Origin of the sequence: Comamonas thiooxydans, from assembly GCF_000964545.1 — a bacterium.
GTDB lineage: Bacteria > Pseudomonadota > Gammaproteobacteria > Burkholderiales > Burkholderiaceae_C > Comamonas > Comamonas thiooxydans.
In genome coordinates, this window is sequence record NZ_BBVD01000007.1 from 399,031 (window position 1) to 454,982 (window position 55,952).

Sequence of the window (55,952 nt, forward strand, 5' to 3'; positions counted from 1 at the left end):
CTCTGGAGCGCATCGGTTTTCAGGCCGACCGCGCAGGCAAGGTCATCAAGAGCGTGCGCGATTTCGTGCGCCGGCGCGACAAGTCCAGAGAGGTGGTGCAGCCCGTGGAGCTGATCGATGCCGTCATGCCTCTGGTCTATCTGCAGGCGCACAAGCTCAATGCAACTGTGCAGCTGGAGCTGGAGCCCGATCTGCCAGGGGTGCTGTGCGATGTCACCATGGTCGAGCAGGTGCTGCTCAATCTGGCGCGCAACGGCATGCAGGCCATGGACCTGCCCGAGCTCAAGGAGAGGGTGTTGACCATGGCTGTCAGGCGCAGTTCTGACGGTAATAACGCGCGTTGGGTAGAATTTTCCATCATGGACTGCGGCGCCGGCATTTCTGCGGAAGTCGCCGAGCAGCTGTTCACCCCCTTCTTCACCACGCGCACCGAAGGCATGGGCCTGGGCCTGAGTCTGTGCCGCACGGTGGTGGAGCAACATGGTGGTCACCTTGATTACCGCCCGCACCTCCCGCAGGGCACGGAGTTTGTCTTCACGCTTCCGGCCCACTGGGAACCCAGAGAGAACTAGGCTTCATGGAACCTGTAACCGACGCTACCGTCTACGTGGTGGACGACGATGCCGATGTCCGAGAGGCATTGGCATGGCTGCTGCGTTCGCGCAGATTGCTGAGCGAGTGCTATCGCAACGCCGAAGAATTCGAGCAGGCCGTGCTGCAGACCAGCCCCGTGACGCGTCGCCCTTGCTGCCTGCTGCTCGATATGCGCATGACGGGCATGAGCGGGCTGTCGCTGTTCAACCGCATGCTGGAGCGCGGCCAGATCGAGGCCATGCCCGTGATCTTTCTGACCGGCCATGCCGATGTGCCGACGGCCGTGGATACGGTCAAGCGCGGTGCCTTCGATTTCTGCGAGAAGCCGTTTTCCGACAATGCGCTGGTGGACCGGGTGGAGCAGGCGCTGGCGCTGTCTGCCGAGCATCTGGCCGCCTTGCAGGCGCGCGAAGAGGTACGCAGCCGCTTGGACGAGCTGACCGATCGCGAGAAAGACGTGATGAAGCTGGTCGTCGAGGGCGTGCCGAACAAGCTGATTGCCGATCAGCTCGATATCAGCGTGCGCACCGTGGAAGTGCACCGGGCGCGTGTCTTCGACAAGATGCAGGTCAAGTCGGCCGTGGAGCTGGCCAATCTGCTGCGCAACGCCTGAGCGGAAGCCTCCGCGAGATGAAAAAAGCCCCGCCAAGCGGGGCTTTTTGCTGGTCTCGCGCTGGCTTACTGAGGCGCACGCTCGCCCACGAAGATTTCCACGCGGCGGTTGCGCGCACGGCCTTCGTTGGTGGCATTGGAGGCCACGGGCTGGTGCGAGCCCATGCCCTGCACCTGGATGCGGGCGCCGTTGACGCCACGCGATGTCAGATAGTTGCGGGTGCTCTCGGCGCGCTGCAGCGACAGAGGGTTGTTGATGGCATCGGAGCCTGTGCTGTCGGTGTGACCGATGATGCGCACTTCTGCGTTGGGGTTGTTGCGCAGACCTTCGGCAAAGCGATCGAGGATGGGGGCGAAGTTGCCCTTGATGTCGGCGCGGCCGGTGTCAAAGGAGATGTCGCTGGGGATGTCCAGCTTGAGCTGGTTGTCCGCGGTCTGTGTCACGCCCACGCCTGTGCCCTGGGTCGCGGCTTCCATTTCACGCTTTTGCTTCTCGAGGTTCTGCGACCAGATATAGGAGCCCAGGGCGCCGACACCGGCACCGATCAGTGCACCCTTGCCGGCATGGCCGCCAGCAATGGCGCCGATGGCAGCGCCGCCCAGTGCGCCCACACCTGCACCGGTGGCAGTACGACGCGTGGTGTCCGACATGCCGCCGGTATTGGCGCAGCCGGTGATCAACAATGCAGAGGCCAGAGCGGCCGTCACAGCCATTTGCTTGCGCATAGAAAACTCCTTAGTTTGATAAACGACCCGGAGGGTCTTGCAAACCAGCTTCGCGTAAAAGCTGCAAGGCCACGAGCGTACTGCCAAGAGAAGGCAAAAAAAGTAGGACGCGGGCCAGCGAGCGGTTTCTGATGCAAAAGATTGTCACATGCAGCCCGCGCTGCAGTGGCTGCAGCGCCATGGGCTAAGCTCGATTAGAGCGATCTTGTTCGGGGTCTGCAAGCACTTCTTTGTGCTGCGCAGGCTCGACCGGGGCCGGCAACTCACCCTTTTTTCGACCTGAGAACATGGTCCACCACACAATAGCGACCAAAATGGCCAATGCCAGCAGTGCTTCAAGCAAAATCAGACCCATGAATTTCCATCTCCTGCGCCGTGCTTCACTGGCGCTGATTGTAGGAACCCTGGTGGCATGCACCACCACCAAGCAGCAAAACGACCCGGCATCGGTGCCCGAGATGGCTCCGCATGGCGGGCCGGCTTCCGCAGCCAAGCCGCCGTTCACCGCCAATGTACCGACTAAAAGCCGCTGGGTGGCGGTGGACTGGGGCGAGCTGCCCGGCGTGCCCCAGGATTCCCTGAACGAGGCCTGGAATGCCTGGATCAAGAACTGCGAGCGTCCCAGCACCGTGTTTGCCAATCTGTGCGGCGAGGTGCGAAGGCTGAGCATTGCCTCGGAAGACGAGCAGCGCAGCTGGATGATGAACACGCTGCAGCCCTATCGCATCGAAGCGACCACGGGCAGCCCCGACGGCATGCTGACCGCCTATTACGAGCCCTTGTACGAGGCGCGCCGTGTGCAGGGCAACGGCTTCAACGTGCCCATCTATCAGGTCCCGCAGGGCTTTGGCAAGCGCAAGCCCTGGTTCACGCGCCAGCAGATCGACACCAACTCCGAGGCGCAGGCCGCCCTGGCCGGCCGTGCCATTGCCTGGCTGCGCGATCCGGTGGACATGCTGGTGCTGCATATCCAGGGCTCGGGCCGGCTGATGCTGACCGAGGCCGACGGCCGCCAGCGTATGATCCGCGTGGCCTATGCCGGCACCAACGATCAGCCCTACAAGAGCGTGGGCCGCTGGCTGCTCGACCAGAACCTGGTGCGCGATGCCACCTGGCCCGGCATCAGTGCCTGGATTGCCGCCAATCCCTCGCGTGTCAACGAGATGCTCTGGAGCAATCCGCGCTATGTGTTCTTCCGCGAGGAGGCGCTCAATGACTTCGATGCCCAGTTCGGTCCCAAGGGCGCCCAGGGCGTGGCGCTGACGCCGGGCCGCTCGATTGCCGTGGACCGCAACAGCATCCCCTATGGCACGCCGGTCTGGCTGTCCACGCCCGGCCCCACGGTATCGCTCAACCGCCTGGTGTTCGCGCAGGATACGGGCAGCGCCATTCTGGGCGCCGTGCGTGCCGACTATTTCATGGGCTGGGGGGCCGAGGCCGGTGATGTGGCGGGCCGCATCAAGCAGCCGCTCAAGCTCTGGGCCTTCTGGCCCAAGGCCTTGGCCGGATCGGCACCGCATCTGCGCTGATGCTAAAAACAGGAGCTGCCAGCGCTTGTCAGTCAATGAATTTCGATGAATAACTATCTGAAATCATTGAACTGAAAGCGCTGTAAGCTCTCTTTTAAAGAGCGTCGCTGAAGTAGCGCTGCACCACGGGCGGCTCCTTGCCCTTGTGAAAGCTCAGCTTGCGGTCGCGCAGCGCCACATCGGCGGTCGTCACGCGCTCGAAGCGGCGCAGATGCTCGGTCCAGGACTCGTCGGTGATCTGCTCCACGAAGCGCTCTGGCTGGCTCATGCTGTGCAGCAGGCTCCAGGACAGCGCGCCTTGGCGCAGGCGGCTGCGCCGGCTCAGCTGCATCAGGTCGCGAAAGGCGCCGGCCCTGGCCGGGTCGATCAGGTACTCGATGGTCACCACCACGCGGCCGGCTTCGGGCGGTAGCGCTGCCGTCGGCGGCGTGAAGGCGCGAGAAGGGCTGAGGTCTTCCTCGATGTCGCGGTCCGGGTTCAGGCGCTGCACGATCAGCAGGGCCGTCAGCCCGCTGACGGCGGCCACGGCCATGCTGATCTGCACCGAGCCCAGGCTGGCGATCTTGCCCCAGATGGCGGCGCCAATGGCCGTGCTGCCCATGATGGACATCTGGTAGATGGACATGCCGCGTGCCCGCACCCAGTTGGGCAGGGCCATCTGCGCGGCCACGCCCAGCGTGTTGGCTGTGGCCAGCAGGGCCATGCCCGAGAGCATCATGCCCGGCACGGCCACGGCGATATGGGGGGCGAAGGCCACGGTCAGCGTGGCCAGGCTTTGCGCGGCCACGCCGGCCAGCACCGTGCGCTCGCCCGACAGCATCTGGCGTATGCGCGGCAGCAGCATGGCGCCCAGGATGGCGCCCGCGCCCATGGAGGCCAGCAGCAGCGTGAAGGTGCCGGCACTGCCGCTGCTGGCCGTGCCGTGGTCCAGGCGCTGGGCCGTCAGCGGCAGCAGGGCCATGATGGCGGCGGCCTGCAGAAAGTAGCAGACGGTGCGCAGCAGCACGGCATGCATGCGCGGCGACTCCTGGATGAACTGCAGGCCCACGCGCATGGCCGATCCCAGGCGCTCGCGACCCAGCGGGTTGGCGGGCTGCTGGCGCTTCCAGCGCAGCAGCACAAAGCCCGAGACGATGGACAGCACGGCGTTGAGCACAAACACCCAGGCGCTGCCCAGGCTGGCAATGAGGGCACCCGCCACCAGCGGGCCGATGATGCGCGAGGCATTCATGGCCACGCCGTTGAGCGCCATCGCAAAAGGCAGGTGGTGCTTGGGCACCAGCTCCGGGATCAGCGCGGAGAACACCGGCCAGCGCATGGCCAGGCCGATGCCGTTGGCAAACACCAGGGCCAGCAGCAGATAGGGCGTCAGCTGGCCCGAGAGCACGGCCAGGCACAGCAACAGGGCCACGGCAGCCACCCAGAACTGGGTGACGATGAAGTAGCGGCGTCGGTCCAGGATATCGGCCAGCGCCCCGCTGGGAAGGGCCAGCAGCATGACCGGCAGGGTGGAGGCCGACTGCACCAGCGCCACCAGCACGGGCGAGGTGGTCAGCGATGTCATCAGCCAGGCGGCCGCCACATCGTTCATCCACATGCAGATATTGGCCGTCATCCAGATCATCCACAGCATGCGGAAGGTGGGCGTGGCCAGCGGCGTCCAGACGCCCGGGGCTGCGGCAGGCGGCGCGCCGCCGTCATTCATGGCCGAGGGATCTTCCAGCAGCTTGCCTGCAGGGACCTGGCCGGATTCTGAAATTGCTGGATTGTGGGAAGCGCGCTCTGCGGAATCATCGTGGGCCATGGGGCATGATTCTGTAGCAGGAAAGTTGATGTGACAAATACGTAGTTACTCAAACCTGCCTGGCTCGGAGCTCGATGCTGCTCATGTCCTGAGTGCTACTGATAAGTGAGCTTTAAGCGCTTTTTGAGCAAGGATTTCAATGTTGATTGAGTCCACATCGTAGATGAATAAAGCGGTACATGCTCCACTTTTGAAGGATGCCGGCCTGGTGCGAACGGCACTCAGGCGTGCGTCAGCGTGCTGGGCAGCGGCAGCGCGCTGCTGGACTTGACCTCGCCCAGCGAAAAAATCGTGTGCACGTCTTTGACGTTGGGCAGGCGCAGCAGCACATTGCGCACAAAACCGGAAAAGCTCTCCAGATCCCTGGCCACGACCTGCAGCTCGAAGGTGCCCGCGCCGCTGATGTAGTGGCAGGAGGTGACTTCGGGCAGCAGGCGAATGGCTTCCTCCATGCGCAGCGTGATGTCGGCCGTGTTCTGTGCGGCATCCACGCGCACAAAGGCCAGCACGCCCAGGCCCAGCTTGTGGCGGTCCAGTGTGGCGTGGTAGCCGGTGATATAGCCCGACTCCTCCAGCGCGCGCACGCGTCGCCAGCAGGGCGCGGCGGACAGGCCCACGCGCTGGGCCAACTCGGCATTGGTGAGGCGGCCATCCATTTGCAGCTCATTCAGGATGGCCCAGTCGAAGCGATCAAGTTGGTTCATGATTCGCAATTTACAGCAAGATTCTTTCAAAAACTAGGTTAATCCCGGCAATAAAAAGAAAGCTCTATTCGGGGCGTTTTCCTTAAACTTTGCTCAAACAACTCGCGTTCCATGCCTCTGGCGCAGGAATGCGCAAAGCAATATGCTGCTCTGGTAGCCAACAGCTGCCACGGGTGGTCACCCACATGGAGACAAGCCATGAATGCCCCTTTGCCCGATGAAGTCCGTCGCGCCCTGGAGTCTGTGACTCTGGACGACAAATATTCCCTGGCCCGCGGCCGCGCCTTTATGAGCGGCGTGCAGGCCCTGGTCCGCCTGCCCATGCTGCAGCGGCTGCGCGATGCGCAGGCCGGGCTCAACACCGCCGGCTTCATCAGCGGCTATCGCGGCTCGCCCCTGGGCACTTACGACCAATCCCTGTGGGCGGCCAAAAAGCATATGGAGGCGAATCACATCGTCTTTCAGCCCGGCGTGAACGAAGAGCTGGGCGCCACGGCCGTCTGGGGCACGCAGCAGCTCGATCTCTATCCTGAAACCAAGAAGTTCGACGGCGTCTTCGGCATCTGGTATGGCAAGGGGCCGGGCGTGGACCGCTGCTCCGACGTGTTCAAGCACGCCAATATGGCGGGCACGGCCAAGCATGGCGGCGTGATTGCGATCGCGGGCGACGACCACATCAGCAAGTCCTCCACGGCCGCGCACCAGAGCGACCATATCTTCAAGGCCTGCGGCACGCCGGTGTTCTTCCCCAGCAATGTGCAGGACATCCTCGACATGGGCCTGCATGCCTTTGCCATGAGCCGTTTCTCGGGCCTGTGGTCGGGCATGAAGACGATCCAGGAGGTGGTGGAGTCCTCCTCCTCGGTGCTGGTGGACCCGGATCGCGTCAACATCATCCTGCCCGAAGACTTTCAGATGCCGGACGGCGGCCTGCATATCCGCTGGCCCGATCCGCCGCTGGAGCAGGAAGCGCGGCTGATGAACTACAAGTGGTATGCAGCCCTGGCCTATGTGCGCGCCAACAAGCTCAACCACAATGTGATCGAAGGGCCCAACGACCGCTTCGGCATCATCGCCAGCGGCAAGGCCTATAACGATACGCGCCAGGCCATGGCCGATCTGGGGCTGGACGAGGACACCTGCCGCCAGCTGGGCATCAGGCTGCACAAGGTCAACGTGGTCTGGCCGCTGGAGGCCACCATCACGCGCGATTTCGCGCGCGGCCTGCAGGAGATTCTGGTGGTCGAGGAAAAGCGCCAGGTCATCGAATACCAGATCAAGGAAGAGCTCTACAACTGGCGCGACGACGTGCGCCCCAATGTGGTGGGCAAGTTCAGCGACGAGCATGGCGGCGAATGGTCGCTGCCCAATCCCAGCACCGACTGGCTGCTGCGCCCCACAGCCGATCTGACTCCCGCCATCATTGCGCGCGCCATTGCCCAGCGCCTGAAGAAGCTGGGCGTGCCCGAGCATGTGCAAACGCGCATGCAGCAGCGTCTGGCCGTGCTCGACGCCCGCGAAGCGGCGATCAAGGCGGCCAAGGAGGTTTCGACCGGCGACCGCACGCCCTGGTTCTGCAGCGGCTGCCCGCACAACACCTCGACACGCGTGCCCGAAGGCTCGCGCGCCGTGGCCGGCATCGGCTGCCACTACATGACCACCTGGATGCCCGACCGCCGCACCAGCACCTTCACGCAAATGGGCGGCGAGGGCGTGACCTGGGTGGGGCAGGCGCCTTTCACCAAGGAGGCCCATGTCTTCGCCAACTTGGGCGACGGCACCTACTTCCACAGCGGGCTGCTGGCGATCCGCCAGAGCATTGCGGCCGGCACCAACATCACCTACAAGGTGCTCTACAACGACGCCGTGGCCATGACGGGCGGCCAGCGCGTGGGCGAGCGGCCCGAAGGCCATTCGGTGCTGCAGATCATGAACAGCCTGCTCTCCGAAGGCGTGGGCAAGCTGGTCATCGTCACCGACGAGCCCGAGAAATACGATGGCGTGAAGCTGGGCGAGGGCGTGACCGTCCACCACCGCGACGAGCTGGATGCGATCCAGCGCCAGTTCCGCGAGCTCAAGGGCTGCACGGCCATCATCTACGACCAGACCTGCGCCACCGAAAAGCGCCGCCGCCGCAAACGCGGCGTGCTAAGCACGCCCGACAAGACCGTGGTCATCAACGAACTGGTCTGCGAGGGCTGTGGCGATTGCTCGGTGCAGTCCAACTGCCTCTCGGTCGAGCCCGTGGAGACCGAGTTCGGCCGCAAGCGCCGCATCAACCAGAACAGCTGCAACAAGGACTATTCCTGCGTCAAGGGCTTCTGCCCCAGCTTCGTCACCGTCGAGGGCGGTCAGCTCAAGAAGCCCAAGCAGGAGAAGAAGGGCAGCCTGGAGGCTCTTCCCATTATTCCCGAGCCCGTCCTGCCCGTGGCCGAGCAGGCCTGGGGCATCGTGGTGGCCGGTGTCGGCGGCACGGGCGTGATTACCATCGGTTCGCTGCTGGGCATGGCCGCACACCTGGAAGGCAAGGGCGTGGTCACGCAGGATGCGGCGGGTCTGGCGCAAAAAGGCGGCTCCACCTGGAGCCATATCCAGATCGCCAACCGCTCCGATGCCATCTACACCACCAAGGTGGACATGGCCAAGGCCGATCTGGTCATAGGCTGCGACCCCATCGTGGCGGCCACGCCCACCACCTTGTCCGTGATGCAGCCGGGGCGCACCTATGTGGCGCTCAACAGCCATGCCGCGCCCACGGCCACCTTCGTGGGCAACCCCGACTGGCAGTCGCCTGCCGCACGCTGCGCCACGGCGCTGGCCGAGGCCGTGGGTCATGGCGCCCTGGGCAGCTTCGACGCCGAGAAGGCCTCCACGGCCTTGCTGGGCGACAGCATCTACGCCAACCCCATGATGCTGGGCTACGCCTGGCAAAAAGGCCGGGTGCCGCTCAGCCATGCCTCGCTGATGCGCGCCATGGAGCTCAACGGCGTGCAGGTGGCGCGCAACCAGGAGGCCTTTGAATGGGGCCGCCGCTGCGCCCACGATCTGGAGGCCGTGCGCGCTCTGTATCAGGCATCGCAGGTGATCCAGTTCGTCAAGAAGCCGTCGCTGGAGGAAATGCTGGACAAGCGTGTGGAATTCCTCACGGCCTACCAGAACGCGGCCTATGCCCAGCAGTACCGCGACTTCGTGGCCAAGGTGCGCGCAGCGGAAGAGCCGCTGGCCCAGGGCACGCGCCTGTCCCAGGCCGTGGCGCGCTATCTGTTCAAGCTCATGGCGTACAAGGACGAGTACGAGGTGGCGCGTCTGCACACCGATGCGGCCTTCACCCAGAAGATCAGCGAGATGTTCGAGGGCGACTACAAGCTCGTCCATCACCTGGCGCCCCCCGGTTTTGCCAAGAAGGACGAGCAGGGCCATCTGCTCAAAAAATCCTATGGCCCCTGGATGCGCAAGGCCATGGGCTGGCTGGCCGGCATGAAGGGATTGCGCGGCACGGCGCTCGATCCCTTCGGTCGCACCGAGGAGCGCCGTACCGAGCGCGCCCTGATCGTCGAATACCGCCAGTGCATCGAAACCCTGCTGACGGGTTTGACGACCGACAAGCTGGCGCTGGCCGTGGAGATCGCCTCCATCCCCGAAGACATTCGAGGCTACGGCCACGTGAAGGAGCACCATCTGGCGGCTGCGCGCATCAAGTGGCAGTCCTTGATGACTCGCTGGAATGGCTCGGCTGCAGCTGCTGCGCCAGCAGTCAAGCTGATGGCAGTGAACTAATTGCGCCGAGGCGCATCACAACAAGGCCGGGGCAACCCGGCCTTTGTATTCATGGCCAGAGGCGATGCTGGCAGTGGGCTATCTGAATTTGATAGCTGCCAGCGCCTGTATTGAGTGATATTCAAATATAAAACAGTCACAAAGCAAGACAGGTAATGCGCTGATTGCTATGTTTTTTGCAGGAGTTGCTGATGTGGGAAGGGAGGTCCCCATCGCATCAGGGAATGCCTGTGCTGCGCGGCTGCCCATGCCAATCTTGGGTACAAGCCAGCCGAATACAATGTCCCGCTGACCTGGCGAGATCGCGCAAGTGCGCGCCTGCCGGGACCTATTCCTGACAAATTCACTCTTTCGGAGTCTTTTTCGTGTTCATTTCTTCTGCTTTCGCCCAGACCGCTCCTGCCGCCGCTGCTGAAGGCGGCTTCATGGGTTCGCTCACCGGCATGCTGCCTCTGGTGCTGATGTTCGTGGTGCTGTACTTCGTGATGATTCGTCCACAGATGAAGCGCCAGAAGGAACACCGCTCCATGATCGACGCGCTGGCCAAGGGTGATGAGGTGGCTACCGCCGGCGGCATCATCGGCACCGTGACCCGCATGGCCGAGCAATTCATCTACATCGAAGTGGCTTCCGGCGTGGAAGTCCAGATCCAGCGCTCCGCTGTGGTGCAGGTGCTGCCCAAGGGCACGGCCAAGTAAGCCTGTCCGCTGTGGATTTTGAGGGGTACGGCGCTCGACCAGAGTGCGCGTACCCGTTGTGCGTTGCTGTAAAAAAAAGAGCGCGATCATGAACCGATACCCGGTCTGGAAGTACGCGATCATCGTGATCGCGCTGCTGGTGGGGGTGCTCTACACCCTGCCCAATTTCTTTGGTGAAGCGCCTGCCGTGCAGGTGTCCTCGGCCAAGTCCACCGTCAAGGTGGACAACGCGGTGCTGCAAAAGGTGGAATCTGCCTTGAGCGCAGCCAGTGTCAAAGCCACATCGATGTCGCTGGAAGGCACTTCGGTGCGCGCCCGCTTCGATACGCCCGACGAGCAGCTCAAGGCCAAGGACGTCATCCAGAAGGCCCTGATCTCCGACCCCACCGACCCCTCCTACATCGTGGCGCTGAACCTGGTGTCGCGCTCGCCCGACTGGCTGACGGCCATCGGCGCCAAGCCCATGTATCTGGGTCTGGACCTGCGTGGCGGCGTGCACTTCATGCTGCAGGTGGACATGGCGGCGGCCCTGACCAAGAAGGCCGAGAGCTATGCGGGCGATCTGCGCTCTTCGATGCGCGACAAGAATATCCGCCACGGCGGTGTCAGCCGCGACGGCAACAACGTCACCATCCGCGTGCGCGACGAAGCCACGCTGACGGCGGCGCGCAATCTGATCGCGGACCAGTTCCCCGATCTGGCGGCCACTTCCACGCCTGACGGCACGGGCTTCAAGCTGGTGGCCTCGATCAAGCCCGAAGCCCTGCGCAAGGTGCAGGAGCAGGCGCTCAAGCAGAACATCGTCACGCTGCACAACCGTATCAACGAACTCGGCGTGGCCGAGCCCGTGATCCAGCAGCAGGGCCTGGACCGCATCGTGGTGCAACTGCCCGGCGTGCAGGACACCGCCAAGGCCAAGGACATTCTGGGCCGCACCGCCACGCTGGAAGTGCGCATGGTGGACGAGTCCGCCGAAGCGCGTGCTGCCGAGATGGGCTCCGGCCCCGTGCCTTTCGGCTCCGAGAAATACCTGGACCGCAACGGCCAGAGCATCATCGTGCAAAAGCAGGTGACGCTGACCGGCGAGAACCTGACGGATGCCCAGCCCGGTTTTGACAGCCAGACCCAGGAGCCCACCGTCAACCTGACGCTGGATGCCAAGGGCGCGCGCATCTTCAAGGACGTGACGCGCGAGAACGTGGGCAAGCGCATGGCCATCATCCTGTTCGAAAAGGGCAAGGGCGAAGTGGTGACGGCTCCCGTGATCCGTGGCGAAATCGGCGGCGGCCGCGTGCAGATCTCGGGACGCATGACTACGGCGGAAGCCAACGACACTTCGCTGCTGCTGCGCGCCGGCTCCCTGGCCGCGCCCATGGAAATCATCGAGGAATACACCATCGGCCCGAGCCTGGGCGCCGACAACATCAACCGCGGTATTCACTCCGTGGTCTGGGGCATGGTGGCGATTGCGGCCTTTATGTGCATGTACTACATGCTGTTCGGCGTGTTCTCCACGATTGCTCTGTCGGTGAACGTGTTGCTGCTGCTGGCCATTCTGTCCATGCTGCAGGCCACGCTGACCCTGCCCGGCATTGCCGCCATGGCGCTGGCGCTGGGCGTGGCCATCGACTCGAACGTGCTGATCAACGAGCGTATTCGTGAAGAGCTGCGTGCCGGTGCTTCGCCTCAGGCGGCCATCCATGCAGGCTACGAAAACGCCTGGCACACCATTCTGGACTCCAACGTGACCACGCTGATCGCCGGTCTGGCCCTGCTGGCCTTCGGTTCGGGCGTGGTGCGCGGCTTTGCCGTGGTGCACTGCATAGGCATTCTGACCAGCATGTTCTCTGCCGTGTTCTTCTCTCGCGGGCTGGTCAACCTCTGGTATGGCGGCAAGAAGAAGCTCAAGAGCGTCTCCATCGGTCAGGTCTGGAAGCCTGAGGGTGAGGGTCACCGTTCCGTGGCCGGTCGCGGCAGCAACAACTAAGGAGGAAGATCATGGAGTTCTTCCGCATTAAAAAAGACATTCCGTTCATGAAGTACGCGTTGGTCTTCAACGCGATTTCCTTCATCACCTTTGCGCTGGCCGTCTTTTTCCTGTTCTCGCGCGGCCTGCATCTGTCCGTGGAGTTCACGGGCGGTACGGTCATGGAAGTGGCCTACACCCAGCCTGCCGATATCGGCAAGGTGCGTGAAACCGTTTCCAAGCTCGGCTATGCCGATGTGATCGTGCAGAATTTCGGCACATCCAAGGATGTGATGATTCGTCTGCCCGTGCAAAAGGGCGTGACGACTGCTCAGCAAAGTGAGCGGGTGATCACTGCACTGAAGGCCGAGGATGCCGAGGTCACGCTGCGCCGCACCGAGTTTGTCGGCCCCCAGGTGGGCGATGAGCTGATGCACAACGGCCTGATGGCGCTGGGCATGGTGGTGCTGGGCATCATCATCTATCTGGCCTTTCGCTTCGAGTGGAAGTTCGGCGTGGCGGCCATCATTGCGAACTTGCACGACGTGATCATCATCCTGGGCTTCTTCGCCTTCTTCCAGTGGGAGTTCTCGCTCTCCGTGCTGGCAGGCGTGCTGGCCGTGCTGGGCTATTCGGTCAATGAGTCCGTGGTGATTTTCGACCGTATCCGCGAAGCCTTCCGCAAGTTCCGCAAGCTCAGCACCCACGAGGTGATCGACCACGCCATCACCTCGACCATGAGCCGGACCATCATCACCCACGCCTCGACCGAAGCCATGGTGCTGTCCATGTTCTTCTTTGGCGGCCCCAGCCTGCATTACTTTGCGCTGGCGCTGACGATCGGTATCTTGTTCGGTATCTATTCTTCGGTGTTCGTGGCGGCCGCCATTGCCATGTGGCTGGGCGTCAAGCGCGAGGATCTGGTCAAGGCTCCCGCCAAGTCCGGGTCGCAAGATCCCAATGATCCCAACGCGGGAGCCGTGGTCTGACGCTTTGACCATTGCGGCGGGTGCATGACTGCTTCTGCCGCCATTACACTTACGGAATGGCTCTCTCGCAGTCTTCCTCCACCGCGCCTGCGGCCCCGCAACAGCTGGGCTGGCAGGCGCGCTTGCGTTGGGTCCATGGCATTTGTCAGGGCCTGCCCAAGGTCGCTCGGCAACTGGATGAATTCCTCTCCAACCAGAGCAGTGCCGTCTCCACTGCCAAGGAGATGCAGGAGTGGCGCGAGGCCTGGGTCGGCTTTCAGCAGAACAAGGACGCCTGGTTGCAGGCAGGCGTTCAGGCGCTGCAGCAGGCTGCGCGCAAGCCACCCTCTGGTGGAGCCGAGAACAATGCTTCGGGCTCGGCTCCGCTGACCTTCGAGCTGCTCAGCGACGATGTCGTCGAAAACAGGATTCTGGCCTCCCGCATGGCCCTGGCCATGGGAGAGACGCTGCAGCCCGGCTTCGAGGCCATGCGCCTGCGCATTCAGGCACTGGAGGGCCATGAGCTGGCTTCCCGGGACATGTTCCGTGTCGAGACCATCTGTCTGCATCTGGTCGAGCAATGGCTTGGCAGCGGCATGGAGCGCAAGCATTTGCTGCGGGCTGTGGAGCCCCTGCAGAATGCGCTGGCACCGCTGATGGAGTCCGAATACAGCATCCTGCACAAGCTGCTGGATGCCAAGGGCGTCAGCAAGGCACAGGATGCGCCGCTGCGCGTGCGACGTACCGAGGGTGGCCCGTCCACCGGTGCCATGCATCTGGGCGCCAGCAGTGGCTATGGCAATGCGTCCGATGCGGGTTGGAGCAACTCTGCCATGCAGTACATGCCGGCCGGTATGGCTGCAGGTCTGGGCGCTGGGCCAGGGATGGCTCCGGGCATTGCCCTGCCGCCAGGCGCCAGCGCCGGCCTGGGCATGCTGGCGCGGGCGCGCCATCGCGCGCTGGATGCCATGAATCAGCTGCGCCAGGTGCTGAGTCAGCCTGCGGTCGGCATTCCAGGTCTGATGCCTGGCGCGCCTGTCGTTCCCATGCCTCCTGCGTCTGCCGCTCTGGCGCAGGCGCTGCAGGAGCAGCAACAACTGATGGCGGCCGAGCTCCAGGCCCAGTATCCGTCTGCGGCCGGTTCGGCCATGGCCATGCCCGCCATGGACTACAGTCCGGCAGCGATCGGCCAGCTGGTCAATCTGGTGCGCGAGCGCTCGGCCGACTGGAAGCAAAAGGCCGAGACCAAGAGCGAGAAGGCGACCATCGAGGTGGTGGCGCTGATGTTCCAGAGCATTCTTTCGGAAGACCGGCTGCCGCCGTCCATTCGCGTCTGGTTCGCGCGCCTGCAGGTCCCCGTGTTGCGCGTGGCGCTGGCCGAGCCGCAGTTCTTCAGCGACCTCAATCACCCGGCGCGCAAGCTGATCGACCGCATGGGCTCCTGCGTCATGGGTTTTGACGCCAGCAGCATCAACGGCAATGCGCTGGAGACCGAGATCCGCCGGGTGGTTCAGGTGATAGAGCAGTACCCTGAAACCGGGCAGAAGGTCTTTGCCCTGGTGCTGCGCGAGTTTGAGGAATTCCTCACCAGGCACTTTGCCCAGAATCGGTCCACGGCCAAGATCACCAGCGTGGCTCAGCAGGTGGAGCAGAAGGAGACGCTGGCCATCCAATACACCATAGAGCTGCGCAATATGCTCACCGACATGCCGGTGCGCGAAGAGGTGCGAGACTTTCTCTTCAAATCCTGGGCCGATGTGCTGGCCATGGCCACCGTGCGCTATGGCGCCAAGGATGCACGGGCCATGCGCCTCAAGCAGGCGGCCAGCGAGCTGGTCTGGTCGGCCAGCGCCAAGCCCTTGCGTCAGGAGCGCGCGCGTGTCATCCAGGGCTTGCCGACCTTGCTGCAGACCTTGCGCGAGGGGCTGGAGCTGGTGAGCGTGACCGGCGATGCACAGTCGGCCGCGATCAAGGTGTTGACCGATACGCTGGCCCAGGCCTTCATGTCCAAGACGGCAGCCATTCCGGCCGAGCGTATCGAGGCCATGGCCAAGCGCCTGGCGGAGCTGGAGAAATACATCAGCGAGGATGGCAAGCTCGACGATATGCCGCTGTCCAGCGAGAGCATAGAGCTGATGCTGGGCGTGGATGCGGGCGATCTGAACGTCATTCCCAACACGGACAGTCCGGTGGAGCCCGCCATGCTGGAGTGGGCCCAGTCGCTGGAAAGCGGTCGCTGGTTCACGCTGGACCACAACGGTGCCCGTGTGCAGGTGCAATATGTCTGGCATAGCCGTCGCAAGCATCTGCATTTGTTCGCCTCGCTGGATGGACACTGTTATCTGCTGCAGGCGCAACGCATGGCGACCTATCTGCAGGCAGGCTTGCTCGCGGTGCATGATGCCGAAGCCCTGACGGTGCGTGCCACACGCGATGCACTGCAGAAAATTCAGGCGAATCCGGAAAGACTGGTCTAAGCCCCTGAGGTGCTTTGCATCTTTCCCCTTTCTCTACGCGCTGCACCAGGGAAGGGAGCAGCCCTTGCTGGGCGTCGCCTTGTCGGGATATGCCGGTTTGGGGCTTCAGCTTTGCGTAAGTCGCTGGTACAGGCCGCCAGGCAGGCGCGCGACCAGGCCGTCGAGCTCCAGTTCCATCAGCTGCGCCTGCAAATGGGCGGCATCCCAGCCCGTGCGATCGCTCAAGGACTCCAGGGTCATGGGGTCATGGCCCAGCGCCTGCAGCAACGGGTTATCCGGTGTCGACGCCTTGTTTTTGGCAGCTTCCTGCGCTGGTTCGGCTCTGGTCGACGCGAGTTTCAGTCCTTGAAGCTCTTCGAGCACGTTGTCAGCGGTTTCCACCAGCTTGGCACCCTGGCGTATCAGCGCATGGCAGCCCTTGGCCTGCGGCGCGTGGATGGAGCCGGGGATGGCAAAGACTTCACGCCCCTGCTCGTTGGCCAGGCGGGCCGTGATCAGCGAGCCAGACTGCAGGGCGGCTTCCACCACCAGGGTGCCTTGCGACAGGCCGGAGATGATGCGGTTGCGCTGAGGGAAATGCCGGGGCAGGGGCTCGCTGCCCAGCGGGTATTCGCTGATGACCAGCCCGTTGCGCGCAATTTGCTGTGCCAGCTTGGCGTGCGCACGCGGATAGACCTGATCGAGTCCGGTGCCGACGACGGCAATCGTGCAGGGGGTAGGGCCTGAGCGGGCCTGAAGTGCTCCCTCATGGGCAGCTGCATCTATGCCGCGTGCCAGGCCTGAGACTATGCACAGCCCTTGCTCGGCCAGTGCCTGCGCCATGCTGCGCGCATTGATGACGCCCTGGGCGGATGGATTGCGGCTGCCCACCATGGCCAGGGTGGCGGGGTAGGGAAACCAGGGCCGGGCAGATGCCAGCAGTGCCGCTGGACCTTGGACAAACAGCAGCAGGGGCGGATCTTCGGTCTGCAGCAGGCAGTCCGGATACTGAGAGTTGCCCAGATGGATCACGGTGTGCAAGGTACCCGGTGCGGGCGAGGCCAGCCATCGAGCCAGGGTGCTGCAATGTTTTTCCCAGTCTGTCGGGAGCTCTGTCAGAGCCTTGATCTGAGCCTGAGTGGCGCATTCAGCCCATGTTGACAGCGGCAGCCGCCAGACCGCGTCTGCACTGCCGGCTTTGGCCAGCAGGCGGCGTGCCGTGGTGCGTCCAAGACCCGGCGTCAGCAGCAGGCGCAGCCAGGCCAGAGTTTCGGCATCGGGCAGGGCATGGTGCGCATCTTGTGAAGGGGGCGACACCGTGCTCATGCTCCATTCAGGGCTGGGGCGACTGCAGGCCATCGCCCACGTTCACACCACGCTGGGCCGTGGTGATGAGCGCGTAGGAAACCCGGTCAAACACCTTGAAGACCATGGCATAGCCATTGGCCTCATCGGGCAGCTTCACCCGGTCACGACTGGGGCTGGTCTTGTCCACGATGACATTGCCCTTGCTGACGAGTTCCAGCACTGCGCCGATGTCCATGCCGTCCTGGGCTCCCTTGTTGATGGCAATGACCTGATTCTGAGCTGCGTTATAGCCCACCGAGTCGCCATAGATGGAGACCACGGCGGCATCCACCGCATGGCGCGGTGCATGGGGCACATAGCTCAGATACTGCTGCTCGGGCGAGGGCAGCAGACGGTCACCTGCGCGGATTTCATTCTTGGAGCGGATGATGTCCACAGTTCCAGGCGTGGTCTGTACAGGCTGGCCTGGCGCGGATTCAAGCAATGTTTCACTACGTGCCACGGTGGCACTGCCCAGGTACTTGGCTTCGTAGCCAAGGATTTCCCCGGTGATGGGGTCCTTGAGCGGCGTGGCATCGCGGAAGATGCGATAGCTCGCGGGCCGGCCCTTGCCGGCGGTGACCAGCGCGCCACCGGAGTTGCGTACATAGGCGCGATCGCCAATGGCCATGAGCACGCGCTTGTCCTGGGTGGCGATGATGCGCGGGGCTTGTGTAAGTGCCTGGCTGTCCACTACCAGCGGCTCGGCCAGGAAGGGCTCGATCAGATGCGGCGGCAGCGTGGGCAGGGCCAGGTCGTTCAGTGACGATTCACGCGTTTGCGGCGACAGACGAACTACCTCGGAATCGCCGTTGGGGGCAGTGGTCGATAGACGGGCATAACCGTTGCTGCGCACCAGATACAGCACCTGGCCGGGGTAGATCTGATGAGGGTTGGCGATGCTGGAGAGGTTCATGCCCCAGAGTTCGGGCCAGCGCCAGGGCTGGCGCAGATACATGCCCGAGATGCCCCAGAGCGTGTCGCCGCGCTTGACGGTGTATTGCGCGGGAGCGTTGGGCGCCAGTTCGTTCTCGGGGATGCCTTGCTGAGCGACTTGCTGTGCGGTGGAGCGCTGGGTGGCGGTCACAGGATAGCTTTGGGCGTGGACCGAAGTCAGGGCTGCAAGCAATGTGGCTCCAATGCTCAAGGCGCGTGCAGTGGCAAATGCGGTCATGAAGTTCCTTCTGGCGGGATTCGTTTGCTGCAGCGTCCCTCGCGTCGCCGCACTGTGGCCGATCTTGGCATAGCCAGCCAACAAGTCTTACAAATGTGTCGAAATTCTCGATGCAAGGCCTCGATAGATCAATGTTTATTGAGGACGTGCCAAGCGTTTGGCAGCAAATGTTGGGACAATAACGACAGATTTACCGAGACACCATGGCCATTCTTCCCATCCTCTGCTACCCCGATCCCCGTCTTCACAAGGTCGCCAAGCCCGTGGCGCAGGTGGATGAGCGCATCCAGACTCTGGTGAAAGACATGCTCGAGACCATGTATGACGCTCAGGGCATCGGCTTGGCCGCGACACAGATCGATGTGCATGAGCGCGTCATCGTGATCGACGTGTCCGAGAAGCGCAACGAGCCCATGGCCTTGATCAACCCCGAGATTCTCTGGGCCAGCGAGGAAAAGCAGCTGGGCGAGGAAGGCTGCCTGTCCGTGCCCGGCATCTACGACGGCGTGGAGCGCTCCATTGCCGTCAAGGTCAAGGCCCTGGATGAAAACGGCAACAGCCGTGAGATCGACGCCGAAGGCATGCTGGCCATCTGCATCCAGCACGAGATGGATCACCTGCTGGGCAAGGTGTTTGTCGAATACCTCTCGCCGCTGAAGCGCAATCGCATCAAGACCAAGCTGGTCAAAGCCCAGAAGCAGGCCCTGAGGGCCTGATCGGAGTGTCCATGTCCCTGCCTCGCCTGCAAACGCTGTTGACTGCAAGTCTGCTGGCAGCGGGACTGGCGGGTTGCATGGTGCCCCAGTGGCAAAAGCCCGGCATGCCTCAGGCCGAGGTGGAAAAAGGCATGGGCAAGCCCACTTTGGTCGTGCCTCTGCCCGAGGGCGGCCAGCGCCTGCTCTATAGCCAGCAGCCGGCCGGTCAGCAGGTCTATCACATGGATTTCGATGCCCAGCGCAAGCTGGTGCATGTGGAGCAGGTACTGGATACGGCGCACTTTTTCGCGTTGCGCAATGGTGTGGATACCCGTGATGATGTCTACCGCATGTTCGGCCCGCCCGCCATAGTCGAGAGGGTCTACAGCTTCAAAGGTGACATCTGGACCTACCGTTTTCTGGACAATACCTTTGCTCGGCGTGCCCATGTGCACATAGACCAGCAAGGTGTGGTGCAGAAGGTCATGTTTACCGATGAAAGCATGTACCTCAGAGAGCCGCATCGTTGAACATCTGGCAGCCGGCGGCTGCCTTTTTAATTTGTGAGTCCCATGAAAGTCATTTTTGCCGGCACGCCCGAATTTGCGCGCGTGGCCCTGGAGAGTCTGCTGGCTGCAGGTTTTGAAGTTCCGCTGGTGCTGACCCAACCGGACCGTCCGGCCGGGCGTGGCATGAAGCTCCAGGCTTCTCCCATCAAGCAGTGCGCTTTGGAGCATGGCATTGCCGTGGCTCAGCCGCTGAGTCTGCGTCTGGACGGCAAATATCCCGAAGATGCCGCTGCCGCCAAGGCCGCGATCGATGCCGCTCAGGCCGATGTGATGGTGGTGGCGGCCTATGGCCTGATCCTGCCGCAGTGGGTGCTCGATACGCCTCGCCTGGGCTGCCTGAACATCCACGCCAGCCTGCTGCCGCGCTGGCGCGGTGCAGCGCCGATTCATCGCGCCATCGAGGCCGGTGACGCCGAAACCGGCGTCACCATCATGCAGATGGATGCAGGCCTGGATACCGGCGATATGTGTGTGATCGAGCGTCTGCCGATAGCCGCAGACGACACCACGGCCAGCCTGCAGGACAAGCTGGCCGCGTTGGGCGGCCGCCTGATCGTGGAAGCGCTGGAAATGGCGGCCTGCGGAGGTCTCAGTCGCACGCCACAGCCTGCCGATGGAGTGAGCTATGCACACAAGATCGAGAAGGCCGAGAGCCTGATCGACTGGAGCGAAAGCGCCGAAGTCATTGCGCGCCGCCTGCGTGCCTTCAACCCCTTCCCCGGTGGCGCCACCAGCCTGGGCGGCGAGGCCATCAAGGTCTGGGAAGCAGAGGCCCAGCAAGGCAGCGGCGCGCCCGGCTCCGTGCTGTCGGCCGACGCCCGCGGCGTGCGCGTGGCCTGTGGCAGTGGCGTGCTCAACATGACGCTGTTGCAGCGTGCCGGTGGCAAGCGTCTGGCCGCAGGCGATTTTCTGCGTGGTTTCGAGCTGCCCGCAGGCGCGCAACTGGGCGAGGGTGCTGGCGAGGTATGACGGATATGGCGTTCACGCTGGGTCAGCGTGCGAAATCGATAATCAGGGATCCGTTCTTCTGGGTCGGCTCCAAGGAGATGGGCGGCACCGCCCTGGGCATCGCCGCCTGGGGTCTGGTGACCGGCGTGGCCATGGTCAAGAGCGGCCTGTCCGTTCCTCTGGCGCTGCTCATGGGTTTGACTGTCTATGCGGGCAGTGCCCAACTGGCCGTGCTGCCGCTGATGGCCGTGGGGGCTCCGCTGTGGGTGGTCTGGTTCACCGCCATCTGCGTGAACCTGCGTTTTGTGATCCTGTCCAGCATGTGGCGCAGCTATTTCGCCAAGCTGAGTCTGCGTCACCGTCTGGCGGTGGCTTATTTCAGCGGCGATGTGATTTTCGTGAACTTCATGCGTCGCTACCCAGAGGCCAGGCCGCAGCCCGAGCAACTGCCCTATTTCTGGGGCGCAGCACTGACCAACTGGCTGGCCTGGCAGATCCCGTCCACGCTGGGCATTTTCCTGGCCGACCAGATTCCTCTGTCCTGGGGACTGGGCTTTGCCGGCGTGCTGGCGTTGTTGGGCGTGTTGCTGTCCATGCTCAAGGACCGAGCAACCTGGGTGGCCTCCATCGTGGCCTGTACGGCAGCTGTGGCGGCTTTTGCGCTGCCGCTCAAGCTCAATATCCTGGTGGCGATCGCAGCTGCGGTGGCTGCAGGCCTGACGGCCGAGCAACTGCAAAAGCAGGCCAGCCGGCTGCCTGCGGTGAAGAATGAGGAGGACCGGTCATGATGAGCAGTTTCTGGGTCATCGTTGCCTGTATCGGTCTGGCCCTCATCACGCTGATCACGCGTGCTTTCTTCATGATCCCCGAGCGTGAACTGCCGCTGCCCGACTGGCTCAAGCGCGGGCTCAAATACGCACCGCTGGCGGCCCTGGCGGCGGTGATTGCGCCCGAGATCGTGATGAGCAATGGTCAGCTGATCAACAGTCTGGCTGATGCTCGACTGCCTGCGCTGGCCGCTTCGGTGGTGTATTTTTTTTACAAGCGCAGCATTCTTGGCACCATTGCTCTGGGCATGGCGATTTATCTGCCTCTGCATATCGGTCTGGGCTGGTAGCTCCAAGACCAGAGAAAACAGGAGCTGCGTGCTCCTGTTTTCATATGGGTTGTCTATAAAAAGGCTTGAAACCAAGTTACAGAGCGCGCAGGATGCTCCTGTTTTTGAGTCGAGTAAGCGTGTAAAAGCGATGCCTGAAAGTGGCGATCGCCCTAGAATGCAGGCAGATTTTGTGTTTTCCAACCTTTGTATGGGCGACTTTCGGAGTCGCTTTTTTGCTGCATGAACATCATCCGCTTCTCCGATTTGTGCGCCCAGGGCAAGGCCCAGGGTCAACGTGTTTTCATCCGTGCCGACCTGAACGTACCCCTGAACGACGCTGGTGAAATCACCGAAGACACGCGTGTGCGCGCTTCCGTGCCTGCGATTGAAATGGCTTTGAAGGCCGGCGCTGCCGTGATGGTCACCAGCCACCTGGGCCGCCCCACCGAAGGTGAATTCAAGCCCCAGGACTCGCTGGCTCCCGTGGCCAAGCGCCTGTCCGAGCTGCTGGGCCGCGATGTGCCCCTGGTCGCCAACTGGGTGGACGGCGTGCAGATTGCTCCCGGCCAGGTCGTGCTGCTGGAGAATTGCCGTGTCAACGTGGGTGAAAAGAAGAACAAGCCCGAGCTGGCTCAGAAGCTGGCCAAGCTCTGCGACATCTTTGTGAACGATGCCTTCGGCACCGCTCACCGTGCCGAAGGCACGACCTACGGCATTGCCGAATACGCCCCCATCGCCTGTGCCGGCCCGCTGCTGTCGGCCGAGATCGACGCGCTGAACAAGGCCCTGGCCGCGCCTGCGCGTCCTCTGGCCGCCATCGTCGCCGGCTCCAAGGTGTCCACCAAGCTGACCATCCTCAAGAGTCTGGCCGACAAGGTGGACCAGCTCATCGTGGGCGGCGGCATTGCCAACACCTTCATGCTGGCTGCCGGTCTGAAGATCGGCAAGAGCCTGGCCGAACCCGATCTGGTGGCCGATGCCAAGGCCGTGATCGACGCCATGGCTGCCCGTGGCGCCAATGTGCCCGTGCCCACCGATGTGGTCACCGCCAAGACCTTTGCTGCCGACGCCGTGGCCACCGTCAAGAAGGCCTCCGAAGTGGCCGACGACGACATGATTCTGGACATCGGCCCGGAAACCGCAGCCCTGCTGGCCGAGCAGCTCAAAAAGGCTGGCACCATCGTCTGGAACGGCCCCGTGGGCGTGTTCGAGTTCGACCAGTTTGCCAATGGCACCAAGGTCATCGCCCAGGCGATTGCCGAGTCACCCGCCTTCAGCATTGCCGGCGGTGGCGACACCCTGGCCGCCATTGCCAAGTACGGCATTGAAAAGGACGTGGGCTACATCTCCACCGGCGGCGGTGCCTTCCTGGAAGTGCTGGAGGGCAAGAAGCTGCCTGCCTTCGAGATCCTGGAAAAGCGCGCCAACGGCTGATTTCCTTGAAAAATATCGCTAACCCAACGGGGAAGAGCGATGTAAGCTATCAAAAAAGGATCGAATTATCGATCCTTTTTTGTTTTGACGCGGATGAAGATGCAGACACTCTGGGGAAGTAAAAGCAACTCCGCACCGCAAGTGATTGGCGGGACTGTCAGAGTCGCTTAGCATTCAGCCTGCGTTGATGGTGAGCCATGGCGCGCTATGAATTTCTTTTACCCTGAGCGGCCGGGATGCGTATCCGGATTTGTCCACCGGATAGCATGCGGCGTTCGCGTTCCACCCACTGCTTATGTTCGCTTCAACACCTCAGGATTTGTCGGCGCTGATCCAGGCGATGACGACCTCGGTTGCCACCGATACCGCTCAAAACGTGCTCAGTGCCGCTCAATGGGAGTTGCTGGCGCCCTATCTGCAGCCGATCAATCTGGCGGCCAGCGAAGTGTTGTTTGCCGAAGGGGCGCTGGATCGCAATCTGTACCTGGTGGAGTACGGCTCGCTGAGCGTGCATTACCAGGATTCGAAGGAAAGAATCCGCCTGGCTTTGGTGGGGCCGGGGGCGATTGTGGGGGAAGGGGCCTTCTTCGCCCATCGACCACGCAAGGCCACGGTTCAGGCCGCAGCGCCCAGCCGTCTATGGTGTCTGACAGCGCTGCGTTATTCCGAAATTGCCAACCGTCAGCCTGCTCTGGCCCTGGCGCTGCTGACCATGGCAGGTCAGGTGCTGGCCCGCCGCGCTGGGGACAGTCGTCGCCGGGTGGCCAGCACCTGAGTGAAGATTTTTTGTATTTCGGCCGGGCTGGGCGCTTGATCCACGTCGGACAAAGGCTAATATTTCGGTAAATGTCACGAGCTGCTCCAGACTTGGAGGCAGAATGTGTCTCGTTGTAAATCCTGCTTGTTCGAGTGTGCTCATGTCCCTGTTCCGATGGTTTTCTCGCGGGCCTCGCCGAGAAGGTAGCACGCAAGCACCGCGCCACGAGGATGATTCGGTAGCGCGTCAGTCGCAGCGCCGGGAGCGCTCCGCCAGACGCGAGCAGCTGTACGTCATCGTGCGCGAAGCCATGGTCAGGGTCGGCATTCTTTCGGCCGGCTACAAGTTCAAGGTGCTCTCGCTGGACAACGTCGGCCAGCGCTTTGTCGTGATGGTGGATCTGGCTCCTGCATACGCTGCGGATGCTCTGCAGCAAAGACGTATCGAGGCATTGATTGCCGAGCTCGCCAGAACCCGCATGGATGCAGGGGTTCACGCTGTTTACTGGCGCGTGAACGGGCAGCTTCAAAGCGCTGCTAGCCCTGATTTTGCGCAGATGCAGTTTGACGGGGCCGCACCCCCGATGAAGGCGCCACGACATGCTCCGGTTGCGGCACATTCAGGCCGCTCTTTCGAGCCCATTGACGCGCAGGAAATGGATGCGTTCAAGCAGGCAGTGGCCATGGCAGCTGCATCGCCCGCGAGTGTGCGCCAATCACGCCAGGCGCCATTGCTGGGCCCTGGCTCTGGTCATGAGGAAGGCGGCGAATTTGCCGTGTCCGGACTGGGCTCTCTGGGCGCGACGCAGTACGGAGAGCTGCGCTGATCCAGGGCTGTTGCGGGGCTGCTCAGTGCCCGGCAAAGTCAACCAGAGTGAACAGGGGCAGGCCGCTGTCCTTGAGGTGCTTGGAGCCGCCCAGTTCCGGCAGATCCACAATCGCTGCGCCTTCCACCACGGTAGCCCCCAGCTTTTCCAGCAGTTTCTTGCCGGCCATCATGGTGCCGCCGGTGGCGATCAAATCGTCGATCAGCAACACACGGTCGCCGGACTTGACGGCATCGGTGTGCAGCTCCACGGTAGCGCTGCCGTATTCGAGCTCATAGGTTTCCTCCACCGTGGTGAAGGGCAGTTTGCCTTTTTTGCGGATGGGCACAAAGCCGACGTTGAGCTCGTGGGCGATCACGGCACCCAGAATAAATCCGCGTGCATCCAGGCCGGCAACCACGTCGGGGCGCAGCTTGGGGTCCATGTAACGATGAACAAAGGCATCGGTCATGATGCGAAAAACCTTGGGGTCCTGCAGCAGGGGCGTGATGTCACGGAATTGCACGCCCGGCGCAGGCCAGTCCGGCACGGTGCGGATATGGTCACGCAGATAGTCGTTGACGCTGGTGGAAGTTTGCATGTGGCCGCCTGAGTTCTTGAATGCTCGCCAGTGTATGGGCTCGGGCTTGAAATGCGGGCCAAAGGGGTGTTGCCCGCTGCCCGGCAGGCATGGGCTGGCTAAAATCCGGGCATGAATTCTGATGCTGCCAATTCGCGTCTGATCGACGCACCGCGAGCTTTGAACCTGGCCCGTGAAGCCCTGGATATAGAGGCCGCTGCCTTGCGTGCGATGTCGGTGCGCCTCAATGGCGCATTCACGGCGGTGGTTCAGCGCATTCTGCAGCTGCCAGGCCGTGTGGTGGTCATGGGCATGGGTAAAAGCGGGCATGTGGGCCGGAAGGTGGCTGCGACGCTCGCGTCCACAGGGACCCCTGCCTTTTTCGTGCACCCCGCAGAAGCCAGTCATGGCGATCTGGGCATGCTGACGCAGGACGATCTGGTGCTGGCCCTGTCCAATAGTGGCGAGACCGATGAGCTGACGGGCGTGTTGCCTGCCATCAAGCGCATGGGCGTGCCCCTGGTGGCCGTGACCGGCGGTCTGCAATCGACACTGGCCAAGCATGCGGACTGGGTGCTGGACACCCATGTCGACAAGGAAGCTTGTCCCTTGAACCTGGCTCCCACTGCCAGCACCACGGCTCAGCTGGCCATGGGAGATGCGCTGGCCGTGGCCTTGCTCGATGCCCGGGGCTTTGGTGCCGAGGATTTTGCGCGCTCACACCCCGGAGGAGCATTGGGACGACGACTGCTGACCCATGTGCGCGATGTGATGCGTCGTGGTGTCGATGTGCCGCAGGTTGCCCAGGATGTGAGCAGCGTGGACCTGATGCGCGAAATGAGTGCCAAGGGCCTGGGCTGCTCTGCCGTGGTCAACGCATCCGGTGAGCTGGTGGGGATCTTTACCGATGGTGATTTGCGCCGCTGCGTGGAAGCCGGCGTGGATCTGCGCAGCCGCACGGCGCAGGACGTCATGCATGCCAGGCCTCTGACGATCAAGCCCGATCTGCTGGCGGTGGCTGCGGCACGCATGATGGAAGAACATGGCATTACCGCAGTGCTGGTGGCCGATGACAATCAGCGCCTGCAGGGTGTGGTGCATATTCGCGATCTGATGCGTGCCAAGGTGATTTGATGAACCGACCTGCTCTGACACCCCGCCAGCAATGGGACCCACAGCTGTTGCTCAAGGCCCAGGGAATTCGTGTGGCCTTCTTCGATGTGGATGGCGTCCTGACCGACGGCGGCCTTTACTTCTCGGGTGAGGGTGAGGTCCTCAAGCGCTTTCATACGCTGGATGGTCATGGCCTGAAAATGTTGCAAAAGGCCGGCATCACGCCGGCCGTGGTGACGGGGCGAGATTCTGCGCCGCTGCGTTTGCGCTTGAAGCAACTGGGCATTGAACATGCGCGCTTTGGCACGGAGGACAAAGTGCCGGCTGCCGAGTCCATCCTGGCTGAACTGGGTCTGCAATGGCCGCAGGCCGCCGCCATGGGGGACGACTGGCCCGATCTTCCCGTCATGCGTCGCAGCCACTTTTCTTGCGCACCCGCCAATGCCCATGACGAGGCATCGCATGTGGCGGACTGGGTCAGTGCCAAGAATGGCGGAGAGGGGGCGGTGCGGCAGTTCTGCGATCTGCTGCTGGCCGCCAATGGTGCTTATGCGGCGCTGCTTTCGGGGTATGGCTCATGAGCGGGCAATGGCGCCGTGTGGGCGACAAGGCCTCGATGTACCTCCCCGTGCTCATCATGGGCCTGCTGGCGCTGGGCACCTGGTGGCTGGTGCGCAATGCTCCCAAGCCGATTGTCAGTGGCGCGGAGAAGGCCGTGCGGCACGATCCAGACTATTTCCTCAAAGACTTCGTCATCAAGAATTTCGAAGCATCGGGCCGCCTCAAAAATCGACTGAATGGCACGACAGGTGAGCACTTTCCCGATACCGATACGCTGGAAGTCTACGACGCACGTATGCTGAGCTTCACGCCTGATGGACGCAAGACCGTGGGCAGCTCCAACCGGGCATTGAGCAATGGCGACGGCTCGGAAATCCAGATGTTCGGCCAGGCCGTCATTCAGCGCGAGCCGGTGCCTGCAACTGCAACCCAGAAGGCCTTGCCTGCCATGCGGCTGGAGAGCGAGTTCCTGCAAATCTGGCCCAATGACGAGCGCGTCAGCACCAACAAAGCGGTGGTCATGACCCGTGGCAATGACAGATTTACGGGTGACAGCATGCAGTATGCGCACCTTGATCAGATTCTGCAGATGCAGGGGCGGGTCAAGGGTGTCATCCTGCCCAACCAAAAGCCGTAAATCATGGCAGGGCATGGGGCCGGACTCGTCTATATCACCGGTGCTTCCAGCGGCATTGGGCAGGCCCTGGCCTGGTACTACTATCAGCGTGGCTGGTCGATCGCATTGGTGGCAAGACGCACCGTGCTCATGGAGCAATGGGCGCAGTCCATGCGAATGGATGCATCCCGCTACGCCGTTTATGGTGCGGATGTCACGAACATAGCAAGTGCTTGCAGTGCTGCGAATGCCTGTCTTGAGCGCCAGGGTCTGCCTGATGTTGTTATTGCCAACGCGGGTGTCAGCTGGGGTGTGGATACCGCCTTGCGCGAGGATCTTGAGGTTATGCAGCAGGTGCTGGCCAGCAACACCATGGGGCTGGCTGCAAGCTTCCAGCCGTTTATTGCACCCATGGTGCGACGCGGCTCCGGGCGTCTGGTGGGTATTTGCAGTGTGGCTGGTATTCGCGGCTTGCCCGGCCATGCCGCATATTCGGCCAGTAAAGCGGCAGCCATTGCTTACTGTGAGAGTCTGCGTGTTGAGTTGCAGAAATCCGGGGTCTCTGTGACCAGTTTATTGCCTGGCTATGTGGACACTCCGTTGACGAAAAATAATCCGTATTCCATGCCTTTTCTGCTTTCGCCCGAGGAGTTCGCAAGGCGTGCCTTTCGTGTTATCGAGCGCAAAGCCAGATATGCGATTATTCCCTGGCAGATGAGGATTGTCGGCAGCGTAATGCGGCTGTTGCCCGCTTATCTGTGGGATAGATTGACTCTGGGGAAAACCAGAAAGCCCAGGCATCTAAAAAAGGATTGAGTGGAAGACATTGGGAAAATGACTATGCATTTGAATGTCTTCAAAAATAAATAAAGGCACGATATCGTGCCTTTATTGCTGAGCTGCTAAAAGGAGCTCATTCGCCGTGGTTATTGCCACCGCCGTAGCCGCCGCGACCGCCGTGGCGTGGGCCTGAGCCATAGGGGCTGCGGAAGCCGCCTTCGCCGCGACCACCACCGCCATAGCCGCCGCCATCACCGCGACCATAGCCACCACCTTCACTGCGGCCACCGTAACCGCCATCGCGATTACCGCCGCCAAAACCGCCTTCACTGCGGAAGCCGCCTCCATAACCGCCGGAGCGAGGGGGGCGGGGTTCCATAGGGCGTGCCTCATTCACGACGAGGCTGCGACCCCCGAGGGGCTGACCATTCATGCCTTGAATGGCGGCTTGTGCTTCTGCTTCGCTGGCCATTTCCACAAAACCAAAGCCTTTGGAGCGGCCGGTGTCTCGTTCCATCATGACGCGTGCACTTGCTACGGCTCCAAACTGGCTGAACGCCTGCTCAAGATCGTTGTCACGCACACCATAAGGAAGGTTGCCGACATACAGCTTATTGCCCATTAATAACTCCTAGCTCCTCAATGCTTCAATGGCGCGATCGAATTCAGGACGTCCACTGCATATCCATGGGAAAACATGCAAAAAATCCTGAACACTTATTCGCTTGTGAACGGGAAATGCCCGAGAAAGGAATTATGACGGAGAACAATGAAAAAAATAAATGCTCGAAAACCGCATTGCTAACGTTTAGCAACAAAAAAAGGATCCGAAGATCCTTTTTTTGTTATTGGCAATAACTGATTAGTAGCTATTGCGACGGCCGTAGCCGCCGTCGCCACGGCCACCGCCGAAGCCGCCGTCACCACGGCCACCGCCAAAACCACCTTCACGACCGCCGCCGAAGCCGCCGCCGAAGCCGCCGGAGCGGGGAGGACGAGGCTCCATGGGGCGTGCTTCGTTCACGACCAGATCACGACCGCCACGGTTTTGGCCGTGCAGGCCTTGGATAGCGGCTTGTGCTTCGGCATCGCTGCCCATTTCCACAAAGCCAAAACCCTTGGAACGGCCGGTGTCGCGCTCCATCATCACCTTGGCGCTGTTCACAGTGCCGAATTCGCTGAAGCTGTCTTGCAGATCTTGGTCGCGGAAGGAATAAGGCAGATTGCCTACGTAAAGCTTGTTGCCCATGCTGGACTCCTGAAAAAACTTGAAAACGCGATGGAGCCCTAGGGAGTCAGCCTTGGATGACAACATTAGAGACGCTAACGCACTTGCCCCATCCAGAAATTGCTTTCCAGACAAAGACTCAAGCATTATGAGTCACAAGAGAAGCCGTAGTATTACGAAAAGATCAAATTTCGTGCTTGTAACAACATTGTCCTGATGGGAGTTACCCTGAAATACAAAATTTTGAATATCCAAATACGCAGATGCCTTACAGGGTTAAGCATGTAGAATGACGGCTACTTTCTTTGGGGAGTAGGCCGTTCGGCAGCCGTCTGCCGGATGCATGCGTCAACAGACTTGGGTCCTCGCGACCTATGGCGCATGCGGTACCGCGTGCAATGCGTGGTGCGACCGGCCGAGACCATTGATTACGTACCGAGAAAACCTATGAAGAGATAGGCCGGAGTCGGTGCGTGATCAATGCGTTCTGGCAACTCCGGCCGTCTATCCCCATCATGGAAGCCTTTCTCATATCCACCTCCATCGTCGCCCTGGCCGAGATGGGGGACAAGACCCAACTGCTGTCATTGGTACTGGCAGCCAAGTTCCGCAAGCCACTGCCCATCGTGGCCGGCATTTTTGCCGCGACGCTGGTCAATCATGCTCTGGCCGGCGCCGTGGGCAACTGGATCACCACGATGCTAGGTCCCGATGTGCTGCGCTGGATCTTGGGGGTTTCATTCATCCTCATGGCGGGCTGGATGCTGATTCCCGACAAGTTAGACGATGACGATACCGGCAATGGCGCCGGGCGTTGGGGTGTCTTCGGTACGACGCTGATGCTGTTCTTCCTGGCCGAGATGGGGGACAAGACCCAACTGGCCACGGTGGGTCTGGCCGCCAAGTACCCTCTGTCGTATTACTGGGTGGTGGCTGGCACCACGCTGGGCATGATGCTGGCCAATGCACCGGTGGTGTGGTTTGGCGAGAAGATCACCAAGAAGCTGCCGATCAAGACGATTCACCGTGTGTGCGCCGTGATCTTCCTGGTGCTGGGTGTGGCGGCGCTCCTGACCAAAGTGTGAAACTACCGAAAGCATAGCTATTTGCACAAGGCTCAAAAGGCTTGGACAGCTTTGACAGTCTGCTTTTGAGTTCGGTGCAATGAATGCAGTACACTGCACTTTTCACGCGCCGATTTGCCAAAGCTTGCGGGCGCTTTATAAATCCAGCTAAAGACCCGTCCGCGAAGTGACAGTACACCGACCCGGCCTCGTTTTTAGCGATGCCGGGTTTTTTCATATGTCCTTCATCGCGACACCTCAGTTCATGCATTTTGATGAGCCGCTGCCCTTGCAGAGCGGTGGCTCCATCGCCGACTACGATCTTGCCTTCGAGACCTATGGCCAGCTCAATGCCGACAAGAGCAATGCCATCGTGGTCTGTCATGCGCTCAATGCCTCCCACCATGTAGCAGGCAGCTACGAGGGCCAGCCCAAGAGCGAGGGCTGGTGGGACAACATGATCGGTCCGGGCAAGCCCGTCGATACCGACAAGTTCTTTGTCATCGGCATCAACAATCTGGGCTCCTGCTTCGGCTCTACCGGCCCCATGCACACCAACTCGGCCACGGGCAAGCCCTATGGTGCGGATTTTCCCGTGGTGACGGTGGAGGACTGGGTGGATGCGCAGGCACGTTTGCTGGACCGCCTGGGCATAGGCAAGCTCGCCGCCGTGCTGGGCGGCAGCCTGGGCGGCATGCAGGCCCTGTCCTGGTCGCTGCGCTATCCCGAGCGCATGCGCCATGCCGTGGTGGTGGCCAGTGCGCCGAATCTGAACGCCGAGAACATTGCCTTCAACGAGGTGGCGCGTCGCGCCATCGTCACCGACCCGGATTTCAACGGTGGCCATTTCTACGAGCATGGCGTGGTGCCCGCGCGCGGCCTGCGCATCGCGCGCATGATTGGTCACATCACTTATCTCAGCGATGACGTGATGAACCAGAAGTTCGGCCGCAGTCTCAGGGCCCCCGCACTCCTCGCTGAGGGGGCTGACCCGACTCGGGGCGGCCCGGCGCCGGATCGGCGCGATTACCTGTACAGCACCCAGGATGTGGAGTTCCAGATCGAGAGCTATCTGCGCTACCAGGGCGAGAAGTTCAGCGGCTACTTTGACGCCAACACCTATCTGCTCATCACACGCGCACTGGACTATTTCGATCCGGCGCGCTCCCATGACGGCGATCTGACCCGAGCGCTGGCCGTGGCCAAGGCCCGGTTTCTGCTCGTGAGCTTCACGACGGACTGGCGCTTCGCTCCGGCGCGCAGCCGAGAGATCGTCAAGTCGCTGCTGGAGAACAACCGCGACGTCAGCTATGCCGAGATCGACGCCCCCCATGGTCATGATGCGTTTTTGCTTGATGACCCACGCTATATGGGCGTGATGCGCTCCTATTTTGAAGGCATTGCCAAAGAACTGAACACCGCCGAACGCGCAGGAGAAGCCGCATGACCGAGTTGACCACCATGAAAGCCATTGCCCAGCTGGTGCCGGAGGGCGCACGCGTGCTGGACCTGGGTTGTGGCGACGGAGCGTTGCTCGAGCATCTGGTGCGCGAGCGCGGCTGTACGGGCTATGGCGTGGAACTGGACGACGCCAATGTGCTGGCCTGCACGCGCCGCGGCGTGAACGTGCTGCAGCTCAATCTGGAGGACGGCCTGGCTATCTTCGGCGACAACAGCTTCGATGTGGTGCTGCAGATTGACACGCTGCAGCATTTGCGCAATGCCGAGGTGATGTTGCAGGAGACGGCCCGCATCGGCAAGCAAGGCGTGGTTGCCTTTCCCAACTTTGCACATTGGCAAAATCGCTTCTCCGTGCTGCGCGGGCGCATGCCGGTCACGCGTCGCCTGCCTTACCAGTGGTATGACACGCCGAATATCCGGGTGGGCACCTACAAGGACTTCGAGGTGCTGGCCACCAAGAACCGCCTGCGCATTCGCGACTCCTTCGGTCTGCAAAACGGTCAGGTGGTGAGGAGCCTGCCCAATCTGTTGGCGACAACGGCGGTGTTCCACTTCGAGCATGCCTGATTGCTGCTCTTGAAACAGTAGCTAATTGCGGTTCATTGGCAATGAATCTGGTATCGATTCACATCGAATTCTTTGTCTGACAAGAGCCGGAAGCTCTTAAATCTGAGAGGGCGGCACTCCTGCGGCAAGGCGGGGGTGCTGCCGCCGCCGTAATGCAAAAATGTAAGCATTTGATTCATAATCAACTGCTTATTTCTTTTTGATCTGAATCAATGCACCGACGCTTCGGCCGGTGCGCGCCTTGCCATGCGTTTTAGTTCCCGTCTCATTTTTTGCTCGGCTGCGCCTGCAGCCTTGTTTGTTTTGGCGCTGCTCAGCAGCCAGTGGGGACTGACCCGCACACAGTCCGATTTCAACGACTACCTGAGGAACAACCAAGCCGTGGTGGCGCAGTTGCAGGAGCTGTATGCCCAGGGTCTGCAATCGGGCCAGGCACTGCGCAATATCGTGATGGATCCGTCGGACGGGCAGGCCGTGCAGAACCTGGGCAATGCCCGTCGGGCCTATGACGCCGCCTATGACGATCTGAGCCGGCGCGTGCAGGGCACGGCCATGGAAGTCGCCGTCAAGAGCCTGCAGGCCTTGCGCCAGGCCCAGTCCGAAGCGCAGGACCAGATCGTGACTCTGGCGGCCGAGGACTATGACACCGCCGCCGCCGCCGCCGCGCTCAAGACTCGGGAAACCCCGGCCTGGCGCAAGCTGCGCGAAGCCGTGCTGCAACAGCTCAAGGCGGCCCGCGATGCGGCCGAAGCATCGCATGCAGCCACCCGTGCCAGCGCCCAGCGCATGCAGCTGTGGTCGGGTCTGCTGGCCCTGCTGGCCGTGGTCATCTCGGCCTCGCTGCTCTGGGTGATGGTGCGCACGCTGCGCAGCGAGTTGGGCGGAGACCCGGCCGATGCGCGCAAGGCGTTGCGCCGCGTGGCCGATGGCGATCTGACCGATGGGAGCTCGGGCGGCATGGCCCGGGGGCTGATGTCCGATCTGCAAACCATGCGCGGCGCGCTGCGCGAACTGGTCCAGCGCGTGCACGGCGCATCGGTGCAGATGCAGCATGCCTCCAGCGAGATTGCTCAGGGCAATGCCGACCTGTCTGCGCGTACCGAAAGCCAGGCCAGCGCGCTGGAGGAAACGGCGGCCAGCATGGAGCAGCTCAACGCCACCGTGCGCCAGAACGCCGATAGCGCCCAGACGGCCAATCAGTTGGCGCAGAACGCCTCGCAAGTGGCCCGGCAGGGCGGTGCCGTAGTAGCGCGCGTTGTGCAGACCATGCAGGACATCAACACCAGCAGCTCGCGCATTGCCGACATCATCGGCGTCATAGACGCCATTGCCTTCCAGACCAATATCCTGGCACTGAACGCGGCCGTGGAGGCTGCACGCGCCGGTGAACAGGGCCGAGGCTTTGCCGTGGTGGCCAGCGAGGTGCGCGCCCTGGCGGGGCGCAGCGCCGATGCGGCCAAGGAAATCAAGACGTTGATCACTGCCAGCGTGGAGCGCGTGGCAGACGGCAGTGCGCTGGCCGACCAGGCAGGTCACACCATGGACGAGATCGTCAGTGCCATTCACCGCGTGACGGACATCATGGGCGAGATCAGCGCAGCCAGTAGCGAGCAGAGCGCAGGCGTGGCCCAGGTCGGCGAGGCTGTCATGCAGATGGACCAGGCCACGCAGCAAAACGCTGCCCTGGTGGAGGAAAGCGCAGCCGCTGCCGAGGGGCTGCGCCAACAGGCAGAAAGCCTGCTGACGGAGGTTTCCCGCTTCCAATTGGAGCGGGGGGCGCTGGCATTGCGCTAAACCCTGATCGCCATGTCAATGCCTGCGGCGCAGGCACCGGCATTGGCGCACAATCACGGGCATGGCGCGGGCCCGTCATGGCTCGTAGCCCCGTCACTGAAGGAGCCGACCATGAACGCACGTACTCCCACCAATCTGCTGCAGCCACAGGACGCGCTGCAGCACATCACCGAGCAGTGGGACCAGAGCATCGTCCCCGAGCTGACCAACTACATCACCATTCCTGCCAAGTCGCCCATGTTTGCACCCGACTGGGAGCAGCAAGGCCATATCGCCACCGTGCTGCGCAACGCTGCGGCCTGGGTGGAAGCGCAAAAAGTGGCCGGGCTGACCCTGGAGGTGATTCAGCAGCCGGGTCGCACGCCGGTCATCTTCTTCGAGGTGGAAGGTACGGCCGAGAAGGCCTCGACCAGTCCCACGGTGCTGATGTACGGCCACCTCGACAAGCAGCCCGAGTTCGAAGGCTGGCGCAGCGATCTGGGTCCCTGGACGCCCAAGTACGAGGACGGCAAGCTCTACGGGCGTGGCGGCGCCGACGACGGCTATGCGGTCTATGCCAGCGTGGCGGCGATTCAGGAGCTCAAGCGCCAGAACGTGCCTCACCCCCGCATCGTGGCCATCATCGAGACCTGTGAGGAAAGCGGCTCGGCCGATCTGCTGCCCTATGTGGATGCCTTGCGCCCGCGTCTGGGCGATGTGGGCCTGGTGATCTGTCTGGACAGCGGTGCCGGCAACTACGACCAGCTGTGGCTGACCACCAGCCTGCGCGGCATGGCCAGCGGCACGCTCAAGGTGCAGATCCTCACCGAGGGCGTGCACTCGGGCGATGCCTCGGGCGTGGTGCCCTCGTCCTTTCGCATCATGCGCCAGGTGCTGGATCGTCTCGAGGACAGCAAGAACGGCCGCGTGCTGCCGCAGAGCTTTCACTGCGAGGTGCCGGCCGAGCGCATGGCGCAGATCCGCGCCACGGCGGAGATCCTCGGCGAGGACGCTTATGCGCGCTTTCCCTGGGCGCATTACGACTGCGGCGGCTCGGCTCGTGTGTCTCTGCCCACGACCACCGATCCCGTCCAGGCCCTGGTGCGTCGCACCTGGGAGCCCACGCTGAGCGTGACCGGAGTGGAGGGCATGCCCAATCTGCAAAATGCCGGCAATGTGCTGCGCCCCTACACGGCCTTCAAGCTCAGCCTGAGGCTGCCGCCGTTGGTCGATGCCGCAGCCTGCGTGCAGGAGATGAAGGCCCTGTTGGAGGACAACGCACCCTATGAGGCCAGGGTGACCTGGGAAGGCCTGTCCAGCTCCAGTGGCTGGAATGCGCCGGGCATGGACGGCTGGTTCGAGAAGGCGCTCAATGCCGCCAGCCAGGCCCATTTCGGCGCCGGCTGCGGCTATATCGGCCAGGGCGGCACGATTCCGCTGATGAATATGCTGAGCAAGGGCTTTCCCAAGGCGCAGATGATGGTCTGTGGCGTGCTCGGACCCAAGAGCAATGCCCACGGTCCCAACGAGTTCCTCCATGTGCCCTATGCCAAGAAGCTCACGGCGTCGGTGGCTGAGGTGATTGCCGCCATGGCCCGCCATCAGACGGAGCCGGACCAGGCCTGATCGCGGCATTGAAAATAGTCGCTGACGCTTTTCCAGAAAGCGTCGGTAGTTATCCTTTTGGTGGCGATAGTGTTGAATTCCCGGGGGCGGGCCGAGGATTGCCACGGTTGACGCGGGCGGGGGGGTGGCTGCATCCTGCAAGCTCTTGCCAGCTGAAGAGACCCTGCATGACGCCTACCGATACCCGCACCCAGACGACGCCCCGGCTGCTGCATATGGCCGCATCGGACGCCACCCAGCTCGCGCTGCGCGACTGGCCGCTGGCGCCGGGCGTCAAGCCCCGTGCCCAGGTGCTGCTGGTGCATGGCCTGGGCGAGCACAGCGGCCGCTATGCCGTGCTGGCGCAGCGGCTCAACGAGTTCGGCTTTGCTGTGCGGGCCTATGACCAGTACGGCCACGGCCTGTCGGGCGGGCCGCAGGGCGGCCTGACCAGCGATATGCGCTTGCTCGACGATCTGGCCGTGGTGCTCGATGCCACACGTGCAGCCATGCCCAGGCATCAGCCCCTGGTGCTGTTGGGGCACAGCCTGGGTGGACTGGTGGCCGCTGATTTTGTCGCATCCGGCCTGCGTCATGTGGACGGGCTGGTGCTGTCCTCGCCGGCGCTGGCCCTGCATCTGTCGGGTGTGCAGAAGGCGCTGGTGGCGAGCCTGCCCAGGCTGCTGCCCAATCTGCGCGTGGCCAATGGCGTGCAGTCCGCGCATCTCTCGCATGATCCCGAAGTGGCTCTGGCCTATGACACCGATGCACTGCAGCACAGACGCATCAGCGCCAGGCTGGCGCGCTATATGGCCGAGGGTGGCCGCCATGTGCTGTCCAAGGCCACGGCCTGGTGCGTGCCCACGCTGCTGCTATGGGCGGGCGAGGACAAGCTGGTCAACCCTGCCGGCAGCGCCGCCTTTGCCGCCCAGGCGCCACGCGATCTGGTGCAGTCCCAGTGCTTTGAGGCGGCCTATCACGAGATCTTCAACGAGAGCCCCGAGCTGGCAGCTCCCGTGTTTGCGCGATTGGAGCAGTGGCTGGATCAGCAGTTTCCAGCCCCCTGATTACCACTGCTGTGGCGGTTGCTTGCGGCCTTTTTCCACGGGGTTGGCACGCAGTTTTTCTGCCGGGTAGGGGCGCAGAAACTCCTTGGCCTTGTTGACCTTGGCATTGAGCCAGGCGTCGTATGCGCCTTCGTTGAGGATGGCCGGCATGGCCTTGTCGTTGCCGGGCTGGCCGTAGCGGTTCATCAGCGCATGGGCATTGGCATTGATGGTGATGAGGGCGTAGCTGACGATGACCTCGCCGTCCTCGCCCACCCAGCGCGCCCAGACGCCGGCGGCGCCCATGGGCTGGTTGTCCACGCGGGTGATACGGGTCGGCAGGGGCTTGCCGGGGCGCAGGTCGTCGACCTGAAAGGACTGCAGCGGCACGATGCAGCGCTGGCCGGCCAGCCAGGCATCGCGGAACGCCGTTCCCGTGGTCAGATTGTCTATCTTTGCATTCACCAGCTTGAGCGCGCGCAGGCGGCCGTCAGACGCCGACTTCACCCAGTGCGGCACCAGACCGAAGCTGGCCGGCACCAGCAGCCGTTCCACCGGCAGTGCGGGTGCTCCTTCTTCAGGAGCTGTAAACGTACGTCCCAAGAGCGCTGCAGAGGACTCTGTGGCAGCGTTGATGATGATGCAGCCGAGGCGGCGCGGGGTGATGATGCTTTCGGGCCTGGGCTCGGGAGCCTCCACACGAAAGTTCTGCAGATAAAACTCGGGCTTGGCCAGAGAGAGATGACAGCTGCTCATTGATTTACTCCAGGGCCAGCAGGGACAGGGCGGCAACAGATGCCGTTTCAGCGCGCAGCACGCGGGAGCCGAGGCTGGCAGGTTTCCAGCCCTGCTCCAGCGCCCAGTCTTCTTCCTGGGCGGTCAGACCCCCTTCGGGGCCATGCAGCACCCAGACTGCCCGGGCATCGCCGGCGGCGGCGCGCAGCGGTTGATTGCCCTCGCGCAGCGACAGCACCAGACGCGCCGCATCGGCCGCAGGCGCCTGCTGGCTGCGCAGCCAGTCGGCCAGCGACAGCGGGGCATGAATCACGGGCACTTGGTTGCGCCCGCATTGCTCGCAGGCCGAGACGGCAATCGACTGCCAGCGCTCGATCTTCTTGTCGGCGCGGTCGCCCTTGAGCTTGAGCACGCTGCGTGCCGCCATCACGGGCTGGATGCTGGCGACACCCAGCTCGGTGGCTTTTTCCACCAGCCAGTCCATGCGCTCGTTGGCGGGCATGCCGACGACCAGGTGCACGGCACGTGCGGCTTCGCGCTCGGCGGGGCTGTGGCTGTCCACGCGCACGCCCACATCGCTGCGGCCCATGTGGGTGATGGTCGCCTGGAACTCGCCACCGGTAAAACCGTTGCCGGTCTGGCCCTCAAACAGCGTGATGACATCGCCGGGCTGGTGGCGCAGCACCTGCACATGGCGGGCGGCACCTGCAGGCAGGTCCAGCTCGTTGCCGATGTGCAGTGGAATAGGGCAGTGATAGCGCGGCATAGGGGAAATTGATATTTGTTACTTGCGGTTAGAGCTGCTTCGCAGCCTGTAAAACTGGCACCCTCTAACCTAGGGACACCGCGCAAGGGCCGCCCCGCAGCGCTGGTGTCGTCCCCCTCCGCGAAGCAGAGAGGGGGAAGCCGCAAAGCGGCTCAGGGGGGGGTGCTCACATCCGCCCGTAGGCGTAACCCACCTGCGTCTGGATACCCTCGATCTCGTCGATCAATTTGAGGAACGGGCCCAGCGCGCGGTAGCGGTTGCAGGTGGATCGGATGTAGTGGATGAAACGAGGCGTATCGGCCAGATACTTGGGCTTGCCGTCGCGCAACGTCAGGCGCGCAAAGATACCCGCAACCTTGAGGTGGCGCTGCAGACCCATCCATTCAACCCCACGGTAGAACTCGCCGAAGTCATCACCCCAGCCGCTGGCGCTGTTGGCTCCCACCAGGCCGGCCTTGCGGGCCTTTTCCCAGTAACGGATGGTGATGTCGATGATGAAGTCCTCTTCCCAGCTGATGAAGGCATCTCGCAGCAGGCTGGCGATGTCATAGGTGATGGGGCCGTAGACGGCATCCTGGAAGTCCAGCACGCCCAGCGGCGCGCCGCTGGACACAGGTTGCATCAGGTTGCGCATCATGAAGTCACGGTGCACATAGACGCTGGGAGCCTGCAGATTGTGGGCGACGATCTGATCGAAGGTCTTGCTGAGCAGGGCCTGCTGCTTGTCGTCCAGCGTGAACTGGCGGTGCTTGGCGATGTACCAGTCGGGAAACAGCTGCAGCTCGCGGCGCAGCAGGGCCTCGTCATAGAGAGGCAAGCTGCCGGTATTGCCGGCCTTGGAGGCCAGTTGCCAGTCCAGCAGCACCTCGATGGCCGAACGGTACCAGGCTTCGGCATCCTGGGGTTTTTCGGGGTTCAGAGCCTCGATGACGGTCTGGCCGCCCAGGTCGCTGAGCAGCATGAAGCCATGAACAGCATCCCAGTCCAGGATCTGCGGCACGCACAGGCCGGCCTGGTTCATCAGGCTCTGAACCTTGGCAAAAGGCGCGCAATCTTCCTTGTCTGGCGGCGCGTCCATGACGATCAGGCTGCTTCCATCGCTGCGATCCAGGCGCAGATAGCGGCGAAAGCTCGCATCGGCCGAAGCGGGGCGCAGGGTTGCGGGAAGCATCTGGTGCTTTTGAGCCAGCGGTGCCAGCCAGGCGTCGAATGCGGCGTGGCGGGCAGAATCTGCCCAGGCAACGCCAACTGTGGGGGTGATAGGAGCGGTCATGGATAATCGGATTTTACAAACCGATGCCGCCGCATCTGTGGACAGTGGTGCTAGGCTCTCGGTTTTCTGTTGACGTGTGCCAGGGCACGCGCGCTTTTGACGTTCAAGATCATCGTGCAATCCCCATCCCATCCGCGAGATTTCCTACCTGCCTGCCCTGCCCGTTCGACGCGTGCGGGGGCTGCTCGGCCGGTGATTCGTCCTCTGGCATGGGCTGTGGCACTGGCATGGGCGGGTGCTGGCATGCAGGTCTATGCCCAGTCGGCCGAAACGAGCGGATCGTCCTCCTCCAGCGTCGCGGGCGAGCTGCCAGCCTTGGAACTCAAGTCCAGCAGTGCGCTGCAGGAGAGCTATCCTCAGGAAGTGCGTGACCAGCAGCCCATCTATATCAAAGGTGACAGCCTGTCCGGTCAGCCCGATCTCAAGGCCTCGGTTCATGGCGAGGCAGAGTTGCGCCGCGGCGACACCATGATCCGCGCGGACAAGCTCGACTATGCGGTTCCGGACGACAGGATCAACGCCGTGGGCTCGGTCCACATCAACCAGGCTGGCAATGTCTATGAGGGAACAGCGCTGGATCTGCAGATGGATGCCTTCAAGGGCCAGTTCGACAACGCCAACTATCGCTTTCTGGCCACGGGTGGCCATGGCGAGTCCTCGCGAGTGGATTTCATCGACAAGGATCGTTCGGTCGTCCATGACGCCACCTACACCACCTGCCAGCGCGATGACGAGGCCAGCTGGGAGCCGAGCTGGGTGCTCGAGGCCAAGACCATTCATCTGGACATGGCCGAAGAGGTGGGGGTGGCCGAGGGTGCGTCCCTGAAGTTCAAGGGCGTGACCGTCCTGCCCGTGCCGCGCATGAGCTTTCCGCTCTCGGACAAGCGCAAATCGGGCCTGCTGCCGCCCATGATAGGCATGGACAAGCTCGGCGGTATCGAGTATTCGCAGCCCTATTACTGGAATATCGCCCCCAATCGCGATATGACCATCACGCCCTCGCTGATGACCAAGCGCGGCGTGAACCTGACGGGGCAGTTCCGCTATCTGGAGCCCAGCTACTCGGGCGAGACCTATGCCAGCTACATGCTGGGAGACAATCTGCGCAACCGCGATCGCTGGGGCTATTCCTGGCAGCATCGTGCGAGCTTCGACACGCCGGTCGGCGGTCTGGGGCTGAACCTCAATCTGAACCGCGTCAGCGACGGTGATTACTGGCGCGACTTCCGCCTGGCTCCCGTGGCGTTGCGCCAGCGCCTGCTGCCCAGCACGGCCAATCTGAGCTGGGCCAAGGGCGATGGGGTGCTGAGCCTCAATGTGCTGCGCTATCAAGTGCAGCAGGATGTGACTTCGCCGATTGCGCCGCCCTACAGCATGGTGCCGCAGCTGCAGTACCGCTACACGCCGCTGGACCTGCCGCATGGGCTGGATTTCTCCGTGGTGGCCGACACCACACGCTTCGAGCTGATTCGCCCCATCACGGGTCAGGTCGGCAACAACGGCCAGCGCAGCTATGTGCAGGCGCAGCTGAGCCGGCCATTCCTGTCTCCCGGCGCCTTCATCACGCCCAAGCTGATGCTGCATACCTCCATGTATCAGACCGATCAGTTGATGAGCAACGGCAGCAAGAGCGCCAACCGGACCTTGCCCACCTTCAGCCTGGACAGCGGCCTGATCTTCGAGCGCGACACCTCCTGGTTCGGCAAGAATCTGTTGCAGACCTTCGAACCCCGAGCCTTCTATACCTATACGCCCTATCGCGATCAGAGCATGCTGCCGCTCTACGATACGGGTCGCAGCGATTTCAACTTCGCGAGTATTTTTTCCGAGAACGACTATGTCGGTCAGGACCGCATTGCCGACAACCATCTGATGACGCTGGGCGCGACCTCGCGCTTCATCGACCCTGAAAGCGGTGCGGAAAAGCTCAAGTTCGCCGTGGCCCAGCGCGTTCGCCTGTCAGATCAGCGCGTGCTGCTGCCCGGTGAGGTGGCTGCTACCAGCAAGCTGTCCGATATCCTGCTGGGTGCTGCCTTCAACTGGACCGACAAATGGTCGCTGGAAGGCACGACCCAGTACAACAAGGACTTGAACCGCACGGTCCGTACCACGGCCACGGCGCGTTACAGTCCGGGCAACTATCGCACCTTCAACATCGGCTACCGCACGCAGCTGGATACGGTCACCAAGAAGCCGTCCAGCGAGCTGGTGGATGTGGGCTGGCAATGGCCCATCAACGACCTCTGGGGTGACAAGGGCAAGGATCTGGGCGCCGGTCGCGGCCAGGGCGGTGGCCGCTGGTATGCGGTGGGCCGCCTCAACTACTCCATCAAGGACAACAAGCTGGTGGATACCGTGGTCGGCTTCGAATACGACGGTTGCTGCTGGATTGGCCGTGTGGTGCTGGAGCGTCTGCAAAGCTCGGTCATCCAGTCCAATCTGCGTCTGCTGTTCCAGATGGAGTTCGTGGGCTTCTCGCGCCTGAGCTTTGGTGCCGACCCCACCTCCAGTCTCAAGCAGAATGTGCCGCGCTACCAATATTTGCGTGAGGCGGTGACTCCGCCCAGCCGCTTTACCAATTACGATTAATCAAGGCTTTTTTCATGCGTTTTTTCTCCAAGACATCCAATGCATGTGCTGTTGCCGTGGCACTGGCTGTAATGGCTGCCGGTGTGCAGGCCCAGGGCCTGAAGAGTCCCGGCAGCAAGGCCAAGGCTGGCAATGACTCCTCTATCTCGCGTGCATTGGAGGCTACGGCCCAGCCCTCGGGGCGTCAGGCTCCAGCAGCCGCACAGGGTGTTCGCTCGGCCGATTACATCGTGGCCGTGGTCAATTCCGAGCCCATCACCAATAACGAAGTGCGTGCGCGCATGGCGCGCGTTGCGCAGAACGTGACCGAGCAGGGCGGGCAGCTGCCGTCCCAGAGCGAGCTGGCCCGCCAGGTTCTGGAGCGCCTGATTGTCGAGCGCGTGCAGTTGCAGGAAGCCAAGGACACGGGCATCAACATTGACAACATGACGGTCGATCAGGCCGTTGCCAATGTGGCGCGCCAGAACAATACCGACAAGGCCGGCCTGGTGTCGCGCCTGAAGGCCGAAGGGATTTCCGAAGCGCAGTTCCGTTCGGAGATCCGCAACCAGATGCTGATGCAGCGCGTGCGCGAGCGTGATGTGGACGGTCGCGTCAAGGTCGCGGAAGCCGACATCGATCGCTATCTCAAGGAGCAGAAGCGTCCGGGCGATGCGGCTGCAGGTGCGGCAGCCAATCTGGGCCACATCCTGATCACCGTGCCTGAAAATGCCAGCCCTGCCGTGGTGGCGGAGCGCGAGGCCAAGGCCAAGCAGGCGGCAGAAGCGGCGCGCAAGAATCCCGACTTCATCGCCGCCGTGCGGGAATTTTCGGATGTACCCAACGGTCAGGGTGGCGGCGCCATGGGCATGCGCCCCATGAGCGATTACCCCGAGCTGTTTTCTCAACAGGTGGGCAATTCGGCTGTCGGTGCCATCGTCGGTCCGTTTCGTTCGGGCGCTGGTTTCCACGTGCTCAAGGTGCTGGAAAAATCTCAGACCGGAGCACCTGTATACATCACGCAGAACCACGCCCGCCATATTCTGCTGACCGTAGGCGATGGCATGACCGAAGCCCAGGCGGCCAAGCGTCTGGAGGACTACAAGCGTCGTGTGGAAGCCGGCCAGGCCACCTTCCAGCAACTGGCGCAGGAGTTCTCCAAGGACGGCAGCGCGCGCAATGGCGGTGATCTGGGCTGGTCATCGCCAGGCCAGTTCGTGCCCGAGTTCGAACGCGTGCTCGACAACCTGCAGCCGGGCCAGATCAGCAACCCCGTGGTGTCGCGTTTCGGCGTGCACCTGATCCAGCTGATCGAGCGCCGCCAGGAAAAGCTCACCGAGCGCGAGCAGCGCGAAATGGTGCGCAACGTGGTGCGCGAGCGCAAGGCCGAGCAGGACTACGAAACCTGGCTCAAGGAACTGCGCGGCAAGGCCTTTGTGGAATACCGCGAGCCGCCCCAATAAGCCCATTCAGTCCGCTTGAAGTGCCCGGTAATGTCATCATTGCGCACCGGGCATCGAAGCTCCCCCTCATTCCAAGCGGTGCCCAGGCACCGCTTTCGCATTCATGAAACATATTCCCCGCAAGCGCTTCGGCCAGAACTTCCTGACCGACGGCGCCATCATCGACAACATCGTCCAGGCCATCGACCCCAAGGCGGGCGAACCCATGGTCGAGATCGGCCCCGGCCTGATGGCGCTGTCGCAGCCCCTGGTCGAGCGCCTGGGCAAGCTCACCGTCATCGAGCTGGACCGGGACCTGGCGGCCCGTCTGCGTCTGCGCGACGATCTCGATGTGGTCGAGTCCGATGTGCTCAAGGTGGACTTCCGTGCGCTGGCTGCGCGTCTGGGCGTGGCCAAGCTGCGCGTGGTCGGCAATCTGCCCTACAACATCTCCAGCCCCATTCTTTTTCATCTGCTGGAGCAGGTGGATGTGGTGCAGGATCAGCACTTCATGCTGCAAAAAGAGGTCATAGACCGCATGGTGGCGGACGCCGGCACCTCGGCCTACGGCCGTCTGTCGGTGATGCTGCAGTGGCGCTACGCCATGGAGGATGTGCTGTTCGTGCCGCCGGGCAGCTTCAATCCGCCTCCCAAGGTCGACAGTGCCGTGGTGCGCATGATTCCGCGCGAGCAGCCTGCGGATCTCGATCCCAAGCTGCTGGAAGAGCTGGTGCAGGTGGCGTTCAGCCAGCGCCGCAAGATCTTGCGCAACACCCTGGGCAAGTGGCTGGAAGCAAAGGGCTTTGCCGGCGAGTTCGATCTGCAGCGCCGCGCGGAAGAAGTGCCTGTCGCCGAATTCGAAGCCCTGGCGGCACAGCTTTCCTGAATTTGGATAAAAAATGCTTCAATCGCTTTATAGGTAAGCGATTGAAGCTACTGATTTGATAGTTCAGTCAGTGGCCTGCAGCGCATCACCCAGTGCGTTGATCAGCCGCTCGATCTCGGCCTGCTCGCTGATGAAGGGCGGCGCCAGCTGAATCGTGTCACCGCCGTAGCGCACATAAAAGCCGGCCTCCCAGCATTTCATGGCGATCTCGTAGGGGCGTCTGGCGGGCTCGCCGGGCAGGGGGGTGATCGTGATGCCAGCCGCTAGGCCGATATTGCGGATGTCCAGCACATGCCTGGCGCCCTTGAGGCTGTGCACGGCCTGCTCGAACAAGGGGGCCAGTGCGCGCACGCGGCCCGGGCCGTCTTCGCGCTGCAGCAGATCCAGTGCCGCAATGGCTGCCGCGCAGGCCACGGGATGGGCCGAATAGGTATAGCCGTGGGCAAATTCCAGCATGTACTGCGGCCCTCCTGCCGCCATGAACTGCTCATAGATGGCGGGCGTGACCACGCAGGCTCCCAGCGGCTGGGCGCCGTTGCTGACCTGCTTGGCGATATTCATGATGTCCGGCGTCACGCCAAAGGCTTCGGCCGCCGTCATCGCTCCGAGGCGGCCAAAGCCCGTGATGACCTCGTCGAAGATCAGCAGGATGTCGTGCTGGGTGCAGATCTCGCGCAAACGCTGCAGATAGCCGGCGGGCGGAATCACCACGCCGCCCGAGCCCGACATGGGCTCCACGATCACGGCGGCGATATTGCTGGCGTCATGCAGGGCGATCAGATCGAGCAGCCGGTCTGCCAGGGCGCGCCCGTCGGTCTGGGGCTGGCCCTTGAAAAACGAACCTGCTGGCGGCTGGGTGTGCGGCAGATGGTCGGCTTCGACCCCTTGGCCGAACATCTTGCGGTTGCCCCCCATGCCGCCTACCGAGATGCCGCCAAAGTTCACGCCGTGATAGCCCTTCTCGCGTCCGATCAGCCGGGTCTTGGTGCCCTGGCCCCTGGCGCGCCAGTAGGCGCGCGCCATCTTCAGCGAGGTGTCGGCTGCTTCCGAGCCCGAGCCGGTGAAGAACACATGCTCAAGCCCCTGGGGCATCAGCGCCACGATGCGGTTGGCCAGCGCGAACGAGGCCGGGTGGCCGAACTGGAAGGCGGGTGCGTAATCGAGCTGCAGCGCGGCCTGACCAATGGCCTCGGCGATCTCGCGGCGGCCATGGCCCAGACCCGAGCACCACAGGCCCGAGAGGCCGTCGAAAATGCGCCGGCCATCGGCATCGCTGTAGTAGGCGCCCTGTGCGCCCGTGATGATGCGGGGCCTGGCCTTGAAGTTGCGGTTGCCGGTGAACGGCATCCAGTGGGCGCTTAGCCATTGTTCGTCGTGGCGCGCGAGGTCTGCGGATGTCTGGCGGTCTGCAAGCTGCATGGGAACTCCTTGGATTCCCGGCCATTGTTGGCCTTGGGCCCGGTTTGGCAAATAGCCGCAAACCCATGGGAGCGAGTCCGAATTGGCATCTTCCGCATGACTTATCCACAGTATTTTCTGATGCCGGAGAGTCAGGCTCGGATGATTTTCTGGCGTGAATGATCAGAAGCTCACAAAGAGTCTGGGATATTCAATATTTACCCATGGCTTATCAAAAGGCTTGTTCACATGATTTCTACAGATCATGAAGATGGCCGTTGCAGTCGCCCAGCATGGCCAGGGACTGCAGCAGCCATTGCGTAAAAGTGGTGGGCTGGTCGGTGTTCATAGACGGCTCTCAGGCGCTCAGTGCCTGTCCGGCAAGCGCTTGTTGCTCGCGTTTCTTCAGGCGGCGCTCCCAGACTTTTTCATGGAAGAAGAAGGCAAAGGCCTGGACCGTTGGCTCGAGCAGGCTCAGCGTCAGCGAGGCAATCAGATTGCCGGTCACGGCATAGGCGACGCAGGCGGCGACGGTGATGTGGATCACGTAGTAGCTGGCGGTCTTGGTCAGCGTGAGCTGGTTCTGGCGCAATGTCTTGATCAAGCGTGTCATCTGTTTCTCCCTGTGCGATGAATGAATGGTAGGGAGGATGGCGATGCATTTCCAATTGAGAATCATTACTATTGCGATAGCGCCTACAGACTGCTGCGAGATGAACGGCTTGCTAAGCTATGTGCCAGATTTTGATTGAAATTGGCCGTCAGCCATTGACTGATAAGCGCTGGCAGCTATTGATTTGAGAGTTTTTGATGACGGGGTCGATGCCAATTCAGCTGCGTGCGCTGGGCGCGGACGATGTGGATGCCGTGATGCGCATACAGCAGCATTGCTATGGTGCGGACTTTTCGGAGCCGCGCGAGGTGTTTGTGCGCCGTTTGCGGACGGCCGGGCATTGTTCCTGGGCGGCAGAGCAGGGCGGAGAGCTGGTGGCCTATCTGGCAGCCTATTGGTCGCGCCCCGGAGCCATCACGCCGCTCAACGGCGACTTTGCCGAATATGACGATGCCAGCGTGCTCTATCTGCACGATATGGCTGTGTCCGAGGCTGCAGCCGGCCAGGGCCTGGCGCGGCGCATGGTCCAGGTCCTGAAGGCGCAGGCCAGAGCGCGCGGCGTGCAGCGCACGGCACTGGTTTCGGTGCAGGGTTCGCGGCTTTACTGGGAGCGTCAAGGCTATGCGGTCGAATCCGTGACAAATGCTGCGCAGCAGCAACATTTGGCCAGTTACGGCGAAGGAGCGCTCTATATGGTGGGATTTATCTGACACATCGTCGGTTCGGGACAAGGATAATGCCGGCCATGCCCAATCGCTGGAAACCCAATGTGACTGTCTCGGCCATCATCGAACGCGATGGCCGTTTTTTGCTGGTGGAAGAACAAACGGCGGATGGACTGCGTCTGAACACGCCGGCCGGTCATCTCGACCCTTCCGAAAGCCCTGTCGATGCCTGTGTGCGCGAGGTCATGGAAGAGACGGCCTACAGCTTCACGCCCACGGCCCTGGTCGGCATCTACATGAACCGCTTTGTGCGCACGCGCACGGGCTCGGACATCACCTATCTGCGCTTTGCCTTCACGGGCGATCTGGGCATGCACCATGCCCAGCGCCATCTGGACGACGGCATCGTGCGCAGCGTCTGGCTCTCGCTCGACGAACTCAAGGCCACCGAGCATCTGCACCGCAGCCCCATCGTGCTGGAGTCGGTGGGCGATTATCTGGCCGGCCAGCGCTATGACATAGGCCTCATTCATGCCGATGCCAGCATCTACAAGGTGCCGCAGCTCACGCGCCCGGTGCCTGAAGAGGCCGGTGCCACGCTGGACGATGTGCTGGTGCAGATTCACTGATATTGGCATTCGGCAGTTGTGACAGGCGTGCAGGCCGGGGCTGTGCACAATGCCCTGTATGTCTGTAGCCAGCCTGATTCGACTCATGACACTGGCCGCCCTCTGGGGCGGCAGTTTTTTATTCATGCGCGTGGCCGTACCCCATCTGGGGGCCGTGCCCACGGCCGTGGGACGCGGCCTGTTTTCGGCGCTGGGCCTTGGCGCGGCGTTGTTTGCCATGGGCTACCGGCCCAGGCCAGGACGCTATCTTTGGCCCTTGCTGGGGCTGGGTGTCATCAATTCCGGCATCCCCTTTCTCATGTACGCGCTGGCGGCCCAGGTGCTGCCATCGGGCTATAGCGCCATCTTCAATGCCACCACGCCACTGGTTGCTACCGTGGTGGGAGCGCTGGTGTTTGCCGAGGCGATTACGCCCGCGCGTGTGGCTGCCGTGCTGCTCGGAATTGGCGGTGTGGCGGTGCTGGCCCAGGCCGGGCCGCTGGATCTCGGCGCAGCCGTGCTGGGCGGCATGGCGGCCTGTTTTGTGGCCACGGTCTGCTATGCGTTTTCCAGCTATCTGACGCTCAGGCTTGCGGGTGCCAATGCCTCTGTGGACACGCGCGCTGCCGTTTTCATCAGCCAGCTCGGTGCGCTGATGGTGCTGACACCGGCGCTGCTCATCGACATGGCGCTGGAGCCCGGCATGCTGGCCAGGCTGCAGGCCGCTCCGCTGCTGGCATGGGGCAATGTGGCGCTGCTGGGCCTGCTGAGCACGGCTCTGGCCTATGTGCTGTATTTCCGGCTGATTGCCGATGAAGGCCCGCAAAAGGCGCTGACCGTGACCTTTATCGTGCCCGTGTTTGCCGTGCTCTGGGGCTGGGCCCTGCTCGATGAGTCCTTGACCATCGCTCATGCCATGGGTGGCGGGCTGATTGCGCTGTCGCTCTGGCTGGTGCTGCGCCCCAAGGCGGATTGAGCCGAGGTCTCCGGCCGTCTTTTCACCAGGCGGCGGGCAGGCGCAGCTGCAAAAGTTCCAGAAAGGACTGTGCCGCATGTGGCAGCGTGCGGCCGGCCAGGGTCTGAACCTCGATATCGCGCAGATCCATGCCGCGGTCGCTGAGCGCCACGGCCACGAGCGCGCCTGTGGCCACCATGTCGCGGGCGGCGATTTCGCTGGCCACGGCAACCGCCGTGCCCTGGGCCGCAAAGTTCAGCAGCGTCTTGCCGTGATTGCTCTCCAGGGCCGGCGCCAGCATCAGTCCCTGGCGGCTGCAGGCTGCATCCAGCAACTGGCGCACGGCCGTGCTGGGCGGCGTCAATGCCAGCGGATAGCGCACCAGCCTTGCCAGTGCCACGCTGCGCTCCTGCGCCAGTTCATGGCCGGATGCCACCAGCGCCAGCACGGGCGCGGCCACGCGGCAGGCGACGGCGATGCCGGGCTCGGGGGCCCGGCTGAAACACAGGCCTATGTCGGCCGTGCCGGTACGCACGGCACCGGAAACCTCGTGCGTGGGAAGCACCGTCACTTCGAAGACGATGCCGCTGTGCTCGCGCTGGAAGGCCGCGCACAGGCGCGGCAGGAATTCGCTGGCGAAGGCATCGGAGCTGGCGATGCGTACCTTGCCGCTGCGCAGGCCTTGCAAGGCCTTGATCTCGTCGAGCGCGCGCTCCGCGTCCAGCCCCGCGCGGCGCGCATGATCGGCGAGGATCTCGCCGGCGGCGTTGAGCACCATGCCGCGCGGGTGGCGCTCGAACAGCGGCGTGCCCAGGCGCGCCTCCAATGCCGCGATCTGGCGGCTGATGGCCGAGGCCGCCACATGCAGTCTTGCCGAAGCCTCACTCAGCGATCCGCATTGCGCGACTTCGTGGAAGTAGCGCAGCGCGGTGTCTTGCAGCAGCAAATGGCGGGACTCGGGCATGGCAGGCGGTGGCGGCAAAGCGCCATTGTGCCAGGTTTGCTGTTTTGGCAACGATGGCTTGCAAATTTGCCGATAGCGGCAAATGCCCCGGTTTTCTAAGATCTCCCGTTCGATGGTCGCCAGGCAGCGGCCAGCCCTCCATTTCTGTGGGAGTTGCCATGCGGGCACGGTTTACTGTTTCAACGACGCGCCGCCAGTGGCTTCAGGCCGCTGCGGCCGTGGCCGGTGGTTTGCTGGCCTTTCCGGCCCTGGCCCAGGGCGAGGCCGCCTGGCCCGGCCGACCGGTGCGCGTGATCGTGCCGTTTCCGGCCAGCGGCGCTACCGATCTGGTGGCACGCGTGATCGCGCAGCGGGTATCGCAGGAGCTGGGCCAGCAACTGGTCATAGACAACCGGCCCGGCGCCGGCGGCACCATAGGCACAGCCGAGGCCGCCAAGGCGGCGGCCGACGGCTACACCCTGCTGTTCACCACCAGCAGCACGCATGCCATCTCGCCGCATCTGATGCCCAGGCTGGCCTACAAGGCGGACAAGGATTTCAGTCCCATCGCCCACACGGCGGATGCAGCCAGCGTGCTGCTGGTCACGCCCTCGCTGCCGGTCAAGAGCGTGCAGGAGCTGATTGCCTATGCCAGGGCCAATCCCGGCAAGCTCAACTACGCCACCAGCGGCAATGGCACCATCGTGCACCTGAACACCGCCGCCTTTGCCGCGCAGGCCGGTATCCAGCTCGCCCATGTGCCCTACAAGGGCACGGCGCAGTCGATCACCGATCTGGCGGCAGGCCAGGTGCATCTGCTGTTCGATTCCATCCCCACGGGCATGCCCCATGTGGCCAGCGGCCGCCTGCGCGCCCTGGCCGTGACCGGCGACAGGCGCAGCACGCAGGCTCCGAATCTGCCCACGGTGGCCGAATCCGGCCTGCCAGGCTATTCCTCGGTCACCTGGTTCGGCATCTACGGCCCGGCCGGCATGAAGCCCGAGCTGGTTGCAAGAATCAACCAGGCCTTCAACCGCGCCATCCAGAATCCCGAGGTGATCGCCAGCCTGGCCAAGCAGGGCGTGGAGCCCGCCAAGCCGCAGACGCCCGCGCAGTTCGCGGCCATGGTGCAGGTCGACAGCGCGCGCTGGGCCAAGGTCATCAGGGACAACAACATTACTTTGGAATGACATATGCAACCCCCTGTGCGGCTGCGCCGGGGGACGGCATCCTCGGCTAGGCGCTTCCTGCCGTGAGGCGGCCCTTGCTCGATGCCTTTGGCCTGGGGCGTGTCAGTGTTAAGCGCGGCGCCCATGAATCACTGATCGGACTTAAATATGACCAACCTCATCAAGGACTGGACGCTTCCCTATGCTTCGAACCGCTCGCCGGTGCTGGGGCGCAATGTGGTCAGCACTTCGCAGCCGCTGGCCGCGCAGGCTGGCCTCTCCATGCTGCTGGCTGGCGGCAACGCCGTGGATGCGGCACTGGCTGCGGCGATGACGCTGACCGTGGTCGAGCCCACGGGCTGCGGCATCGGCAGCGACGGCTTTGCCATCGTCTGGGACGGCAAGGAGCTGCACGGCCTCAACGCCTCGGGCCGCTCGCCTGCGGGCTGGACGCCCGACTACTTTGCCCAGCTGGGCGGCATTCCGGAAAAGGGCTGGAATGCCGTGACCGTGCCCGGCGCCGTGTCGGCCTGGGTGGCGCTGTCCAAGCGCTTCGGCAAGCTGCCATTCACGCAGGTGGCCCGGCCCGCCATCGACTATGCACGCAACGGTTTCCCGGTCTCGCCCACGATTGGCACGCTGTGGGAGCTGGGCGGCAAGAAACTGGGCGACCAGCCCGGCTTTGCCGAGTGCTTTCTGCCTGGTGGCCGCGCTCCCCGGGCCGGTGAGGTGTTCAGGAGCGAAGCCCATGCGCGCACGCTGGAAGAGATTGCCGAGACCATGGGCGAGTCCTTTTACCGCGGCGCACTGGCCAGGAAGATGGTCGAGCATTCGCGGGCCTGCGGCGGTGTGATGAGCGAGGAAGACCTGGCCGCGCACCAGGCCGACTGGGTGGGAACGGTGTCGCAGAAGTTCGGCGATTCGGTTATCCACGAGATTCCGCCCAACGGCCAGGGCATTGCGGCGCTGATGGCGCTGGGCATGCTCGACGAGCTGGGCGTGGGCAAGCAAGACCTCGACGGCGTGGACAGCGTGCATCTGCAGATCGAGGCCATGAAACTGGCTTTTGCCGACCTGCACCAGTACAACGCCGACCTCGACCATATGCGCGTCACTCCCGCCCAACTGCTGGACCGCGACTACCTGCGCGAACGCGCCAGTCTCATAGACCCGAAGCTGGCCGGCGCACCGGGCTGCGGCGCGCCCCGGCCCGGCGGCACGGTCTACCTGGCGGCGGCCGATGCCAGCGGCATGATGGTCTCCTTCATCCAGTCCAACTACATGGGCTTCGGCTCGGGCGTGGTCGTGCCGGGCACGGGCATCAGCCTGCAGAACCGCGGCCACGGCTTTACCACCGAGGCCGGTCATGCCAATCAGGTCGGCCCGCGCAAGCGCCCCTCGCACACCATCATTCCGGCCTTTGCCATGCATGCCGACGGCACGCCGCAAATGGCGTTCGGCGTCATGGGCGGCCCAATGCAGAGCCAGGGCCATCTGCAGATGGCCCTGCGCGTGCTGCGCTACGGCCAGAACCCGCAGGCTGCGGCCGATGCACCGCGCTGGCGCGTGACCGGCGGCAAGGGAGTGGCCGTGGAGCCGTCCTTCGATGCTGCCGTGGTTGAGCAGCTGCGCGCACGCGGGCACGAGGTCAGCATCGAGACCGGCCACGGCGTGTTCGCCTTTGGCGGCGCCCAGCTGGTGCTGCGCGACGGCGAGCATTACATCGCGGGTTCCGATCCACGCAAGGATGGGTGCGCGGTGGGGTTCTGAGGTCCCCCCTGAGCGGCTGTGCCGCTTCCCCCCAAGGGGGACGACGGCCTCGCTGCGGGGCGGCGCGGCCGGCGAGGCCCTTGCTTGCCGTCCCTGGCTTGGGCTCTGCCAGTTTTTGGCTGCGTTGTCACAAAAGCTGTGCGTTCTGCGTCTAAGGCTTGGTGCCTGTCACACTGGGTGGCTGGCCCTGGCCTATTTGCAGGAGACATCACGTGAGCCCCACTTCCCACACTGCGCCGTCCGCCGATGCGGGACTGCAGGATTTCGAGCGCAATCGCCCGCGTCTGTTCGGGCTGGCCTATCGCATGCTGGGCCAGCGGGCCGAGGCCGAGGATTTGGTGCAGGATGTCTGGCTGCGCTGGCAGGACAGCGAGCGCGCCGCGATTGCCCAGCCCGAGGCCTGGCTGGTGACCACGGCCACGCGGCTGGCCATAGACCGGCTGCGGCGCCTGCGCGTGGAGCGCGAGCACTATGCGGGTTTCTGGCTTCCCGAGCCGCTGGTCCAGCCCTGGAGCGAGGCCGCTCCCTCGGCCGAGGAGCTGCTGGAGCAGGCACACGATGTCTCCACGGCGCTGCTGTTCGTGCTGGAGCAACTGACGCCCGAGGAGCGCGCGGCCTTTTTGCTGCGTGAGGTCTTCGATGCCGACTACGCCGAAGTGGCCCAGGCACTGGGCCGCAGCGAGGCCGCCTGCCGCCAGCTGGTGCACCGCGCGCGTGCCCATGTGAAGGCCGGACGGCCGCGCTTCGAGGCGCCCGCACAAGCCCATGCCGAGCTGTTACGCCGCTTTGCCCAGGCTGCGCGGGGCGGCGATCTGGCGCAGATCCAGGCGCTCTTCGCGCCCGATGCCGCGCTGATCAGCGACGGCGGCGGCAAGGTGGCATCCTTTGGCCGCGTGCTGGAGACCGGGCGCCGCCTGGCGCTGCTGTATTTCGCCACGGCCCGGCGTCTGCGCCGCGACGGGCAGGAGCAGACACTGCATCTGGCGCGGGTCAACGGCCTGCCGGGTCTGGTGCGCTGTGTGGACGGGCAGGTGGAGTCGGTGCAGACGCTGCTGGTCGAGGACGGACTGATCCGGCGCATCTACACGCTGCGCAATCCGGACAAGCTGACCCGCGTGCTGGTGCCGGCTGCCTGATGGGCGGGGCCTGTCGAAGAAGGCGAAGAAAACAATAGCTGTTACCGCCAGTCAGTCAACAAATTCAGATTGTTTTATCGCTGAGTTTGTTTCATGAAGAGTGATAGCAGCTATGTTTATTGATGGCAAGGCGATGGATGACGAGGCCTGTCACAAACCGCAGCGCTGCCGCGTCTAAGAGGTATGGGCCGGCCGCAGGGGCGGGCCTGCAATGTCCCTCAAGGAGTATTCACATGGCCGACATCGCCAACCCCACCGCCAACCCTATTGCCATCCCCACGCCGCGCCTGGACTTCCGTGCGCTGGCTCCCGAGCTCTACAAGGCTCAGGCCGGCCTCAACGCCCAGATCGCGCGCTCCAGCCTCGGTGTGCAGCTGCTGGAGCTGGTCTATCTGCGCGTCTCGCAGATCAACGGCTGCGCCTTCTGCGTGGACATGCATGTGCGCGAGCTGCTGTCGCGCGGCGAGGACCTGCAGCGCATCAACAGCGTGGTGGTCTGGCGTGAGGTGGACTTGTTCGAGATGCGCGAGCGCGCCGCGCTGAACTGGGCCGAGCGCTGCACCCAGCTGAGCCAGGCCCATCCCGGGCAGCAGGACTTCGAGGCCCTGCGCCCCTACTTCAGCGAGCGCGAGATCGTCGAGCTCAGCTACGCCATCGGCTGCATCAATGTCTGGAACGGTCTGTGCGTGGGCTTTGCGGCTCCCGTGGAGAAAAAGCCCATCACCGTCTGAGCTGCCGCGCGGCTTCCCCCGTGGCACGGCGCCCGTTGCACGGCGCCCGTTGCACGGCGCCCTCTCTCGCTGCGGGAGCGGCGCGGCCAGCGAGGCCCTTGCTCGCCGCCCTGACTTGGACTGCGCCCAATTCATGCGTTATGCCATCGGCGCGAGCGGGTTTGTGCTCTCAGATCGTGAACACGCTTTCAGTTCTGGGTGATCTTGCGTTCCTTGACCACCTTGCCCCATTGCTCGTATTCCTTCTTCATGAAGGCCGCGAACTCGGCCCGCGTCGTGGGCTGGGGCGTCAGGCCGTGGACCTTGAGCGCCTCGGCCACGCCGGGGTCCATGAGCACCTTGACGATTTCCAGGTTCCAGCGATCCAACACGGGCGTGGGGGTCTTGCCAGGGGCGACGAAGGCATACCAGTTCAGCCCCTCGAAGCCGGGGAAGCCCGCTTCGGCCACGGTGGGGATATTGGGCATATAGGCGGGGCGCGTCAGACCCGTGGTGGCCAGCGGAATCAGCTTGCCGGTCTCGACATGCGGCAGGGCCGTCGGGGGCGCGGCAAAGTAGGAGGTGACGCGCTCGCCCAGCAGGTCCTGCAGGGCCGGTGCGCCGCCCTTGTAGGGCACGTGAACCATCTCCACGCCGGCGCGCTGGTTGAACAACTCGCCTGCCAGGTGCGAGGCCGAGCCCGCGCCAGTGGAGGCATAGTCCACGCTGCCGGGGCTCTTCTTGGCCTTGGCCACGAACTCGGCCAGGTTCCTCACGCCGGCGCCCTTGTGCACCACCAGCACATTGGGGAAGTTCACGCCGCCCGAGATGGGTGCCAGGTCGGTGAAGGGGTTGTAGCCCACCTTCATGATGTGGGGCGCAATCGTCAGAGGGCCGATGGATCCGAACAGCAGCACCGAGCCGTCGGTCGGCGCCTTGGCCACGAACTGGTGGGCGATATTGCCGCCCGCGCCGCCCTTGTTGTCCACCACCACGGTCTGACCGATGTTTTCGCCCAGCTTCTTGGCAATCATGCGCGCCGCCGCGTCGGCGGCGCCGCCTGCGGCAAAGCCCACGACCAGGGTCACGGGCTTGTTGGGCAGCCAGTCGGGAGCGGCCTGTGCCGCCGAGCCCAGGCTCAGCAGAGAGGCGGCCACGGCCGTGGCGCGCAGGAAATGGCGTTTGTTCATCATGGGATGTCTCCTTGGTCGGAAAGGAATGCCGGTATTCCGGCTGATTTTTCTGAGAGCAGGCACGGC

Annotated in this window: 52 protein-coding genes (1 of these 52 running past the window's edge); 36 read left to right on the plus strand and 16 right to left on the minus strand. The window is 63.1% G+C overall.

Translation table 11 applies throughout. The features are described from left to right. Both Cth01_RS12460 and Cth01_RS12465 read left to right on the plus strand, forming a co-directional pair. Positions 1-572, plus strand: partial view of a two-component system sensor histidine kinase NtrB gene (locus Cth01_RS12460; protein ID WP_052703312.1) — the 3' portion only. Its footprint begins 1,504 nt before the window's first position; 572 of the gene's 2,076 nt are visible here — the last part of the coding sequence; its start codon lies beyond the left edge, outside the window; its stop codon occupies positions 570-572. Between the two features lie 5 nt (positions 573-577). After that, complete coding sequence (locus Cth01_RS12465; protein WP_003066795.1) at positions 578-1,207, plus strand: response regulator transcription factor; 630 nt, start codon at positions 578-580, stop codon at positions 1,205-1,207. Between the two features lie 65 nt (positions 1,208-1,272). On the opposite strand, the gene Cth01_RS12470 is transcribed toward Cth01_RS12465, so the two are convergent. Further along, positions 1,273-1,932, minus strand: coding sequence for a YiaD family glycine zipper/OmpA-like lipoprotein (locus tag Cth01_RS12470; RefSeq protein WP_003066797.1), 660 nt, complete (start codon positions 1,930-1,932; stop codon positions 1,273-1,275). A gap of 184 nt (positions 1,933-2,116) precedes the next feature. Further along, positions 2,117-2,287: a hypothetical protein gene (locus tag Cth01_RS24010; RefSeq protein WP_169749767.1), complete on the minus strand. Its 171-nt coding sequence runs from the start codon at positions 2,285-2,287 to the stop codon at positions 2,117-2,119. Between Cth01_RS24010 and mltA the strand changes: the two genes are divergently transcribed. Continuing rightward, a complete protein-coding gene (gene mltA, locus Cth01_RS12475; protein WP_003066801.1) occupies positions 2,286-3,461 on the plus strand; it encodes a murein transglycosylase A in 1,176 nt (391 codons plus the stop codon). The genes Cth01_RS24010 and mltA overlap by 2 nt on opposite strands. Before the next feature lie 94 nt (positions 3,462-3,555). Here mltA and Cth01_RS12480 read toward each other — a convergent pair whose 3' ends face one another. Beyond that, a complete protein-coding gene (locus Cth01_RS12480) occupies positions 3,556-5,265 on the minus strand; it encodes an MFS transporter (protein ID WP_045839337.1) in 1,710 nt (569 codons plus the stop codon). A 221-nt stretch (positions 5,266-5,486) separates the two neighbouring features. Continuing rightward, complete coding sequence (locus Cth01_RS12485; protein WP_003060152.1) at positions 5,487-5,969, minus strand: Lrp/AsnC family transcriptional regulator; 483 nt, start codon at positions 5,967-5,969, stop codon at positions 5,487-5,489. Between the two features lie 198 nt (positions 5,970-6,167). Between Cth01_RS12485 and Cth01_RS12490 the strand changes: the two genes are divergently transcribed. The 5 genes from Cth01_RS12490 to Cth01_RS12510 all read left to right on the plus strand — a co-directional run bounded on the left by Cth01_RS12490 (position 6,168) and on the right by Cth01_RS12510 (position 15,855). Next, positions 6,168-9,746, plus strand: coding sequence for an indolepyruvate ferredoxin oxidoreductase family protein (locus tag Cth01_RS12490; RefSeq protein ID WP_045839428.1), 3,579 nt, complete (start codon positions 6,168-6,170; stop codon positions 9,744-9,746). A gap of 365 nt (positions 9,747-10,111) precedes the next feature. Beyond that, the gene (gene yajC / locus Cth01_RS12495; protein WP_003066810.1) at positions 10,112-10,444 is read left to right on the plus strand and encodes a preprotein translocase subunit YajC; all 333 of its coding nucleotides are present in this window, start codon (positions 10,112-10,114) and stop codon (positions 10,442-10,444) included. An 88-nt stretch (positions 10,445-10,532) separates the two neighbouring features. Next, positions 10,533-12,431 (plus strand): protein translocase subunit SecD, encoded by a 1,899-nt coding sequence (gene secD / locus Cth01_RS12500; RefSeq protein ID WP_034351013.1) that lies wholly within the window; start codon positions 10,533-10,535, stop codon positions 12,429-12,431. Positions 12,432-12,442: 11 nt separating this feature from the next. Continuing rightward, a complete protein-coding gene (gene secF, locus Cth01_RS12505) occupies positions 12,443-13,399 on the plus strand; it encodes a protein translocase subunit SecF (protein ID WP_003066813.1) in 957 nt (318 codons plus the stop codon). Positions 13,400-13,455: 56 nt separating this feature from the next. Beyond that, positions 13,456-15,855, plus strand: a complete 2,400-nt coding sequence (locus Cth01_RS12510; protein ID WP_045839338.1) for a DUF1631 domain-containing protein — start codon at positions 13,456-13,458, stop codon at positions 15,853-15,855. 105 nt (positions 15,856-15,960) lie between these two features. Here the strand turns inward: Cth01_RS12510 and dprA are convergent, their stop codons facing one another. Next, complete coding sequence (gene dprA / locus Cth01_RS12515; protein WP_045839339.1) at positions 15,961-17,160, minus strand: DNA-processing protein DprA; 1,200 nt, start codon at positions 17,158-17,160, stop codon at positions 15,961-15,963. A gap of 7 nt (positions 17,161-17,167) precedes the next feature. Beyond that, positions 17,168-18,355, minus strand: a complete 1,188-nt coding sequence (locus tag Cth01_RS12520) for a LysM peptidoglycan-binding domain-containing protein (protein ID WP_034351536.1) — start codon at positions 18,353-18,355, stop codon at positions 17,168-17,170. A gap of 203 nt (positions 18,356-18,558) precedes the next feature. Here Cth01_RS12520 and def point away from each other — a divergent pair, with 203 nt between their 5' ends. The 8 genes from def to Cth01_RS12560 all read left to right on the plus strand — a co-directional run bounded on the left by def (position 18,559) and on the right by Cth01_RS12560 (position 24,683). Beyond that, positions 18,559-19,071, plus strand: coding sequence for a peptide deformylase (gene def / locus Cth01_RS12525; protein WP_003072256.1), 513 nt, complete (start codon positions 18,559-18,561; stop codon positions 19,069-19,071). 11 nt (positions 19,072-19,082) lie between these two features. Then, on the plus strand, positions 19,083-19,580 hold the full coding sequence (locus Cth01_RS12530) for a hypothetical protein (RefSeq protein ID WP_034351006.1): 498 nt from the start codon (positions 19,083-19,085) through the stop codon (positions 19,578-19,580). A gap of 42 nt (positions 19,581-19,622) precedes the next feature. Further along, positions 19,623-20,588 carry a methionyl-tRNA formyltransferase gene (fmt, locus tag Cth01_RS12535; RefSeq protein WP_045839340.1) on the plus strand — a complete coding sequence of 322 codons (966 nt, stop codon included), beginning with the start codon at positions 19,623-19,625 and terminating at the stop codon, positions 20,586-20,588. Continuing rightward, a complete protein-coding gene (locus Cth01_RS12540; protein ID WP_122974712.1) occupies positions 20,585-21,355 on the plus strand; it encodes an AzlC family ABC transporter permease in 771 nt (256 codons plus the stop codon). Before fmt ends, Cth01_RS12540 begins: the two co-directional genes overlap by 4 nt. Then, on the plus strand, positions 21,352-21,684 hold the full coding sequence (locus tag Cth01_RS12545; protein WP_003066830.1) for an AzlD domain-containing protein: 333 nt from the start codon (positions 21,352-21,354) through the stop codon (positions 21,682-21,684). Before Cth01_RS12540 ends, Cth01_RS12545 begins: the two co-directional genes overlap by 4 nt. Before the next feature lie 222 nt (positions 21,685-21,906). Next, positions 21,907-23,100: a phosphoglycerate kinase gene (locus tag Cth01_RS12550; RefSeq protein ID WP_034394464.1), complete on the plus strand. Its 1,194-nt coding sequence runs from the start codon at positions 21,907-21,909 to the stop codon at positions 23,098-23,100. 295 nt (positions 23,101-23,395) lie between these two features. Further along, entirely contained in the window at positions 23,396-23,875 is a 480-nt protein-coding gene (locus tag Cth01_RS12555; protein WP_034347941.1) for a Crp/Fnr family transcriptional regulator, read from the plus strand. Between the two features lie 142 nt (positions 23,876-24,017). Beyond that, positions 24,018-24,683: a hypothetical protein gene (locus Cth01_RS12560; RefSeq protein ID WP_034351531.1), complete on the plus strand. Its 666-nt coding sequence runs from the start codon at positions 24,018-24,020 to the stop codon at positions 24,681-24,683. 22 nt (positions 24,684-24,705) lie between these two features. Here Cth01_RS12560 and Cth01_RS12565 read toward each other — a convergent pair whose 3' ends face one another. Continuing rightward, complete coding sequence (locus Cth01_RS12565; RefSeq protein WP_003066840.1) at positions 24,706-25,263, minus strand: adenine phosphoribosyltransferase; 558 nt, start codon at positions 25,261-25,263, stop codon at positions 24,706-24,708. A 111-nt stretch (positions 25,264-25,374) separates the two neighbouring features. On the opposite strand from Cth01_RS12565, the gene Cth01_RS12570 reads away from it, so the two are divergent. The 4 genes from Cth01_RS12570 to Cth01_RS12585 are packed head-to-tail and all read left to right on the plus strand — an operon-like array spanning position 25,375 to position 28,348. Continuing rightward, the gene (locus Cth01_RS12570; RefSeq protein ID WP_034351000.1) at positions 25,375-26,376 is read left to right on the plus strand and encodes a KpsF/GutQ family sugar-phosphate isomerase; all 1,002 of its coding nucleotides are present in this window, start codon (positions 25,375-25,377) and stop codon (positions 26,374-26,376) included. After that, the gene (locus Cth01_RS12575) at positions 26,376-26,936 is read left to right on the plus strand and encodes a KdsC family phosphatase (RefSeq protein ID WP_034350998.1); all 561 of its coding nucleotides are present in this window, start codon (positions 26,376-26,378) and stop codon (positions 26,934-26,936) included. Before Cth01_RS12570 ends, Cth01_RS12575 begins: the two co-directional genes overlap by 1 nt. Then, positions 26,933-27,553 (plus strand): LPS export ABC transporter periplasmic protein LptC, encoded by a 621-nt coding sequence (lptC, locus tag Cth01_RS12580; RefSeq protein WP_034350997.1) that lies wholly within the window; start codon positions 26,933-26,935, stop codon positions 27,551-27,553. Before Cth01_RS12575 ends, lptC begins: the two co-directional genes overlap by 4 nt. 3 nt (positions 27,554-27,556) lie before the next feature. Beyond that, positions 27,557-28,348, plus strand: a complete 792-nt coding sequence (locus Cth01_RS12585; RefSeq protein ID WP_045839341.1) for an SDR family oxidoreductase — start codon at positions 27,557-27,559, stop codon at positions 28,346-28,348. Between the two features lie 97 nt (positions 28,349-28,445). Here Cth01_RS12585 and rbp (Cth01_RS12590) read toward each other — a convergent pair whose 3' ends face one another. Next, positions 28,446-28,934: an RNA-binding regulator gene (rbp, locus tag Cth01_RS12590; protein ID WP_003066850.1), complete on the minus strand. Its 489-nt coding sequence runs from the start codon at positions 28,932-28,934 to the stop codon at positions 28,446-28,448. Positions 28,935-29,174: 240 nt separating this feature from the next. Next, positions 29,175-29,561, minus strand: a complete 387-nt coding sequence (gene rbp / locus Cth01_RS12595; RefSeq protein ID WP_003066853.1) for an RNA-binding regulator — start codon at positions 29,559-29,561, stop codon at positions 29,175-29,177. 494 nt (positions 29,562-30,055) lie between these two features. On the opposite strand from rbp (Cth01_RS12595), the gene Cth01_RS12600 reads away from it, so the two are divergent. The 6 genes from Cth01_RS12600 to Cth01_RS12625 all read left to right on the plus strand — a co-directional run bounded on the left by Cth01_RS12600 (position 30,056) and on the right by Cth01_RS12625 (position 37,077). Next, entirely contained in the window at positions 30,056-30,625 is a 570-nt protein-coding gene (locus tag Cth01_RS12600; protein WP_003066856.1) for a TMEM165/GDT1 family protein, read from the plus strand. A 217-nt stretch (positions 30,626-30,842) separates the two neighbouring features. Further along, a complete protein-coding gene (gene metX / locus Cth01_RS12605; RefSeq protein ID WP_045839342.1) occupies positions 30,843-32,051 on the plus strand; it encodes a homoserine O-succinyltransferase MetX in 1,209 nt (402 codons plus the stop codon). Next, the gene (gene metW, locus Cth01_RS12610) at positions 32,048-32,632 is read left to right on the plus strand and encodes a methionine biosynthesis protein MetW (RefSeq protein WP_003066861.1); all 585 of its coding nucleotides are present in this window, start codon (positions 32,048-32,050) and stop codon (positions 32,630-32,632) included. Before metX ends, metW begins: the two co-directional genes overlap by 4 nt. Positions 32,633-32,935: 303 nt before the next feature. Continuing rightward, the gene (locus tag Cth01_RS12615) at positions 32,936-34,426 is read left to right on the plus strand and encodes a methyl-accepting chemotaxis protein (RefSeq protein ID WP_052703318.1); all 1,491 of its coding nucleotides are present in this window, start codon (positions 32,936-32,938) and stop codon (positions 34,424-34,426) included. Between the two features lie 111 nt (positions 34,427-34,537). Then, the gene (locus tag Cth01_RS12620; RefSeq protein ID WP_034382370.1) at positions 34,538-36,031 is read left to right on the plus strand and encodes a M20 family metallopeptidase; all 1,494 of its coding nucleotides are present in this window, start codon (positions 34,538-34,540) and stop codon (positions 36,029-36,031) included. Between the two features lie 167 nt (positions 36,032-36,198). Beyond that, positions 36,199-37,077, plus strand: a complete 879-nt coding sequence (locus tag Cth01_RS12625) for an alpha/beta hydrolase (protein WP_045839344.1) — start codon at positions 36,199-36,201, stop codon at positions 37,075-37,077. Here the strand turns inward: Cth01_RS12625 and Cth01_RS12630 are convergent, their stop codons facing one another. The 3 genes from Cth01_RS12630 to Cth01_RS12640 all read right to left on the minus strand — a co-directional run bounded on the left by Cth01_RS12630 (position 37,078) and on the right by Cth01_RS12640 (position 39,830). Then, entirely contained in the window at positions 37,078-37,812 is a 735-nt protein-coding gene (locus Cth01_RS12630; RefSeq protein WP_034350989.1) for an SOS response-associated peptidase, read from the minus strand. A 4-nt stretch (positions 37,813-37,816) separates the two neighbouring features. Beyond that, positions 37,817-38,557, minus strand: coding sequence for a 16S rRNA (uracil(1498)-N(3))-methyltransferase (locus Cth01_RS12635; RefSeq protein WP_034350987.1), 741 nt, complete (start codon positions 38,555-38,557; stop codon positions 37,817-37,819). A gap of 166 nt (positions 38,558-38,723) precedes the next feature. Beyond that, positions 38,724-39,830, minus strand: coding sequence for an aminoglycoside phosphotransferase family protein (locus tag Cth01_RS12640; protein ID WP_045839345.1), 1,107 nt, complete (start codon positions 39,828-39,830; stop codon positions 38,724-38,726). Positions 39,831-40,073: 243 nt separating this feature from the next. Between Cth01_RS12640 and Cth01_RS12645 the strand changes: the two genes are divergently transcribed. The 3 genes from Cth01_RS12645 (at position 40,074) to rsmA (ending at position 44,726) form a co-directional block, all read left to right on the plus strand. Next, a complete protein-coding gene (locus Cth01_RS12645; protein ID WP_233425165.1) occupies positions 40,074-42,419 on the plus strand; it encodes an LPS-assembly protein LptD in 2,346 nt (781 codons plus the stop codon). Positions 42,420-42,433: 14 nt separating this feature from the next. Next, positions 42,434-43,861, plus strand: coding sequence for a peptidylprolyl isomerase (locus Cth01_RS12650; protein ID WP_034350982.1), 1,428 nt, complete (start codon positions 42,434-42,436; stop codon positions 43,859-43,861). 103 nt (positions 43,862-43,964) lie between these two features. After that, on the plus strand, positions 43,965-44,726 hold the full coding sequence (gene rsmA / locus Cth01_RS12655; RefSeq protein ID WP_003072305.1) for a 16S rRNA (adenine(1518)-N(6)/adenine(1519)-N(6))-dimethyltransferase RsmA: 762 nt from the start codon (positions 43,965-43,967) through the stop codon (positions 44,724-44,726). Between the two features lie 63 nt (positions 44,727-44,789). On the opposite strand, the gene aptA is transcribed toward rsmA, so the two are convergent. Beyond that, complete coding sequence (gene aptA / locus Cth01_RS12660) at positions 44,790-46,145, minus strand: omega-aminotransferase AptA (RefSeq protein WP_045839346.1); 1,356 nt, start codon at positions 46,143-46,145, stop codon at positions 44,790-44,792. A 337-nt stretch (positions 46,146-46,482) separates the two neighbouring features. Continuing rightward, a complete protein-coding gene (locus Cth01_RS12665) occupies positions 46,483-46,737 on the minus strand; it encodes a DUF2061 domain-containing protein (RefSeq protein WP_003066898.1) in 255 nt (84 codons plus the stop codon). 197 nt (positions 46,738-46,934) lie between these two features. Here Cth01_RS12665 and Cth01_RS12670 point away from each other — a divergent pair, with 197 nt between their 5' ends. From Cth01_RS12670 to Cth01_RS12680, 3 genes are read left to right on the plus strand one after another with little or no spacing between them, the layout of a single operon-like run. Further along, entirely contained in the window at positions 46,935-47,447 is a 513-nt protein-coding gene (locus Cth01_RS12670; protein WP_034350978.1) for a GNAT family N-acetyltransferase, read from the plus strand. Between the two features lie 26 nt (positions 47,448-47,473). Continuing rightward, positions 47,474-48,031, plus strand: a complete 558-nt coding sequence (locus Cth01_RS12675; protein ID WP_003066904.1) for an NUDIX hydrolase — start codon at positions 47,474-47,476, stop codon at positions 48,029-48,031. Between the two features lie 58 nt (positions 48,032-48,089). Further along, entirely contained in the window at positions 48,090-48,986 is an 897-nt protein-coding gene (locus Cth01_RS12680; protein ID WP_045839347.1) for a DMT family transporter, read from the plus strand. A 22-nt stretch (positions 48,987-49,008) separates the two neighbouring features. Here the strand turns inward: Cth01_RS12680 and Cth01_RS12685 are convergent, their stop codons facing one another. Then, positions 49,009-49,929: a LysR family transcriptional regulator gene (locus tag Cth01_RS12685; protein ID WP_034394441.1), complete on the minus strand. Its 921-nt coding sequence runs from the start codon at positions 49,927-49,929 to the stop codon at positions 49,009-49,011. A gap of 158 nt (positions 49,930-50,087) precedes the next feature. On the opposite strand from Cth01_RS12685, the gene Cth01_RS12690 reads away from it, so the two are divergent. The 4 genes from Cth01_RS12690 to Cth01_RS12705 all read left to right on the plus strand — a co-directional run bounded on the left by Cth01_RS12690 (position 50,088) and on the right by Cth01_RS12705 (position 54,714). After that, positions 50,088-51,098, plus strand: a complete 1,011-nt coding sequence (locus tag Cth01_RS12690) for a Bug family tripartite tricarboxylate transporter substrate binding protein (RefSeq protein ID WP_034350975.1) — start codon at positions 50,088-50,090, stop codon at positions 51,096-51,098. Positions 51,099-51,245: 147 nt separating this feature from the next. After that, positions 51,246-52,847, plus strand: a complete 1,602-nt coding sequence (locus Cth01_RS12695) for a gamma-glutamyltransferase family protein (RefSeq protein WP_045839348.1) — start codon at positions 51,246-51,248, stop codon at positions 52,845-52,847. 212 nt (positions 52,848-53,059) lie between these two features. Then, positions 53,060-53,983: an RNA polymerase sigma factor SigJ gene (gene sigJ, locus Cth01_RS12700; protein WP_045839349.1), complete on the plus strand. Its 924-nt coding sequence runs from the start codon at positions 53,060-53,062 to the stop codon at positions 53,981-53,983. Positions 53,984-54,216: 233 nt separating this feature from the next. Beyond that, positions 54,217-54,714, plus strand: coding sequence for a carboxymuconolactone decarboxylase family protein (locus Cth01_RS12705; protein ID WP_045839350.1), 498 nt, complete (start codon positions 54,217-54,219; stop codon positions 54,712-54,714). A gap of 188 nt (positions 54,715-54,902) precedes the next feature. Here the strand turns inward: Cth01_RS12705 and Cth01_RS12710 are convergent, their stop codons facing one another. Further along, positions 54,903-55,886 (minus strand): Bug family tripartite tricarboxylate transporter substrate binding protein, encoded by a 984-nt coding sequence (locus tag Cth01_RS12710; protein WP_082085658.1) that lies wholly within the window; start codon positions 55,884-55,886, stop codon positions 54,903-54,905. Between the last annotated feature and the right edge of the window lie 66 nt (positions 55,887-55,952).

Bases quoted from the DNA above. Each gene is read 5' to 3' on its own strand.
- Cth01_RS12465 (WP_003066795.1), top strand. From the start codon at position 578: ATGGAACCTGTAACCGACGCTACCGTCTACGTGGTGGACGACGATGCC.
- Cth01_RS12470 (WP_003066797.1), bottom strand. From the start codon at position 1,932: ATGCGCAAGCAAATGGCTGTGACGGCCGCTCTGGCCTCTGCATTGTTG.
- mltA (WP_003066801.1), top strand. From the start codon at position 2,286: ATGAATTTCCATCTCCTGCGCCGTGCTTCACTGGCGCTGATTGTAGGA.
- Cth01_RS24010 (WP_169749767.1), bottom strand. From the start codon at position 2,287: ATGGGTCTGATTTTGCTTGAAGCACTGCTGGCATTGGCCATTTTGGTC.
- Cth01_RS12480 (WP_045839337.1), bottom strand. From the start codon at position 5,265: ATGGCCCACGATGATTCCGCAGAGCGCGCTTCCCACAATCCAGCAATT.
- Cth01_RS12485 (WP_003060152.1), bottom strand. From the start codon at position 5,969: ATGAACCAACTTGATCGCTTCGACTGGGCCATCCTGAATGAGCTGCAA.
- Cth01_RS12490 (WP_045839428.1), top strand. From the start codon at position 6,168: ATGAATGCCCCTTTGCCCGATGAAGTCCGTCGCGCCCTGGAGTCTGTG.
- secD (WP_034351013.1), top strand. From the start codon at position 10,533: ATGAACCGATACCCGGTCTGGAAGTACGCGATCATCGTGATCGCGCTG.
- secF (WP_003066813.1), top strand. From the start codon at position 12,443: ATGGAGTTCTTCCGCATTAAAAAAGACATTCCGTTCATGAAGTACGCG.
- Cth01_RS12510 (WP_045839338.1), top strand. From the start codon at position 13,456: ATGGCTCTCTCGCAGTCTTCCTCCACCGCGCCTGCGGCCCCGCAACAG.
- dprA (WP_045839339.1), bottom strand. From the start codon at position 17,160: ATGAGCACGGTGTCGCCCCCTTCACAAGATGCGCACCATGCCCTGCCC.
- Cth01_RS12520 (WP_034351536.1), bottom strand. From the start codon at position 18,355: ATGACCGCATTTGCCACTGCACGCGCCTTGAGCATTGGAGCCACATTG.
- def (WP_003072256.1), top strand. From the start codon at position 18,559: ATGGCCATTCTTCCCATCCTCTGCTACCCCGATCCCCGTCTTCACAAG.
- Cth01_RS12530 (WP_034351006.1), top strand. From the start codon at position 19,083: ATGTCCCTGCCTCGCCTGCAAACGCTGTTGACTGCAAGTCTGCTGGCA.
- fmt (WP_045839340.1), top strand. From the start codon at position 19,623: ATGAAAGTCATTTTTGCCGGCACGCCCGAATTTGCGCGCGTGGCCCTG.
- Cth01_RS12540 (WP_122974712.1), top strand. From the start codon at position 20,585: ATGACGGATATGGCGTTCACGCTGGGTCAGCGTGCGAAATCGATAATC.
- Cth01_RS12545 (WP_003066830.1), top strand. From the start codon at position 21,352: ATGATGAGCAGTTTCTGGGTCATCGTTGCCTGTATCGGTCTGGCCCTC.
- Cth01_RS12550 (WP_034394464.1), top strand. From the start codon at position 21,907: ATGAACATCATCCGCTTCTCCGATTTGTGCGCCCAGGGCAAGGCCCAG.
- Cth01_RS12555 (WP_034347941.1), top strand. From the start codon at position 23,396: ATGTTCGCTTCAACACCTCAGGATTTGTCGGCGCTGATCCAGGCGATG.
- Cth01_RS12560 (WP_034351531.1), top strand. From the start codon at position 24,018: ATGTCCCTGTTCCGATGGTTTTCTCGCGGGCCTCGCCGAGAAGGTAGC.
- Cth01_RS12565 (WP_003066840.1), bottom strand. From the start codon at position 25,263: ATGCAAACTTCCACCAGCGTCAACGACTATCTGCGTGACCATATCCGC.
- Cth01_RS12570 (WP_034351000.1), top strand. From the start codon at position 25,375: ATGAATTCTGATGCTGCCAATTCGCGTCTGATCGACGCACCGCGAGCT.
- Cth01_RS12575 (WP_034350998.1), top strand. From the start codon at position 26,376: ATGAACCGACCTGCTCTGACACCCCGCCAGCAATGGGACCCACAGCTG.
- lptC (WP_034350997.1), top strand. From the start codon at position 26,933: ATGAGCGGGCAATGGCGCCGTGTGGGCGACAAGGCCTCGATGTACCTC.
- Cth01_RS12585 (WP_045839341.1), top strand. From the start codon at position 27,557: ATGGCAGGGCATGGGGCCGGACTCGTCTATATCACCGGTGCTTCCAGC.
- rbp (WP_003066850.1), bottom strand. From the start codon at position 28,934: ATGGGCAATAAGCTGTATGTCGGCAACCTTCCTTATGGTGTGCGTGAC.
- rbp (WP_003066853.1), bottom strand. From the start codon at position 29,561: ATGGGCAACAAGCTTTACGTAGGCAATCTGCCTTATTCCTTCCGCGAC.
- Cth01_RS12600 (WP_003066856.1), top strand. From the start codon at position 30,056: ATGGAAGCCTTTCTCATATCCACCTCCATCGTCGCCCTGGCCGAGATG.
- metX (WP_045839342.1), top strand. From the start codon at position 30,843: ATGTCCTTCATCGCGACACCTCAGTTCATGCATTTTGATGAGCCGCTG.
- metW (WP_003066861.1), top strand. From the start codon at position 32,048: ATGACCGAGTTGACCACCATGAAAGCCATTGCCCAGCTGGTGCCGGAG.
- Cth01_RS12620 (WP_034382370.1), top strand. From the start codon at position 34,538: ATGAACGCACGTACTCCCACCAATCTGCTGCAGCCACAGGACGCGCTG.
- Cth01_RS12625 (WP_045839344.1), top strand. From the start codon at position 36,199: ATGACGCCTACCGATACCCGCACCCAGACGACGCCCCGGCTGCTGCAT.
- Cth01_RS12630 (WP_034350989.1), bottom strand. From the start codon at position 37,812: ATGAGCAGCTGTCATCTCTCTCTGGCCAAGCCCGAGTTTTATCTGCAG.
- Cth01_RS12635 (WP_034350987.1), bottom strand. From the start codon at position 38,557: ATGCCGCGCTATCACTGCCCTATTCCACTGCACATCGGCAACGAGCTG.
- Cth01_RS12640 (WP_045839345.1), bottom strand. From the start codon at position 39,830: ATGACCGCTCCTATCACCCCCACAGTTGGCGTTGCCTGGGCAGATTCT.
- Cth01_RS12645 (WP_233425165.1), top strand. From the start codon at position 40,074: ATGCAGGTCTATGCCCAGTCGGCCGAAACGAGCGGATCGTCCTCCTCC.
- Cth01_RS12650 (WP_034350982.1), top strand. From the start codon at position 42,434: ATGCGTTTTTTCTCCAAGACATCCAATGCATGTGCTGTTGCCGTGGCA.
- rsmA (WP_003072305.1), top strand. From the start codon at position 43,965: ATGAAACATATTCCCCGCAAGCGCTTCGGCCAGAACTTCCTGACCGAC.
- aptA (WP_045839346.1), bottom strand. From the start codon at position 46,145: ATGCAGCTTGCAGACCGCCAGACATCCGCAGACCTCGCGCGCCACGAC.
- Cth01_RS12665 (WP_003066898.1), bottom strand. From the start codon at position 46,737: ATGACACGCTTGATCAAGACATTGCGCCAGAACCAGCTCACGCTGACC.
- Cth01_RS12670 (WP_034350978.1), top strand. From the start codon at position 46,935: ATGACGGGGTCGATGCCAATTCAGCTGCGTGCGCTGGGCGCGGACGAT.
- Cth01_RS12675 (WP_003066904.1), top strand. From the start codon at position 47,474: ATGCCGGCCATGCCCAATCGCTGGAAACCCAATGTGACTGTCTCGGCC.
- Cth01_RS12680 (WP_045839347.1), top strand. From the start codon at position 48,090: ATGTCTGTAGCCAGCCTGATTCGACTCATGACACTGGCCGCCCTCTGG.
- Cth01_RS12685 (WP_034394441.1), bottom strand. From the start codon at position 49,929: ATGCCCGAGTCCCGCCATTTGCTGCTGCAAGACACCGCGCTGCGCTAC.
- Cth01_RS12690 (WP_034350975.1), top strand. From the start codon at position 50,088: ATGCGGGCACGGTTTACTGTTTCAACGACGCGCCGCCAGTGGCTTCAG.
- Cth01_RS12695 (WP_045839348.1), top strand. From the start codon at position 51,246: ATGACCAACCTCATCAAGGACTGGACGCTTCCCTATGCTTCGAACCGC.
- Cth01_RS12705 (WP_045839350.1), top strand. From the start codon at position 54,217: ATGGCCGACATCGCCAACCCCACCGCCAACCCTATTGCCATCCCCACG.
- Cth01_RS12710 (WP_082085658.1), bottom strand. From the start codon at position 55,886: ATGATGAACAAACGCCATTTCCTGCGCGCCACGGCCGTGGCCGCCTCT.